Raw genomic sequence first — 57,671 nt, 5'->3', positions numbered from 1 at the left:
TATAAAACGGTCATTCGGATACAATTCCACATATGAAGGAACGTCCACTTGAGATTGAAGGGCAGATAGAGCCATGCCAGGAGGAACTGAGAAACCCCCAAGGGAAAATGAAGTTTCCGTTAAACCTACATTACCATCAGGTAGCACTTTTGGTTGAAATGCGATGAACATATGGGTCGTTTGTCCAAAAATATCAAAGGAAACTTCCGTTTGAATCGTATCCTGCCCAAAATAAATATTTACTTGTTCATGACTCCACTCTTCCTTTAACCATTCATTTAATTGCGTCGGTGTAAATTGTAAGGACATATACGCTTGAAAGGATGAATTGTCCTTTCTTTCATATGTATCAACTTGGGCTTCCCTCCCGACTAAAAAAACAAGTGAAAAAATGATGGCAATCACAGAAATATTTACAATGAGAAGAGAAAAAAATAACCACTTCCAAATATATTGTTTTTTATCCATAATGTTCTTCACCTTCTTTCTCCTTCCTCTTATTATTATTCTATTCGAGACGGTTATTGCAATGAAAACTATCTATCTTTTTTTTTCTAACTTTGTTACAGTAAAGAAGACAGTATTTTTTGGGAGGGTTATGTATGGTCATACCTTTATTCATTCTTTTTGCCATCGGATATTCTTTCGTAATCAATTCCATGACTAATGCCCTCTGCATTCAAAAAGAAATACCTGACGACCGACAACCGAAAGTTTTCCGTACCATTAATATTTTAATCACCATTCTCTTCACCTCTACCTTCGTAGAGTTATGGACGATTTAATAGATGATCTCGAAAATTATCGAGATCATCTATTGGGAAATGTAAGGTGCTTATCAATACCACGCAGCACCTACAATAATTAATAAAATGAAAAGCACAACTAAAAGAGCAAATCCACCACCGTAGTATCCTCCAGTTGATGACATAAAAGCACCTCCTCTTTTTCTTTCAGTGATACTATATGTAACATTTCATCATTTGGTTTAGGCGAACTTCTTAGAACGGGGTTGGATAGATTATTTTATCCCCATATTTCTTATGGTATGATATAGACTGTTATCATGGTTATTTGCTATAAGGGGTTGAGTACAAATGAAAAAACAAATATTAATAGCAAGCATTGGCACGATCTTCCTGATGAGTGCGTGTAACGACAGTGATTCTTCCGAAAACGGAAAAGAAATTGTTCAAATAAATAACACGACGATTACAGAAGAAGAATTTGTCGCAGAATTAAAAGATCGAGTCGGTGAACCGATTTTAAATGAAATGGTACGTAATATTTTGTTAGAAGACAAAGCAGAAGAGTTAGGTATTACAAAAGAGGATGTGGAGGAAGAATTTGCATCTTTTAAAGAAGAGTATGGATTAGAAGACGATGAACAATTGCTTACGATGATGCAAATGCAGTTTCAACTTCCCATTGAAACAGTGGACGAATTTAAAACAAACTTTTTAAAACCACAGATGGTCATTGATCAATTGGCTGTTGAAGAGGTGGAAATTACAGAAGAAGGAAAAAAGGAATATTATGAAGAAAACAAAGAAGAGCTTGAATCCGTACATGCTCGCCATATTTTAGTCGAAGATAAAGAAACGGCAGAAACGGTGATTGAACAATTAAACGACGGAGAAGACTTTGCAAACCTTGCAGAAGAATATTCCACCGAACCAGCTGCTTCTTCTTCCGGCGGGGATTTAGGTACATTTTACCGGGGAGACATGGTGAAAGAATTTGAAGAAAAAGTATTTTCGATGGAAGTGGGAGAAATTAGTGAACCGGTGAAGACAGAATATGGCTTTCATGTCATCGAACTATTAGATAAAAATAGCACCTACGAAGAAGTGGAAGAAGATATCGAAGAGCGCATGCGCAGTGAACAAGCCAAATCTCCTGATGAAGTCGTGCAAGAATTGTTTGATGAAGCAAATATTGACGTCAAAGAAAGTACGTATGAAGATTGGCTGCAATCATCATAATGTGATGTTACAAAACACCCTCTCAAGCGATTTTTTGTGCGTGAGAGGGTGTTTTCATGGGCATCTTAGGATGATAATCGTCTTCTTTCCTTTTCTTTTTCCATGCGGCGAATGTAAATTCTTCCTTCTTGTTCAATCCATCGTTCTTCTTCTTCCTTCTCTTTTTTGCTCGTTACTCTCCACATATAGCCGCTAAAAATGATGCCAAAAACTGCGAGAACGACCCATATAGGAGGTTGCGCTCCCGGCGTTTCAAAAAAACGTTGCCATGTCACAAGCAGGATAAAAGCAACTACTAGCGCACCAATGAATCGTTTCGAACGAGTAGTCATACGTACCACCTTCTTTTTCAACTTGTCCGTTATTCATACGTATGACACTCTTGTTAAATTATGCCCCTTCTTTTGGAATCGAAATTTGAAAAACAACACCGTCTTCTGTATTTTTCACTTCCGGTATGCCATGATGCAAGGAAGCAATACGTTCTACGATAGCTAATCCCAATCCAAACTGTCCCTTGTTTCCTTTACGAAACGGTCGAAAAAGATATGGTATATCCTCTTCCGGAATCGGATTCCCGTTATTTTCCACAGAAATAACAAACTCTTTTTTTCGCTCCTCCGCTTTCATCCAAATCGTATCACGCGCATACCTGAGCGCATTTTCAACTAAATTTTCAAGCAAAATTTGCATATGTTCCACATCCACATCGATGCGAACGTCCGCTCCTTGAATGACAAAAGTAATATCTTCTCTTTGCATACGAAAACGCTCTTCGATTCGAAAAGCGATGGTTCCAAACAAAACCGACTCTATATTAATTGTTTCTTTCTTTAACGTATCTAACTTTGTAAAATAAAGCATATCTTTCACCCGTTTATCCATTCGATTCGCTTCGTCCAAAATGACATCCATCGTTTTTTCAATGTTTTCTTTCGGTAAAATACCATCTTTCACGGACTGAGCATAAGTTTTCACTACCATAATGGGCGTTTTTAATTCATGAGAAGCATGTTGGATAAACGTTTTTTGTGAGCGGTCATAACGAATTAAATTTTGCCGCATTTCCTCAAATTGGTCAGACAATTTTTTGAAATCATCATCACCTTCAATTCGAAACGGTTCTTTCCAATTACGTTTTGCAATTTGTTCAAACCGATTGCCAAGTAATTTAAGCGGTTGACGTAAATATCGTTTTAACCAAATGGCAAGGAGTAAACTAAGAGCTGTCGCTACCAACAATAAATAGATGAGCCGCTCCCAAAGACGATTCACCATCAAATCACGATACGTATCCCACATATACGAGATTTGATACACTTCCTCCCCATCTGATTCAATGCGTGTAATGACATAGAACAAAGTAGCATCGTTATAAGTAAGTTCATAACGCGCTCTATCTTGCTCTTGACTGACAGCCATAGAAACCATTTCTTTTAACACTGTATCCGGAGGTACCGGCTCTCCTCTGAGCGTATTAAAATCATTTAAAAGAAACAAATGACCAACCGATCGTTCTGCTTCGCGTCGTTCAATAAAATCAATTTCAGATTCTGGTGGGGTGAAGTACTCACTAAATGGGTTTGCCATTCGTGCTTGTTCTTGTTCAATGATTCGGTACGTTTCATCCGTCAGCGTCCCTTTAATGGAGATAGGATAGACGATAACGACGGTTAAACCGACAACGACGACAATTGCTATAAAAGAGAGCCAAATACGCCGACTTAAATTCACTTTCATCATGATGATAAAACACGGTAACCGAATCCATACAACGTTTCCAAATGAATGCGAGGCATTTTTTTGCGAACGCGACGAACGACATCATCTACCGCTCTTTCGGAACCGTAGTAATTTTCCCCCCATACTTTTTCAATGATTTCTTCGCGAGACATCGCGCGTCCAATTTCTTCTGTTAAAAGCAAGACAAGATCCATTTCTTTTGTCGTTAAATCAACGAGAGCATTCTCATTTTCCTTATCAATGACGGTTCTACCTTCAAAGTCTATCACATAGTTGTTAATTTCGATTTTTCTCGTGTCACTCGTCTCTTCTCCGTATACTCTTCGTAGCAATTTTTTCGCTCGTATAATTAACTCTTGTGGTAAAAACGGTTTTGCTAAGTAGTCATCACTTCCCATTTCTAACCCAAGAATTCGGTCTAAATCTTGGTCTCTTGCCGAAATAAATATCACTGGTATATTGTTTTCTCTATTTCGAATTTCTTTTAATATTTGATAACCGTCTGTTCCTGGAAGCATAATATCTAACACCCATAAATGAGGAGGATCGTCGATTGCTTGTAGCGCATCGTCTCCATTGTCAAAAACGTGTACTTCCCACCCTTCCTTTTCCATATACGCCTTTAACACTTCTAATAAGTTGGCTTCATCTTCTACTAAATAGATTTTATACGGCTGACTACTCACTTTCATCGTTCCTTTCTAGTTAAGATGATGTTGAGATAGAGAAGTAACTTGGGAAGCGGTGAGCGAGGCGTGAGGAAAATCGTGACACGTAAAATAAATGATTTGTCTATTTTTATTCCCTTTTTGAAATAAGGAAAACACCCTGCTTTTTCTTTCGTGATCAAAATTAACAAAAGGATCGTCCATAATAAGCGGTAGCTGTTCCGGTTGTGAAAATGTATCGGCAAGAGCTAACCTTAGGGATAAATACAATTGTTCCGCTGTGCCACGACTTAATTCCTCAGGCGTAAAACGAATCCCCTGAGAATTTTCAACGACAAATGTGTTCTCTCCCACCGGAGCAAATAATCGATATTGTGCTTCCCCTGTCATATAAGAAAAATACTCCGATGCTAATTGAACTACTTTCGGTTGGCGTTCCCGCTCATACACTTTTTTAACTTTTTCCATCAACAGCTTTGCAGTATTTAGTACGGCCCACTCTTCCGTTAGTTGACGCAACGCTTCTTTTTTCTCTGAAAACAGTTGTAACTTTTCTTCATACGAGCCATCTTCCTCTAAAAATTGAATTTGTTGTTTCACTTGCGCGAGCGTTTCTTGTAACGTCATGTGCTTGTCGTCAATTTCCGTGAGTGCTTCCTTTAAAGCGAGATTGTCATCCATCCATTCCTGCTCGTCGCTTTCAAATTCCATCAACCACTTTTTCCTGACGCTTTCCTTCGGCTCTTGTTCTTTCATTTTTTCTTCTATCCACTCAAGATGTTGTAGAATCTCTTTGTAACGACGATTATGTTTTACTCCTTCTGCCACTTCTTCTAAGCGATGAACTTGGTGTTTTTGGAATATCCTTTGTAATTGATGATCAAGTTCTTCATAAGAGGTTCTATCCAATTTCGCTTGTTGATATTTTTTTAAATATTCATTTGCTCGCATGTCATACTGTTCATGTTTTCGTTGGGCTACTTCCCATTCTTGTAGAAATTCTTGTACCAATGCTTCAAATCCTTCTTGATAAACATCGCTTTTTTTCGTTCTGAAAAGATTGATGCCCGTTTCAATTCGCTCTTTTTGTGCTTGAATCGCAGCCATTTCTTTTTTTATCTGTATGAATTCTTGCCAATGGGCTTGCCAATCTTTTACGATTGGAAAAATGACCTCTAGTCGATCGATGGAAGGAACAAAGTCATAACAGTACTTTTCCTTCCAAGCTTGTAAAGACTTTTCCGCTTTCATCAGACGTGCACGAGCATTCTCCGCTTGTGACAGTATCTCTTCATAGGCGCGAGATTCTCTATCATATTCCCACTCTTTTTCTTTGTAAGAAAGGGAAGTGGAGGTTGGTTTTTTCCAAAAAAACCAACTACATAGGAGCATAAGTAATAACGAAATACTTCCTAAAAAAATATTCCCACGAATCCATTCCGAGACAGCGAGGGTCAAAAAAACAATCGCTCCGAATTGCATCGCAACATGAAAGGGATGATTTTTATCGTTATTTTTGTCTTTCTTCATCTTTTGTAATTCTTCTTGTACGTTAGTTAATACCATTTCTTTTTGTTCTTTCTGCACATAAACTTGCTCATATGTTGCTTTTGACTGTTTATATTGTTCTACAAAATCTTTTAAATCCTCTTCTGCCAAAACGGTTGTACTTGCTTTTTTTAATTGTTCTTCCGGCAATGTGCCAAGTTTTTCGTTTAATTGACATAGTTTGTCCTCGATATTTTGTTCTGTTTGTTGTAAACGAGCGTAGTCTTCGTTGAGCTTTTTATAAAGAGGCATTTGTTCTTTAATAACTGTGATTGCTTCTTTTTCTCTCATAAAGGTAGCACGTATAGAAGCTCCAGTCATGTTTCTTTCTTCTTCAACTTTCCACTGTTCCCATTGGAGGAGTCGTTCTTTTCTTTCTTCTAACGCAGAAACGCATTGTTTCACCTTTTCCTCTACTTCTGTAGAAATGAGGGGAAACTTTTTTAAAAAATTTTTCTCTCTGACTAACGACTGCTGTTCTTCCCATAATTTTTTTAATGATTGCTTTCGTTCTGATTCCATCAGTCTTATTTGTAGCCGGTTCTTTTCTTGCCTTATTTCTTCCATTTCTCGTACAAGTCTTTCTTTTTCATCTAAAAGCTGATCGTAACGATCAAATTCTTTCTCCCACGCTCTTAACTCCCATTGTATCTGTTGTAATTCGAGAAGCATCTGATTAATGATTGGTTTTTTTCCTTGTTTTTTAAAGAGCTGTTCCATTTGTTTCGTTAGTTCTTTTTCCACCAGGTGGAGGTTCTGGGTTCCAGTTGTCCCTGCTTCATATAAATATTGATTCAATTCCTGTCCTTTTAATTGTCCAACTTCGCTCAGTCCGTCAAGTCCAAAACAAAAAATCCCTTGAAAAGTAGTGCGATTGATATTGCCAAGCATTTGTCGTAACCATTGTTCTCCCACCGTCTCTCCATTTTCAAAAGATACAACTACATCCCCTCTTGCCTTTCTTTTCATCGTTCGTTCGATCGTTACTGTCTCACCGTTATCTAATTCCACCATCATATTGCCACCATAAGCAGACGCCGTTTTTGGTTCATAACGAAGAAGTTTTTCCTTTTTTGTCGGAAAACCGAATAAAATTGCTTGGATAAACGCATGAATCGTTGATTTACCGGACTCATTTTGTCCTTGAATGACATGAAACGTATCATTGAAAGGAATCACTTCATCTATGAGCATTCCAAAACCGTAAATATGAAGTCTGCGAATCTTCACTGTTCTACTCCTTTTCCCACAAATAGTGAATCATTTGTGTTCCTTTTTCTACAAGTGTCTTTTTGTCCAAGTTTTCTAGCGGAATATGTTTTTTTACGACGGGATGATCGAATAACTCGCGCAAATAGACGTCCATTTCTTTTGCATCTTGATAAAGCGCATTTGCCTGCAAATGCAAGTCTTTTAAAAAGGTATTTTCTTTCTCCTCAGGAATAGCGAACGACTTTTTTGGCTTATTGTCCATTTGATAAATATAGAAAAAAGGATCCTCGGTCGCTCCGATATCATTCAATGTTTCCCGAAATTCTTCTAGCGCCTCGCGTTGAAATAGATCAGAGAAAGAAGAAGAAGCCTCTTCTAATATAACGCGAGCCGCTATTCCTTTCATTGCTTTGTTGCGGTGTACACGTAGTTCTTCCAGTAAGTGTTCCGTTAAACGATCGAGCGTATCTTCTGCCGCCAACGGAATAAATATATCTTTAAATACGATGGGGGAAACAGCTTGAAAAGCCACTTCTATCTGATCATCGTCTAATTCCACTAATAAATACCCCTTTTGATTTGTTTCGTTTGCATGTCTTCCTTGAATATTTCCCGGGTAATGAATGCGTTCATGAAGCGATGTGCGTTGGTGGATATGACCAAGCGCCCAATAATCCATTTCTTTATGTAATAATTCATTTTTTGAAAAAGGTGCGTAGGGCACATGTTCTTCACTCATTCGATCCTGGCCGTGTAAAATTGCAATATGATAAAGAGCGCCTTCTTTTTTTTCATACAACGCCGCCAAGTTTTCTTTTACATGGCGCGTTTTATAACTACATCCATACAAATGACATACGGGGAGATTGTTTTTGTAAAATACTTTCACTTCGGGAGTGGTCGCAAACACATGCACATGCTGTGGCCATGTGTCAAAAGCGTATTTTTGATGAAGCGGATCATGATTGCCAAAAACCATGTATACTTGAATACCAACGTCTTGTAACTGTTGGAACGTTCTTTTAAGAAATATTTGACTACGAATACTTCGATTTTCTTGATCAAATATATCCCCTGCTAAAATAATAAAATCGACTTGGAATTGAATGGCATCTTGTATCATCCGCTCCACTGCATATTCAATACTTCTTTCAAATTCTTCTTTTATGAAAGACTTTGCGCCATCGGTATGAGGAAATGTACTACCTAAATGAAGATCTGCGGCATGAATGAAGCGAATTTTTTCCATCTTTTTCATCCTTTACTTCCATCTCTTAAGTATCAGTATACACAAAATGAGAAACATATGCTCCCTTTCTCTTGCGCAAAAGAAAACCTCCATCTTTGGATAAAGGATAGAGGTTTTCATCATGTCGTTATATAAAAGGAAGTGCAGCGATGGCTGTTAATGCTGCAAGCGGAAGAGCAATGCGGCGAAATCCTGGACGCGGACGTGGATAATACCCTCCGTAATATCCACCGCCATACCAAGGACTACCTCCATACCATGGTCCCCCGTAACCAGGATTACCCCACCAACCACCGGGACGACCGCCGTATCCGTAAGGTCTTCTCATATTTCCCATCGAATGGTAATAGTGTCCCATCATATCCTCTCCGTAATCCGGGACTATCATATATACATGTTCTTCATCTACATCTTCAATGTACCCTGTAATTTCTTCTTGATTGACCGTTTGTAAAGATACGTATTGGCCAATATGGTCTTTACATACATCATACATATGCATATTTGCACCAACCTCCCTTTCTCATTCTCTGATATCGTATTCATTGGGCGGGCGATTGTGCACTATTTCCATAAAAATCCTTTTCAATCAAATAAACAGCAAACATTTACTTAACGCATAAAGAAGTTCGACCCGTCAATATGGAGAGGATGCCACTTGCAACCATGTCATTCTTCACGTAAAATATGAATAAAACTGATTGAGTATTCAGTCGCTTTAGGAGGTAGGCATATGCAATATTTTTTGACGGCCTTTGATAAAGACGGAACTTTGTTATTAAATGAAACTTTTGAATTCGATCGTGACGAAGAAGCAAAACAACACGGAAGAAAAAGGCTACAAGAAGAACAGGTTGAAAATAAAACATTCCGTCTCGTACGAAACGGAAAAATCATTATGTTTAAAAGGTAATAACTATCGTGAACATAAACTAAGTTTTGCTGAAAGGAAAGGGGATAAATTCCACCTTTCCTTTTTAAATTTGAACTTTCATTTGTTTTCGGAATACTTCTTTAATCATATAGGCCATGCCGTTTTGATCATTAGAACGGGTAACCCAATTGGCCGTTTCTTTGAGCGAATCAGGAGATTGCCCCATCGCGACTCCAATCCCCGCCATGCGAACCGCTTCAATATCGGATAATCCAGACCCAATATAAATCATTTCTTCCGGAAATATTCCTAGCTCATGCAGCAAGTACGATAAAGTTTTCATTTTCGTAGCTTCTTTATGCTTGATGATGAGTTGCGTCCCCCACTCTTCCACTAAAATATCCGGAATACTTTCTTTGATTTGTGCGCTGCAACGCTGTGCATCCTTTTCATTTTCAAATTCTCCAAATAACCGCAAACCGTTTAATTGCTTTTCATACACTTTCGTTGAAATGAAATCCGTATAGGTTTTCGGCTGAAACAATCCTTCTCCTAAACTAAATTGTATTTTTCCTAACCCTTTTCTCGTTTGCGGATGTTTGTTTTCTAATTCCATCTCTTGATTCTCTAACTGAATACGACAAGGGTACCTTTCCATCAGTTGCGTGACATCGTACACAACATCTGTATTCATTTGCAATTCCAAAATCGGAAGCCCTGAAATTCCTGAAAGAAGCGCACCACCGTGACTAATCATTTCGTGTTCCATTTTCAATTGTTTTGCAATTTTTTTCGCTGAAGGAAAACTTCGATTCGTCACAAGGACGACATGTACTCCTTTTTTGCGAGTAAATTCAATGGCTTCTTTCGTTTCTTTCGACATCCGTTCATTACTTTTTAATAACACCCCGTCAACACTAAGCGCAAGTAACTTATAGCTCATGATGACCCTCCTCCTCACAAGTTGCATTTCTACTGTAACTTATGTTGTCCATCCGTCATTTAGAACGTGAGAAAAAGGGAACAGCATTGACACTTAAAATAAATGTGGCTGTTCAAATCGTCCCATTGCCGACAATTTAAACAACCACGTTTTCTGCGAGAATCTTGAAGACTTCATTTTATTCTTGATCAGGAACACCGTATAGTTCTTCTAACGGTTCTGTAATAATTTTACTAACATCTCCTATCAACGTGCTGACGCGTTGTTCTTCCGCCATAAGTTTAGAAATCATTTCATGTTGCTGCACTAATTCCATTTGTTTCTGCGCTTCAGTAATTTCTTGTTCCGTTGGTACTTGTCCTTGTTGTTCTTTTTGCAGTAAATTTAACTGAAGCTGACGAAAGTTATCTAACATTCTTTTGGCAATTTCGTCTTGTTCTACTGCTTCATGCAATTGTTTTAATTGCTGAAACTCTTCGCTTTCTCTGATAGTGCGAGAAAGCTCATGGGCTTTATCATATACATTGGACATATGCAGTCCTCCTTTTTATGCTGTACTTGAAGGATAACATGAAATGGAAGATGGTGACATTGATTTTTAGAGAAATATTAAAAAAGTAATGCGAAAAGACCTTGTATGAAACCAACTACTCCTCCGATCATCGCTCCTAAGTACGTAATCATTTTTAATTCTCGCTTTGCGATACTAAGCACCATTGCTTCTAGTCGCGACACAGAAAAATGATCCACTTCTTCGCGCACTACTTCTTCTAATTGGAATTGTTGTAGTAAAAAAACGAGTCGATGAGACAATAAACGAAGCAAATGATGAGTGACATGAGGTAACCATTTTTCTATAATGATCGACTCATAAGGAGCAGTCCATTCATGCAAAGGCTTGTCAATCACTTGATAAATAGGAATTTCCTGCACAATTTTCTTCGTGAGAAATTCTGCCAGTTTCTCTGCATTGAGTGATTGTGCAATCACTTCAAACGGCTTTTCCTCTAACTGTTTCCATTCCTTCAACAAAAATTGTCTCATCATTTTTTCAGAAGATGGATCTTCAAAAAAGCGGATGATTTCTGGTTGCATTTTATCCACGATTCGTTCGCTTCCAAATATTGTACCAACAAAGTTCACCATCGAGCCTTTTCCTTCTAAAAATTTATTCAAAAGCATTTCTAGCTGTGCCCGGCCTTCTTGTGTACGGAAATAAGCTGCTCCTTTTTCAGTAAGCGCACGGGAAATTTTTGGAATGATCGATTGCAACTCACTTAATACGTAAGAAGGGATTACTTCTTTGATTTTTTTCTCCTTTTTCTCTTGCAGAAGAAGATGTAATTTATCTGTTATCATTGTTTCCGTTTTACTGCTGAATGTTTCTTTTGTCCACGTCTCGTTGAATAAGAAATTCATTACTTCGGATAAAGAGCGTTCACTTTGTAAGAAGCGTTGACACTCTTCTATTAACCATGTCTCAATTTTCTCATGAAATTGGCTTTCTTCAATTTTTCTTTTCATACTGTCAGGGGTTAACAAGTACTGTACAACTAAATGACCAAGCTGTGTGGCCATTTCTCTTCTCCGCCTAGGAATTAATCCAGGAGTAAAAGGGAGACGAACAGAACCGATATATTTAGGTGTATACGGGCGAAATAACATGCGAATGGCTAAAAAATTCGTCGCACCACCGATCATTGCCCCAATGATGATCATCATCATTACTACGATTACGTTATTCATTATGCATGATCTCCTTTTACGCATATAGAACTGTTTTAACTTTATCAAGATGGAAAGGATTCGGCAACAATCGACAACTATGATAAAATGCAACACAAATGAAATGGTGAGAAATGAGGAGACAAGATGATATCACATTTCCAATGGCAAGAGAAGAAAAATAATCTATTGCAAAAAGAATGGGCATTTTCTTTTTATTATCAAGGAAAATATTTGACAGGAACGTATCTTCAAACTGGTAAAATTACTTGGGATAATGAACCTTCTTCCCTTGATAAAGAAAAATTAGAAGCTTCTATCCACGATTTAATGTTATACCATGTCTTTGAAGACCACACTCCGCCTTCTTCTTAACATTTTCCTACAAGAATGAGGATGATGTAATCGGGCATTCTATTGTAGGAAGGGAGGTGTGCGCATGGACAAAAAGCAAAAAGGACAATTAAAAGATAAAAATTATGCGATGGATGTCGATCGTATGATTAATGAAGGGATGGCAGGGGGGACCGTTCACGTGAAATACGGTCAAGAACAAATTGAAGCAGCAAGGGAGTTAGATGAAGAAAAACCGCCTAATGAAAACTAATAAGAAAGAAAGGGGCAACAAAATCATCCCCCTTTCTTATCTAATAAAAGAGGCTGCCTCCGTGACGTAACGACGTCACTTAGAAGGCAGCCTGCTAGCCATGATTTATTTTATTTATTGCTGTGGGTTTTGCCCGTTCATTTGCTGTTGAGCCATAGAGACAAGACGTTTAGTAATCTCTCCCCCAACAGAACCGTTAGCGCGAGATGTTGTATCTGCACCAAGGTTTACCCCAAATTCACTTGCAATTTCATATTTCATTTGCTCTAATGCTTGTTCTACACCAGGTACAAGCAATTGATTGGAGTTGTTTCTGTTTGCCATGTTTCTCACCTCCCTTCTTCTGTACCCATAGTTTGTATCGAAACAAAAACTGTATGCTTGAAATAAGATAGTAATTTTAGGTAAAGAGAAGGAAGGTGATGGATAGCAGTTAATTTGTTTTTTTAAATGTTTTGCCCAATTGGCGAATATGTTCTACTGCTTCCGGGTTCTCAAGAGAGGATAAGTCTCCGGCATTTTTGTTTAAAAAGGCTGCTTTTATCGCCCGACGCATGACTTTTGCGTTTCTCGTCTTCGGTAAATCGTCAACTGGAAATATGGCCGATGGACGTAATGCTTTCCCGAGTTTTTCCCCACAAAGGGCAATCAGTTCTTTTTCCAGTTCGTCTGTAAACGTGTATTCGTCTTGCAAGACGACAAAACAAATGGCTTCTTCTCCTTTGACATCGTGAGGAATACCGATCGTTCCCGCTTCTCGAACTGCTTCGTGTTCCACTAAGGCAGACTCCATTTCCGCCGGTCCAAGGCGTTTTCCGGCGATATTTAAAATGTCGTCAGAACGACCCGTGATGGTCCAGTAACCTTCTTCATCTTGAATCGCCCAATCACCATGCACCCATACATCTGGAAAGCGACTCCAATACGTGTTTTCATATCGCTCTTTTTCTTTCCAAAAGCCATTTGTCATCCCAACCCACGGCTTGGTCAGGACCAGTTCACCGACTTCTCCGGTGACCGGTTTCCCTTCTTCGTTATAAACTGCGGCAGCCATGCCAGGTATCGCGGTGTTAAACGTAATCGGTGTAATTGGTTTTACAAGCACATTTCCGAGAATGCCACCGGAAATTTCTGTTCCGCCGGAATAGTTAATGATTGGAATCCGGCTTTTTCCTACCGTTTCAAATAACCATTTCCACGGTTCTGGATTCCACGGTTCTCCAGTAGACGCCATCGCTTTTAATCGAGAAAGCGAATGACGCGTCACATGTTCTTCTCCATGTTTCATTAAAGAACGAATGAGCGTCGGAGAAATCCCTACATGGGTCACTTCATGGTCGGATGTTACTTGCCACAGGCGGTCTGGGGCAGGATAATCAGGAGAGCCTTCATACATGAGTAGCGACGCGCCATTCAGTAAGGAGCCGTACACTAAAAACGGTCCCATCATCCAACCCATATCCGTAAACCAAAAGAGGGTGTCTCCCGGGCGAACATCCATACACATTCCGGCATCAAATGCGGATTTTATTGGAAATCCAGCGTGGGTATGCACCGTTCCTTTTGGTGTTCCGGTCGTTCCCGATGTATAAATAAGCATCATTGGGGCATCGCTTGGAAGAGACGCTACATCCGGAGTCGGTGAAGCACCACCAGTCTTCATCATCTCAGACCAAGCGACATCTTTTTTATCATCCCAAGAGACATCGCTTCCTAACCGTTCGATGACAATCATTTTTTCTAACGTTGGTGTTCGTCTTGCTGCTTCATCGGCTTCTTTTTTCATCGGAACCGCTTTCCCTCGTCGAAGAAAGCCATCGGCAGTGATTAACATTTTCGATTCCGATGCGTTCATTCGAGTCGCTACTGCTTCTGCGCCATATCCTGAGAAAGTCGGTGAAAAGATGGCCCCGAGTTGGGAAATGGCCATCATCGCAATCACCGTCTCTGGTATCATCGGCATGTAAAGGGTGACAACATCTCCCTTTTGAAGTCCTAACTGGCGCAAACCACTCGCGGCTTGTGCAATCGCTTTTTTTAGCTCTTGATAAGTATACGCGCGAACTTCTCCGTCTTCTCCTTCCCATTTTAAAGCAGGCGCATCTTTTGTATTTTCCTTTTCTGCCCATTTATGCACGGCATTGTGGACAACATTCAACTTTCCTCCCACATACCATTTCGGCCATGGAATCCCTTGGGAGAGGTTGACTGTTTCTGTATAAGGATGAAACCATTCGATTCCTAATGCTTTTTCTGCTTCTTTCCAAAACCAAGCGATATCGTCTGTGGAAGCATTTAAAAACGCATCATAATCGTCAAACCCTAACTTTTTCATCCATTGATATAAACGAGTTTCTTTGATATAAGATGAAGTCGGAATCCATTTTGGTTCTCCAGACATCTTCTCTTCTCCTCTCTTTATACGGGATAAACGCCATGCTTTCTTTCGGTAAAGGTCTTTTCTTTTCGGGAATAAGCGCGGAAACGATTCGTTAACTCCTTGCGAAGATTTTTTGCTTCGACGATGTCGTCAATCACCAGTTCGGAAGCCAAACGATAAATATCAATATTTTCTTTATATTCTTCGCGTTTTTGTTCGACAAATGCGGTTCGCTCAGACGCTGGCAATTCCGCAATTTTATTTGCATAGACAGCATTCACCGCCGCTTCCGGTCCCATCACTGCAATTTGTGCGGACGGAAGCGCAAGACATGCATCCGGCTCAAAAGCGGGTCCAGCCATCGCATAAAGCCCTGCCCCGTATGCTTTTCTTACGATCACGGAGATTTTTGGCACTGTCACTTCCGACATTGCCGCAATCATTTTTGCGCCGTGACGAATAATTCCTGCTCTTTCCACTTTCGTTCCAACCATAAAACCAGGAACATCCGCCAAAAATAAAAGAGGAATATGGAAAGCATCACACAAAGTGATAAACTTCGCCGCTTTGTCTGCCGAGTCATGGAATAACACGCCACCTTTTGCTTTCGGCTGGTTCGCCACAATCCCAATCACTTGACCGTCAAGGCGTGCAAGCCCGGTAATCAATTCTGGCGCAAATTCTTTTTTAATTTCCAAAAACGTGTCTTTATCGATGAGGTGATCAATGAACTCGTACATATCAAAGGGGGCATTTTGATTTTTTGGAATGATATTCTCCAACTGATCGATAGGTAGCGCTGGTTCCACACTCGTTTCTTTCTTTGGGTACTCTTTGTAACTAGCAGGAAAATAAGACAAATATTTTCGCGCCAATGCAATCGCTTCTTCTTCCGATGCGCAAAGCATATCACCACAACCTGACACGGAACAGTGCATCTTTGCGCCACCCATTTCTTCCAATGTCACTTTTTCACCGATGACCATTTCCGCCATTCGAGGGGAACCTAAATACATCGAAGCATTTCCGTCTACCATAAATACGACGTCACAAAAAGCAGGAATATACGCCCCTCCTGCAGCAGATGGACCAAACAAAAGACAAATTTGTGGAACTCGTCCGGACAATTTCACTTGATTATAAAAAATTCGTCCCGCGCCTCTTCTACCCGGAAACATTTCCACTTGGTCGGTAATGCGTGCGCCGGCAGAATCGACAAGATATATCATCGGAACGTTTAAACTTGTTGCGGTCTCTTGAATCCGAATAATTTTTTCCACCGTTCGCGCTCCCCATGAACCTGCTTTTACGGTAGAGTCATTTGCCATAAAACAAACGAGTTGTCCATTGACATATCCGGTTCCCGTGACGACTCCATCCGCCGCCAAATCTTCTTTTTGATTGTTGGCAAATTTTCCGTCTTCCGAGACAATTCCGTCGTCCAAAAGCAGTTTCAGTCGATCGCGCACGAACAGTTTTCCTTTTTCTTTATTTTTTTCGTGATATTTTTCCGCTCCCCCTCGTTCGATGCGAGCAGATAGTTCTTCATAAAACGTAGAAGTGCGGTTCATTTCTCTCTCCTCCTTCATTTGCCATTGACATCTTCTTTCTGTCTCTCTTTCTCACTTTGGCGTGTATAAACGTCTAATGCTTTACTCGATAACTTCTTGTTTAATGTTTTTTCCATCCACTGAGCCGCGTAAACGACTTTCTCTATCGATACATTTGTTTGTATCCCCATTTGATCAAGCATATATAACACATCTTCCGTCGCCACATTACCGGATGCACCGGCTGCATAAGGGCAACCTCCAAGTCCTCCACAAGCACTGTCAAAAGTTGTAATCCCAAGTTCAAGAGCCGTGACAATATTAGCTAGCGCCATCCCGCGGGTGTCATGAAAATGCATTGCTAACTTTTCTTTTGGGAGGCGTTCGACGAGGCGAGTCACTGTCTCTCTTACTTGAAGGGGAGAAGCAATGCCAATTGTGTCGCCGATGGAAATTTCATCGGCCCCGTAGTCAAGTAACGTGTCACTAATTTCCACTACTTTTTCCGGATTCGTCCGTCCTTCGTGGGGACAGAAAAAGGCAGTGGATACGTAGGCACGGACCGTTTTTCCCGCGCGCTTTGCTTCCATGATCGTCTCTTTCATCACCGGAAACGTTGCTGCGATGGATTTATTAATATTTTTTTGATTATGGCTTTCGGTGGCGGACATAAACACGTTGACACCATCTAATACATCAAAAGTAAGCGCTCGTTCTAAGCCTTTCACGTTCGGAACGAGAGCGGAATAATGGACGCCCTCTTTTTTCTTGATTCCTTGGACGACAGCTTCTGCGTCTTTTAACGCAGGAATCCATTTTGGATGAACAAAAGACGTCAGTTCGATGTCCTGTAATCCACTGTCACTTAACTGATGAATCCATGCAATTTTTGTTTCGGTCGGTACAAATGTTTGTTCATTTTGAAGACCATCTCTAGGGCCTACTTCTTTGATCACGACATCCTTTGGATACAACGGTGAAAACTCCTTTCTACTCTAATTCGACGAGATCGTCTCCTTCGTTCACAAACTCTCCTTCTGCTTTCATGACGTTTTTCACCGTTCCAGCTGTTTCTGCTTCTATCGGAATCTCCATTTTCATCGATTCTAAAATCGCCACTTCTTGACCTGCTTCTACCGTATCTCCTGGTTGTACTAGTAATTTCCATAAGTTTCCTGCCATCGAAGATTTAATCATTGTCATTGTGTCTTCCTCCTCATTTACTTCTCTGTTTTTTCTTTTTGTAAGTATTCTGAGACAAAAGAGATGGTTGCTTTTCCTTGTTGGAATTGGTCATGAGATAATACGTCTAAAAGCATCGGAATGTTCGTTTTAATGCCCTCCACACGATATTCTCGGAGTGCTGTTTTCATTGCTGCGATTGTTTCCTTTCGTGTTGCTTTGGAAACAATGAATTTTGCGATCATCGGATCATAATAAGGGGTCACCGTACTGCCGGATGTTACGCCGCACTCATGGCGAAGTCCTTTTCCTTCCGGTACCGATAAAGCCGAGATCGTCCCTGGGGAAGGAAAAAACGTGTTCGGGTCTTCTGCATAAATTCGTGCTTCCAGCGCGTGTCCAGACATGGCAATATCATCTTGGGAAAACGGTATTCTTTCACCAGAAGCAATCCGCAATTGCCATTCAACGATATCCACACCTGTCACTTCTTCCGTCACAGGATGCTCTACTTGGAGACGCGTATTCATTTCAAGGAAATAAAAATTCTCATCGGGATCGACTAAAAATTCCATCGTTCCGGCGTTTGTATACCCCATATGTTTTGCTGCTTGTACCGCAGCTTTTCCCATTTTGTGACGAGTCGCTTCAGACATGAAAGGCGATGGACTTTCTTCAATCACCTTTTGATTACGCCGTTGTACGGAACAATCTCGTTCACCGAGATGAACAACATTCCCGTATTCGTCCGCAAGAATCTGAATTTCAATGTGACGAGCGTTTTCAATGAGTTTCTCCAGATAAAGAGTCCCATTTCCGAAAAATGATTCCGCTCTTTTTTTATTCCCTTCAAAGACTTTTCTTAATTCCGCTTCATTGGCAGCCCTCTCCATTCCAATCCCACCACCACCGGCAGCGGCTTTTAACATGACGGGATAGCCGATGGTTTCCGCTTGGCGAACAAGGGTCTCCACATCTTCTGTTCCGTTTTCCGTTCCCGGGATGACTGGAAGACCTGCTTCTTTCATCGTTTGTCGGGCCGCGACTTTATCTCCCATTGTCTCAATCACTTCCGGAGAAGGACCGATAAAGATGATTCCTTCCTTTTGACACTCTTTTGCAAATTTCGCGTTTTCGGACAATAAACCGTATCCTGGATGGATCGCGTCTACCTTTGCATCTTTGGCGACTTGAATGATTTTCTCTATCCGTAAGTAGCTTTGTTGCACAGGAGGGGGACCAATCAAATACGCTTCGTCCGCCATTTGAACGTGCATCGCATCTTTATCTGCTTCCGAATAGACGGCAACGGTTTTCATATTTAATTTTTGACATGCGCGCACCACACGACAAGCTATTTCCCCACGATTGGCAATCAATACCTTTTTCAGCATTTCATCACCTCGTCCATATTAAAATAATTCGGTGACAATTCTTGAAGTCCTCTGTCTTTTTAACAACCTAATTGTCTAGCAATGACCAACCGTTGAATTTCTGAAGTTCCTTCGCCAATTTCCATCAATTTCGTATCCCGTAACATTCTTTCTACTTCGTACTCTTTCATATAACCGTATCCTCCATGAATTTGAAGCGCTTGATTACATACCCGGGTTGCCATTTCTGAAGCGTATAACTTGGCAAAGGCTGATTCTTTCGTAAAAGGTTTGTCGTTATCTTTTAACCAAGCAGCTTTTAACACCATGTTTCGTGCCAATTCAATTTCCATTGCCATATCGGCTAATTTAAATTGAATCGCTTGAAAAGAAGATATTGGTTGGCCAAATTGTTTCCGTTCTTTCGCGTATGCGAGGGCTTTATTAAAAGCAGCTTGGGCAATCCCTACCGCTAACGCTGCAATCGAAATTCTCCCTCCATCTAACGTATATAAAAATTGGGAAAAACCCTTTTTAGGATCGCCGAGTATATTTTCTTTTGGCACGCGAACATCTTCTAAAATTAACTCGGACGTATTAGACGCACGCACTCCCATTTTGTCGTAAGGGCTCGTAATTTTAAATCCCGGTGTGTCTGTCGGTACGATAAAGGCTGAAATGATATTTTTTCCTTTCTCTGTTTTTCCGGTAACGGCAGTAACTATCACCGTTCTTGCATACTGAGCATTTGTAATCCAACATTTCTCCCCGTTAATGACATACTCATCTCCATCTAAATAGGCTTTCGTCTGCGTCCCACCTGCGTCAGAACCAGCATTTGGTTCAGTTAACCCAAAGGAGCCGAGAGCCTTTCCGGATGCTAATGGAACAAGATGTTCTTCTTTCTGTTCTTCCGTGCCAAAGTAATAGATTGGACTTGCTCCTAAAGAAACAGCAGCAGCGTAACTGAGCCCCGTACCTCCACAAGCTTTCCCAATTTCCTCAACCGCCAAAGCGTATGAAATTGTGTCTCCCCCGGAACCACCATATTTTTCAGGAAAGGGAATTCCCAATAACCCTAATTCTCCCATTTGCTTGAATGTTTCTTCCGGAAATATTGCTTTTTCATCCCACTCTCTTGCATGCGGTGCAATTTCCTGTTCTGCAAACTCTCTCACCATGTCTCTCGTCATTTTCTGTTCATTGGTTAATTCAAAGTCCATGTCTCTCCCCCTCAATATAAAAATAATTACTCATTTTGAATTTTGAAAAATTAGTATTTTAATTACAAAAGAAGTTAGGAATCATTACAAATGGTTCAACAATATACTAGCAGTATATCTAGGAGCAACACTAAAAATGACAACTGAGCAAGCGCTCAGAAAATGATAAAAATAAAAAGGTTTTTGAAAACGTTTTCAAAACGAACCTAGTTTAAAGTATAAAGAATATTTAAAAAAACGTCAACTATATTTTTCCATACTTAATAGTCAAATTTTATCTATATTTTTGCATGTTTTATTATCAATGTTCATAAAACAATTAAAAAACTAAGATATATTCAAAAAATTATTTTCGTATGAAGGTTCCTAATGAAAATCAATGCGATTGGAGGAGAAATCGTGCTATACTATAGGATATATTCTTTAGTAAGAGTTCGAACCTTAAAGGAGGTTCTATCGTTTTGACTTTTTTTGCAACGATTTTAGGAGTTCTCATTCTTATTTTGCTCATTACTTGGATTCTAGGGTATAACGGTCTGATCACGTATTTAAATTGGGTAGAAGAAGCTTGGGAACAAGTGGAAACTCATTTAAACAAATTGATGCATGACATTCCGACATTCGTCGAAGTCATCCAGCCACACGCCAAGCATGAACAACAGACGCTCGAAAAACTAATTGAATTACGCGGTCATATTCATTCCCCTCATTTGAATCGAATCGAAAAGATGGCTTATCAACAAGAAATATCTCAAATATTAACATCGCTATTTACCTTACAACAAGAACTCCCCCAACTAGAAGAAGATGAACGTTTCCAAAAAGTGCATGAAAACATGGTAAAAACGGAAACTAAGTTAAACAAGGCAATTTCTATTTATAATAATACAGTTACGAAATATAATACAAAAATCCAAAAACCTCCTTCCAATTTAGTCGCAAGTATCCATAACTTTCATCCCCGTGATACCATTGAAATTTAAGGCGAAATGATTTCATTTCGTCTTTTTTGCCTTCATCCCTTCTTGTCACTCAATGTGATAAAATAAATGTAAAGATGCAGATTTCAATAAAGGAGTTTAATGAATGGATCATTTTGAACGAAACTTAGAAAAATATGCAAGCTTAGCTATTCAAAAAGGTATTAATCTTCAACCAGGTCAATTTCTTTTCATTCAAGCACCTATTACAGCGCGAGCGTTCGTTCATATTCTCGTGAAACAGGCGTATCAAACAGGGGCAAAAAATGTCCACGTCGAATGGTCTGATGAGGAATTAACGAGAATCAAATTTGACGAAGCACCAGAAGAAGCTTTTTCTTTCTTTCCGAAATGGTTAGCGGAAGGGAGAGAACAATTAGCGGAGGAAGGTGCCGCATTTATAACGATTAAATCGACCGATCCTGATTTGTTACAAGGCGTCGCTCCGGAAAAAATTGCCTCTGCCAATAAAGCAGCCGGAGAAGCGTTAGGCAATTTTCGAACTTATATTCAATCAGACCGTGTCAGTTGGCTCGTTATTTCCACCCCGTCCCCGGGTTGGGCCAGAAAAGTGTTCCCTCAAGAAACGTCTGAAGAAGCGGAACGAAAATTATGGGAAGCAATCTTTCAAGCAGTACGTGTGGACACAAACGATCCAATTGAAGCATGGAACACCCATAATAAGAAACTTCATGAAAAAGCAAACTACTTGAATCAAAAAAAATATAAAACCCTTCATTATAAAGCCCCTGGGACAGATTTAACCATTGATCTTCCTGAAGGACATATTTGGGCAGGTGGGGGAAGTCCAAACGAAGATGGCGTTGATTTTATTGCCAATATGCCAACGGAAGAAGTGTTTACAGTTCCTCATAAGTACGGGGTAAATGGTTACGTCTCCAACACGAAACCGTTAAATTATAGCGGTAGCATCATTGATCATTTCACCCTCCACTTTGAACAGGGACGAATTACGAAGTTTGATGCAAAACAAGGAAAAGAAGTGTTGGAACGTTTAATCAACACCGATGACGGCGCTCATTATTTAGGGGAAGTGGCGCTCGTTCCCCACAGTTCTCCTATTTCACAATCAAACCTTTTGTTTTACAACACGTTATTTGATGAAAATGCCTCGAGCCACTTGGCAATTGGGAGTGCTTATGCTTTTTGTATTGAAAATGGAACGGATATGTCCACCGAAGAAGCAGATAAACATGGACTAAATGATAGTATTGTCCATGTCGATTTTATGATTGGAAGCAATGAAATGGATATTGACGGCACCCTTCCAGACGGAACAGTAGAAGCAATTATGCGTCAGGGCGAATGGGTGATTTAATCCCTTTAGCTTGGAGCTGTCCAAAAAGTCATGATTGGTGACTTTTTGGACATTTTTTGTTACCGCTTCATTAAAAATTGCTTCTGGAAACGCCTCTTGGCCGAATAGGCATGTTTCCAACACCAAATGGTTGATGGAAGTAAGTCATGGATAGTCATGCCATCGGTTTCATATAAAAAGAGCTAATGGAAGCAAGCCATGAATGGTTCATAACACTATTTCATTCAAAAACGTCTGATGAAAGCAAGTCATGGATCGCTCATGCCACCGTTTCATTCAAAAATAGTTTGTGGAAACAAGCTATGAATGGATCATGGCACCGTTTCTATCCAAACACCCTTGTGAAAGCAATCCATACACGATGTATGGCACCGTTTCAGCGCTAAATAATTGTTGAAAGGAACGCTCGATTTATTTTTCAGGACTTATTAGACAGCCTCAAGCTTAATTTACGATAACGTCTTGCGCCCAACTTTTCTGCCATTGTAGCTAAACAACGTATGTTTTTCATTTAATACTGTCTCCAGGTGAACCGTCCGTCCCCACAATTGATAAATATACGGCAACGTTTTTTCTAAATATTTTATATCTAACTCTTCCCCTTCATAATGATGAGTGATATATAATTCACCAGCTTTGGCGTAATCTCCATCAGTGACAGTGAGGTATGGAAATCCTCCATTTACGCGGGAGCGAATCAATTGATCCCTTACTTCTTTCCAATACGTATCTACTACGCGATATTCATTCCCCTGTTTTTGAAAAAGATACATATCTTCTTCTTCCACCACTTCCTTGGTCAAATAATTGCGAAGAAAAGAAATGTCTGATTCTAATTCCCTTACTTCAAATATTTTTTTCCGACCGCTGCCGGGTTTCACTCCCAGTTTCTTTAACTTCTCATCGGGATTATTGTAATTTTCTTCTATTTTTTCAAATATTTTTAGACCTAAATGATATGGGTTAATGGAAGTTCGGGACGGTTGCACTACACTTGCATTTAGTTTAGCAAACTCAATGCTTTCATCGGTACTTAAATCAAGTTCTCTTAAAATTCGTGCATGCCAATAAGACGCCCACCCTTCATTCATAATTTTCGTTTCTAACTGAGGCCAAAAATATAACATTTCCTCTCGAATAATCGTGAGTATGTCTCGTTGCCAGTCTTCTAAATAGTTACTATGCTGCTCAATAAACAATAACAAATCTTTTTCCTGAGTAGCCGGGAATGATTTTTTTAATGGTGCTGATTCTTTCTTTTCACTCTTGTCTAATGCCCACAAATCCTCATAAGGAGTGGCAGGTTTACTGATTTCCAATTTTTCCTCATCCTCGTCTTTCTTTCGGTCGACGCGAATGAGACTCGGATCAATATGTTCTTGGATTGATAATACCGCATCTAAAAATGACTCCACTTCTTTTTTCCCGTATTCTTGTTCATAATAAGAAATGCGTTCCGCAGCTGCTGCCATACTTTCTACCATATCTTTTCTCGTATTCACAAAACGAACGTTATTTTTAAAGAAATCACAATGAGCAAGAACATGGGCGACAATTAATTTATTTTGTATGAGTGAGTTACTATCAAGCAAAAACGCATAACACGGATCTGAATTAATAACCAATTCATAAATTTTACTCAACCCTAAATCATAATGCAGTTTCATTTTATGAAAGCTTTTCCCAAAAGACCAATGAGAGAAACGAGTCGGCATGCCGTAAGCACCAAATGTGTAAATAATGTCCGCTGGGCATATTTCATACCTCATCGGATAAAAATCGAGCCCAAATCCTTTTGCGATTTCAGTAATTTCATCAATCGCTTCATATAATTCTCTCTCCTCTTGTTTATTCATCTTTAATCCTCCCCCGTCTTAACCTATCTTATATATATGAACGGGAGAAGGAAGAATGAATAAGATGATCAAACAAAACGTTTGATTTTTTTATATGATTTCACTTCGCGAATATCTCCTTTTTCTTTTTTATCAAAACCCAAGTATGCTGCCTTAACTGATTCATCGGAAAGCAATTTATCCACCGACCCTTGCATGACGATTCGGCCATTTTCCAATACATAGGCATAATCGGCAATAGAAAGGGCGATGTTAGCGTTTTGCTCTACTACTAAAATAGAGGTTCCTTCTTCTGTATTAATTTGTTTAATATTTTCAAATATTTCCTTTACTAATAATGGTGCAATTCCTAACGATGGTTCATCCAATAATAAAATTTTAGGTCGAGCCATAATCCCCCGGCCGATTGCCAACATTTGCTGCTCCCCACCAGACAATAAACCGGATAATTTTTTCCTAAGCATCTTTAACTTTGGAAAATAATGATACACCCTCTCAATATCATCCGGGATATTTTTTCTATCTTTCCGAGTATAAGCACCGGTTAATAAGTTTTCCTCTACTGTTAAATGAGTAAATACCCTTCTTCCTTCAATACATTGAAATATTCCCTTTTCCACAATTTTATCAGGATCCATCCCATGAATCTGCTCTTTCTCAAACTCTATCGTGCCTTCTGTAATTGCTCCTCCTTCTTGTTTTAACAATCCGGAAATTGCTTTTAAAGTGGTTGATTTTCCAGCTCCATTACTACCTAAGAGTGCGACAATTTTTCCGTCTGGTACTTCTAAAGATACGCCTCTAATTGCTAGAATACTTTTGTTGTAAACAACTTCTACATTATTTATACGTAGCACGCGGTTACCCTCCTCGTCTGTTTCATAAAATGAATCTCTCCTCAGACATGTTAGATTGAATAGAGGAGAGATTTTCAGTTTATTTAGAGTTGAATGTCTAAATTATTGGTAATCACTAATGCCAAAATAATCTTGAATGATTTCCCATTGTCCATCTCGCAATTGACCTAAGCGGAGGCGATCGGTTCCCGCATGATTATCCGGAGAGAAAGAAACGTTCGCAGCAAGTCCTCCTAAGTCTAAATCATCAATTTGTTCAATTGCTTCTTTCATGACAACCCCATCTATTTCATCGGGACTATAATCTTCTAGTGCAATACGAATTGCTTCTCCAAAAATAGACATCGTTACCCAGCCTTGAACAAACTTTTGGTTGACATCGTCATCTTCAATGCTTCTTCCTTTTGATTCCAAATATTGTAGTATTGGTTCCATACCTGGTAAATCCTCATATGGGAAAGCATGCGTAATGGTAGCCATAAATCCATCGAGAGCTTCCACCCATTGCTGGTTATCGGCACCACTTGGTACGATTCCTTCACCACCAGCCCAGTTTAAGCCAATAAATTGTGTGTTCCATTCTAAGTTATGGGCATCCCGAACGACATTTCTTGTTTGTCCCCAAGTATATTGGGTAATAGCATAATCCGGCTGACCTTGGTTACGCTCATACGCTTGCAGTGTTGTCAGAGGGTCATTATCAGATAGTTCAATTAAAATATCATTAACTATTTCAATTTCACCATCCATTTGTTCTGCTGCATAATCTTTTATATCTTGCATAGGTGATTCACTAAACGGGTTTCCTTTTTCGTACACAAGTGCAAGAGTTACTGGAAAGTCTCCTTCGTGATTTTCTCTAATCCATTCTAAAACCGCACGTCCTTGATCAGAATAACTTGCAGCGACCAAATAGTTAAATCCACTTTCGGATCCTGTATCTTTTAAGTTTTCAGACAATGACCCAGAGAAATATGGGATTTGATCTGCAATGATTTGGCTACGTAAAGCTTCCGTATCCCCTGTTCCCCAACCAATAATAGCAGAAACGTCATGACGGTCTCGTAAAGATTGATATATTTGTTGCGCTCGGCTTATATCATACGCATAATCTTCACTAATTAGCTCAATGTTTACTCCATCTATTCCTCCTTGAGAATTTATATACTCGACGTATGATCTTGCTCCGTCAGCATATGGGGCACCAACGTCTCCTGTTGCACCAGTTTCATCAAAAATACCTCCGATTTTTACGACTCCGTTAGAGCCGCCACCGCCACCTCCATCATCACCTACCGTTGATTCACTACCTCCCCCTCCACACGCTGCTAATAACACAATCGACAAGATGACAGCGCCAGCTATTACTAGCAATTTTTTACTAGACATGTTCATAAAATCCCCCTTTTGTCTTTTTAATAGTTATTGTATCTTCTAATAGTTGAAGATACGATATGTCTATCTCCTCAGAGTAATTCTAAGGATCGTGACATCTGTTTTGAAAAATAGTTAATAGGAAAACGGCCATAATCTTAAGTAAGTCTTTATATTATTCCAAATATGGATGAGTCCTCCAGGCTCAAATATTAAAAACAAAATAATGACTAATCCGAAAACAAACTCTTGAAATGAATTAAGTAAAGAATAGGCGTTAGGCATATACACAGTTAAAAATTCTATCATATACCCTAAAGCTACCGGGAGTAAAGTGATGAATATAGCTCCTAAAATGGATCCAAACACACTACCTAGTCCACCTACTAAAATCATCGCTAAATATTGAATGGAAACATCAATACTATACAATTCAACAGTGACAATCATCGTATAGTGGGCGAGTAAAGCTCCACCAATACCAACAATGAATGAACTGAGAGCAAACGCAACAACTTTATATTTAAGCAAGTGAATACCCATGATTTGTGCTGCCACGTCGCGATGATGGACTGCTAAAAAAGCTCGCCCTGTTTTTGCTCTAAACAAATTTAATGTGTAAATCGTTACCAACAATAGAATGACGAGACATAAGTAGTAATAACTCGTTTGACTCGAGAAAGTAAAACTTCCAATGGAAGGACGCTGTAGTACCATTCCTTCTCCTCCACCAGTTAATCCCGAAAATCGTCCAATTGCCCATAACACGATAAATTGAGCTGCCAATGTAGCGATAGCTAAATATAATCCCTTTAATCGTAGGGAAGGTATTCCAAATATCCCTCCTACTATCGCTGTAACTAAACCAGCCAAAGGTAAACTAATCCAAAAGCTCCAACCGAGGATCGAGGTCAAGATCGCTGAAGTATATCCACCAATAGCTAAAAACGCTCCTACCCCTACTGATATTTGGCCAGTAAAACCCGTTAGTATATTGAGTCCAATGGCGCCAATACTTGCGATTGCACAAAGAGTAGCTAGTCCGATAACATAATTGGATGTGAACAAGGGAAGTAAAAACAATAATAAAACGATAATAAAAATTCTTAGCTTCACTCGTGGTATGCGAAATAAATGCATATCTTTACTGTAATTAGTTTTATAGTTACCACATTCCATTACAAATGGATTCCTCATTGACTACACCCTTTCAATTCCACCTTTTCCAAATAATCCATGTGGTTTTATCATCAAGATGAGTGTCACGATAATAAATGGAATAACTTCTTTCAGTCCGCCTCCTAAAATAGGTTCTAAATAACCAGCAGTAAGGTTTTGAATAATCCCAACAAGAAAACCAGCAACAATTGCTCCTAAAATACTGTCTAGTCCCCCTAAAATAACTACTGGAAGTACAGTTAACCCAATTGTTGCCATCGTAGCGTCTACACCGTTAATATTTCCTAATAAAACACCACCAACGGCAGCAACGAGAGAAGCAAAACCCCATGTGATAAGATATACGTTTTTAACACTAATACCAACCGACGAGGCAGCCATTTGATCATCAGCTACCGCACGCATTGCTAATCCGAGTTTAGAATATTTAAATAATAAGCCGAACAGTATTAACATAATGATTACAATAATGAAGGACCATAGATAAACAGGAGATATAATAATTTCGCCCATCCGAATTGGTGTTGATGGAAACACTGGTGGATAGGACTGTGTTTGATATCCCCAAATCATGTGTGCAAATCCTGCCAGTAGACTTGATAAACCAATTGTTGCCATAATGACTGAAATAGTAGGCGCGTTAATCAGCGGTCTTAACACTACTCTTTCCACAATCATTCCTAGAAGTACGTTAAATACTAAAGTCAGTAAGAAAGCAAATATAAAGGGAATTTGATAAACGGCGACTAATGTGAGACAGATATAAGAACCAATGAGCACAAATTCACCATTTGCTAAATTTAATGCACCACTTGCTCTATATATCAGCACAAATCCCAATGCGACTAAAGCATAAATACTTCCGACGACAACACCGGTTATAATCATTTGTAATAGAAATCCCATTATATCAACTCCCGCTGATTATATAGATCAATAATTCTTAAATTCATTTCTCTGTCACCGTTGGCACTAGTAGTTTTTTCCCTAATCTGCGCTTCTTCTATATACATACTTTCAAATATGAGTTTATATTTTTTCTCCAAATGACGACGGCGTATTTTTCTTGTGCGAGTTAATTCACCATCATCCGCGCTTAGTTCTTTCTGTAAAATAACAAATTTCTTAATTCTAAGACCTTCCGGTAATTCTTCCATTACTTTAGTCACTTCTTTTTCAATTAACTTAATTACTTCTTCTTTCAGTGGTAAATCTTCTGGTGTAGTATAAACAAGTTTGTTCTCTTTCGCCCATGTTCCTACACTGTCATAATTAATGTTAATGAGGGCTACTAAATAAGTTTTGTCTTGTCCGTAAATAATAGCTTCTTTTATAAAATTACTATTTTTCAGACTGTTTTCTACTTGAGAAGGTGGGACATGCTCACCACTAGCCAGTCTAATCATGCTTTTCTTATCTTCAATAATATGCAAATGGCCATTATCATCTATATTTCCAAAATCTCCTGTTGCAAGCCAGCCATTATCTATTCCCATATCTTGTCCGTTGTTTTTGTAATATCCAATGAATGTGCTGGGACTTTTGACGTATACTTCATTGTTTTGAGAAAGTTTTAGCTGTACATTCGGTACATTTAATCCAACGCTACCGAGAAGCTTATCATCATTTCGATGAACAGCTACAATCCCACCTGCTTCCGTTGTGCCATACGTTTGTTTGACATTTACACCTATTGAGTGAAAAAATATAATGGCTTCAAGACTTAACGGAGCACCAAATATATAAGCATTTTTAATTCTTGCTAAACCAAGATGATCACGAATAGCGCTAAAAATAATATAGTCTCCAATCCAATACATGAACTTTTCAAAAAAAGTGACGCTTCCTTTATTTAATTGCGCTGATGCATATTTTCTACCAAATTTTCTGAAAAATCGATATATTTTTCTTTTAAATTGACTTGAGCCGTTCATCCGTAAATAAAAACGAGAAATAATATTTTCATATGTTCTTGGAGGAGCAAGCAACAGATGTGGTCCTATTTCTCTAAAATCGGTTAAGACCGTGTTGGGTTGCTCAGGAAAATTAATCGTAATACCTCTGTATAAGGAAGCAACAACTGCTATTAATTGTTCCCCAATCCAGGCCAACGGTAGAAATGAAAGATAATCCTCCTTTTCATTGATAGGATCCACTTCATTGATTGAATGTATGGATTGTATTAAATTTTCATGGGTAAGCATAACTCCTTTTGGATTATCTGTAACTCCAGCTGTATAAGAAATAATAGCCACATCGGAGCTGAGCAATTGCTCAGTTTGTTCGATAAAAAAACGTTCGTTTTCTTGATAAAGTTTTTTTCCTGCTTCTTTTATTTCTTCAATATAAACTAATTTTTCATTTGTGTAACGTCTCAATCCTTTATCGTTATAATAGATGATTTTTTCCACTTTAGGAATTTGATTTTCTATTTCTAATAACTTATCTACTTGTTCTTGATCTTCTGCTATGACTATTCTCGCGTCGCAATGATTCAAATAATAAACTAATTGATCTCCAAAAGATTCTTGATAAATACCGACACTTATTCCACCTAAAGATTGAGTAGCTAGTTGGGCATAAAGCCAATCGGGTCTATTATCACCAATAATTGCTAGTTTTTCGCCTTTTTTAAAGTCAAACTCACTTTTCAGCCCTAGGCTCAAAGAATGAACATTATCGAAATATTCTCCCCATGTGATCTCGTTCCAGATTCCATATTTCTTTTGTCTCAAAGCTACCCCGTCTTTATTATCGCGTGCCTGTTTTATAAGCAATGCAGGTAATGTATTCTTAGAAGACATTAACAGCTTGCCTCCCTTCATATAGTAAGTTCTTCTCCAATGTATGCTTTAATCACATCAGGATTTTGTTGAACTTCCTTAGGTGTACCAAAACCTATTTGTTTACCAAAATCCAAAACGACTAAATGATTAGATAATCCCATTACGACTTCGAGATCATGTTCAATTAAAACAACTGTAATATTTTTTAACTCGAGCATGTCCAAAATAAATCTTGACATTTCTTCTTTTTCTGAAGCGTTCATTCCGGCCATAGGTTCATCAAGTAATATAAGTTCTGGATCTAAAGCTAAAGCTCTTCCTACTTCCACCCTTTTTTGAAGACCGTATGGGAGCTTGTCTACTGGAGTATGTCGAATATCTTGCAACTGTAAAAAATCGATTACTTCTTCTACTTTTCTTCTATGTTGTACCTCTTCCTTTTCTGCAGCCCCCCAATAGATACCGCTTTTAATAAAGCCGGATTTCATCAACGTATGTCTACCTAACTTTAAATTATCAAGAACAGACATACTTCCAAATAGTGCTATATTTTGAAATGCCCTAGCAATCCCTAATTTTGTTCTTTGATGTGGTTTCATCGGAAGTATGTTTTTTCCTTTATAATGAATCTCCCCTTCAGATGGTTTGTAAAGACCGCTTATACAATTTAGCATACTCGTTTTTCCTGCTCCATTAGGCCCAATAATGGAAAATATTTCACCTTCGTTTATATGAAAGCTAACATCATTTAAGGCTTTAACACCACCAAACTGAAGGGATATATTTTTTATCTCCATAATTTTATTCATTCGTATTAATTCTCCTTATTCTTTTTGTAAATCAAGAATTGTAAGCGCTATCAAAAATCGTGAGTGGTAAGCCGGACCTCCTTTTGGCCCGGCAAAATTAATTTTTCATGGATACAATTTTATATATTTGAATTCATATTACTAGAAACTACTTCTTTAATATGTTCAATCGCTTCAGGATCTTCTAGTCCTGTGACGTCACTTACGACATCTCCTTTTACTTGAATCTCCTTTAAGAGACGTCGCATAATTTTTCCGCTCACCGTTTTTGGCATCGCTTTAACGAAGTAAATATCACGAGGACGAGCGATTTGTCCTACACCTTTAACGATGCTTTCTTCGATTTCTTTTTTCAATTTATCGTCGCCAATGTAACCTCCCGATAATGTAGCAAAAACAACCGGTACTTCTCCTTTTATTTCATCAGGAGCACCAATGACAGCTACTTCGGAGACCGCTTCACATTCTAACACAGAGTTTTCAATCTCCATCGTACTTAATCGATGTCCTGACACGTTAAAGGCATCATCTGAACGCCCAACAACCCAGAAATATCCATCTTCATCCTCTAACGCAATGTCACTGGCATAATAACATCCTTCTACTTGACTAAAATATTGTTCATAATAACGCTCTGGTTCGCGCCATAACGTACGACATAACATTGGAAATGGCTTTTTGATGACTAAATTACCTAATGTACCTTTTGGAACCGGGTTTCCTTGATCATCTACAACTCCTACATCCGCGCCCAAAAATTGAACGCCCGCTGATCCCGGCTTCATCGGTGTCAACCACGCAGCACCTGCAAGCGGACAACCGGCTGTTTCCGTTTGTCCCCAAGTGTTGTTTACACAAATGTTTCCTCCACCTAGCACATCTCTCGTCCAATGCCACGTTTCCGGATCGAACGGTTCACCTACCAAAGAGACGACATCAAGACATGACAGATTATATCGTTTTACCGCTTGGTCTCCTAAGCTACGAAGCATCCTGAGCGCTGTTGGAGCTGTAAATAACTTATTGACTCGATACTTATCGATGATTTGATAAAAACGATCTTGTTCCGGGTAATTAGGTGCTCCTTCGTAAACAATGGTCGTCACTCCATTGGCAAAAGCGCCGGCAATTCCCCATATATGCATCGTTAACCAACCCACATCGGCTGTGCACCAAAAGACGTCATCCGGATGATGATCCATATGGTATTTCGCGTAAATATAATTTTGAACGACAAAAGCCATCCCAGCATGGACCACACCTTTTGGTTTACCTGTTGTTCCACTAGTATAGAAAACAATACTTGGTTCATTTGCTTCCACTGGAACAGGTTCAAAGACAATTGAAGCTGTTTTCATTTCTTCGTGCCACCAATAATCTTTTCCTTTCTTCATCGCTGGTTTCGTACCTAAACGGTCAACCACGACAACCGCATTGACACTAGGTACATCTGACAACACATTATCTACTTTTTCTTTGAGAGGTATTACTTTTCCACGGCGCAAACTAGCATCGGCGGTCACAATGACTTTCGGTTCATAACTCGTTAAACGATCTTTTAATGATTGCTCAGAAAAACCGGAGAAGATGGTGCTATAAACAGCCCCGATACGGAAGCAAGCAAGAATAGCAATAAAAGCCTCTGCAAGGTTAGGGAGAAAAATCGCAACAGGATCCCCTTTTTTAACGCCAAATGACTGAAGAACATTGGAAAAGCGATTTACCTCAGCAAGCAACATCTGATAAGTATAAAAACTTGTAGCTCCATCTTCTCCTTCCCAGATGAGAGCCGTTTTGTTTGCTGCCCCATTTTCAATATGACGATCTAATAAGTTGTAGCATGGATTACTCCATCCGCCTTTAAAAAATTCAAATGACGGCAAACTGCCACTGATTGTCTTTTCCCACGGCTGAAACCAATGGAGTTCTTTTGCGACATCGTTCCAAAAGCTTTCAGGATCTTCTTGCGACTTTTTTAATAATTGTTGAAATGCTTCCGTACTCCCTAATTCAGTAGTCTCTTGCTTTTCTTTCTCAGGATAAACAATCTTACTATTTTTTACTAGTTCTTGAATTCCGCCTAAATCTGCGCTCAAACAAATCCCCTCCCCAAAGAAATTAGTATTTTTTTGTAATTATAAAAAATATTAACTTTATTGGTACTAATATAATGTAAGCGCTATCATTGGTTATTTTAAAATAATACCACCGCTCTGTCAATGTAAAAATAAAAAATTTTAAGAAAATACAAAATGGTGTTTGCTATTTTATTTTACGATGGTAATGAAAATAAATGATAAAAAACTGCCACAATGACATTCCATTGTAGCAGTCATTCCTTTACATCCGTTTTTTTACTTGCTCCATGACCGATGCTTTTACGCGAAATAATTTATCATTCGCTTCTTTGAGAGAATTTCCTTTCACACCAAAATAAAATTTAATTTTTGGTTCTGTCCCGGAAGGACGAATACAAAACCATGTTTCTTCCTCCGTCTTGTACTTTAACACATTGGATACCGGTAATTTTATCGTCTCTTTTTGTTCATTTGAAACGATGAATCGCTCTGACATAAAGTAATCTTCCCGAATCGTAATTTCTTCATCTCCTATCATGCTTGGGGGGTTCTTTCGAAAAGCAGTAATGATGTTTTCCATCTGTTCTAAACCATCTTTTCCAGGAAGCGTGAGGGATTCTAATCCTTCTCTATAATAACCAAATCTCTCATAGAGAGTATGTAATGCTTCATACAACGTTTTATTTTCCTTTTCTTTATACCATAACGCCATCTCTGCACAAAGTAGCGCCGCTTGTACTCCATCTTTATCACGAACGAAGTCTTTCACTAAATAACCGTAAGATTCTTCAAAGCCAAACTGAAATTCATATTGCCTTGTCTTCTCATACTCTTTCATCTTTTCTCCAATAAATTTAAATCCGGTTAATGTGTCCACTGTTGTTACTCCGTAGTGATTGGCGATTTTTCGTCCTAATTCAGAGGACACAATCGTTGTTAACATCACACCGTTTTTCGGTAAGAGCTGTTGGGCTTTTCTTTCTTTTAATAAGTAGTCGAGCATAAGAGCCGCTGTTTGGTTTCCTGTTAATAATTCATATTCACCGTGTTCGTTTTTCACCGCAAGTCCTAAACGATCTGCATCCGGATCTGTTGCCATTAATATATCCGCATCCACCCGTTTCCCTTCTGCGATGGCATATGTGAAGGCTTCTTTGTTTTCTGGATTTGGACTTTTCACTGTGGAAAAATTCGGATCTGGCAATGCTTGTTCTTGAACGACGTGCACATTTTTAAAACCGCTCGTCTCCAATGCTCTCGTGACAGGAAAGTTGGCTGTCCCATGAAGAGGGGTGAATACAATTGTGATTTGTTCTCCTTTCGACTGAAGCAATTTAGGATGTAGAGAAACAGTTTGTAATTTTTCGTTATACGCCTTATCCACTTCTTCACCGATCATCATGAGCTGTCTTTTCGCTTTCATTGTATTCTCATCTGCTACTTGTATGGATAATTCGTCTTCCACTTCTACCACTTTATTCATTAATTCTTGCGCCGGCTCTGGTGGAAATTGTCCTCCATCTTCACCATACACTTTAAAACCATTATATTCCGGAGGGTTGTGACTAGCGGTAATCATCACCCCCGCAAATGCCTGTAAATGTCGCACGGCAAAAGAAAGCTCGGGAGTCGGACGGAGTTCTTGAAAGACGTATACTTGAATGTCGTGCGCCCCTAATGTGAGCGCCGTTTCCATCGCAAAGTGATAAGATTGGTGCCTCGAATCATACGCGATCACCACTCCTCGTTGTTTTGCTTCTTCACCGTAATCCTCTACATAGCGCGCCAGCCCTTCCGCAGCTCTTCGAATCGTAAAGGTGTTCATCCGATTCGTGCCAGGTCCCAATTTACCTCGCATCCCTCCCGTACCAAATTCCATCCATTTGTAAAAACAGTCTTCCAGTTCTTTTTCGTCTTTTTCTATCTGTTTTAATTGCTTTTTTAAGTCATCATCTAACCAAAAACAATTGCTCCATCGTTTCCAATGATCCCGCCAAGTCACCATGTTACCACTCCACTCCTTTAAAATTCATCTCTTTTACAAACAGAACTATGGTTTGAACACCATGGACGCTTCCACTGCTTTTTTCCATCCGTCATAATATTTATTTCTCACTTCTGCGTCCATTTGGGGCTGAAAAGTTCGCTCTCGCTTCCATTGACTAGTTATCTCCTCTTTGCTCTCCCAAAAACGAACCGCAAGTCCTGCCAAATAAGCAGCACCAAGGGCAGTGGTTTCTTGAACCATCGAGCGTTCCACGGGAGCTGCAATCATATCGCTTTGAAATTGCATTAAAAAATTGTTTTCTACCGCTCCTCCGTCTACTCTCATCGTGTGAATCGGAATCTTTGCTTCTTCTTGCATCGCTTCTAAAACGTCTTTCGTTTGATAAGCAAGAGACTCTAACACCGCTCGAATAAAATGCTCTTTTTCCGTTGCCCGAGTAAGACCAAAGACCGCACCCCGGGCCTCGCTATCCCAATAAGGAGCACCAAGACCGACAAACGCCGGAACGACGTAGACGCCACCCGTGTTTTCAACCCGGTTTGCGTACATTTCCGAATCAGGTGATTGTTCAATCATTCTCAAAGCATCCCGTAACCATTGGACAGCAGAGCCAGCAACAAATACGCTTCCTTCTAACGCATACTCCACTTTCCCATCTAATCCCCACGCAATCGTTGTAATTAAGCCATGTTTAGAAGGGACAGGGGTTTCACCCGTATTCATTAAAAGAAAACATCCTGTTCCATATGTATTTTTTATCATACCTTTTTCAAAACACGCTTGTCCGAATAACGCTGCTTGTTGATCTCCTGCTACGCCTGCAATCGGAACACGCTCTCCTAAAAAATGATAATCTAGTGTATAAGCATAAATTTCGGAAGAAGATTTTACTTCCGGTAACATCGCTTTTGGTATATTTAACATCCGCAATAATTCGTCATCCCACTCCAACGTATGAATATTATACATCATTGTGCGTGACGCATTGGAATAATCGGTTACATGAGCTTCTCCACCGGAAAATTTCCAAATTAACCACGTGTCAATGGTTCCAAATAATAACTCTCCCTTTTCCGCTTTTTCTCTTGCTCCGTCCACATGGTCCAGCATCCATTTTACTTTCGTTCCTGAAAAATAGGGGTCAATGAGTAAACCCGTTTTTTGTTTAACGGTCTCTTCCCAGCCTGCCATCTTTAGTTCCTCACAAATATCCACCGTTTGCCGCGATTGCCACACAATCGCACGATAAATTGGTTTTCCTGTCTTTTTATCCCAGACAACGGTCGTCTCCCGTTGGTTTGTAATACCGATAGCGGCAATCTCCCGGGGAGAAACTTCCGACTTCTCTAGTACTCCTGTAATAACTGCCAATACAGATGCCCAAATATCATTGGCGTCATGCTCCACCCAACCGGAATGCGGGAAATATTGTTGAAATTCTTTTTGCTCCATCGCCACCGGTTCTCCTTGTTTATTAAACAAAATTGCTCGTGAGCTCGTCGTCCCTTGATCGATGGATAACACGTACTGTTTCTCCATTGCCATCCCCCTTTTCATTTATTACAACGTAACGAGAAAAGAAGCTAGTGCTTTCATGTAGCACCAGCTTTTATTGAAAATGTTTTCGTGCAAGGGCTGCAACTTCTTCGGGGATTTTATAAGAAAGTGATTCTTGATGTAACGATTGGAAAAAGTTGATGTCGCTCGTTCCAAGGCCCCCAATCGTTAAGCGAGGAATGAAACGTCCTGTGATAGGAAGAGCTTCGTCCCCAGAAATATGCATCACCATATTAAAACTTGCCATTCCTTGCTCTGTTAAAGTAGCAAAAATAGCTTGTAATCCTTTTGCAAAATCTTCCCAATCCCCTTCTGTTATGCCATCGAGAGAGGTTTTATCTTTAAAAATAAATTGGAAATCATTGTGACTCTTTGGAGAAAAAGCGTGGAACCATCCGACATTTCCGTGTTCTCCAATCCATCGTTCGCCATCTTTTTCGGCGTGATATAATTCGTTAAAATAATCTGCCCCTGTTTCCTCTTGATAACGTTTCGTATGTGTGATAATTGTCCGTTGAAAATTGGTTGGTGTTTCAGAAACGAGGACATGCATGTGCGGATGAAGAATGCTGCCACCGGAATACGGAAGGTAGTTCCAGTTGATGGATGTATATACCCCTTCCTTCTCCACTTTCTTAACTTGTTGAAGAAATGTTTGGCATGCCTGAAAAGCATTGGTGATCATTTCTTTTGTAAACGCTTCAAGTCGGACGTAATGCTCTTTAGAGAAAACGACGACACCATTATATTTACTGTACGGGAACAAGTTTGGAAAAAGGATGGCCTCTCCAACTTGAACTCTTCCTTCTGACACTACCTCTTTCGAAAATTCCGGCGTCATCGTCATGATGTTGTCAGGACAAAACGGGCAATTTTTTCCGCTTGTCTCTTTTGCTTCTTCTGTGTAATCCGGGACAGTAAATTTAGTACCTGGATCAAACACAATTCGTGATGACTCTTTCGTCAACGGATCAATTCTTATTTCTGTTTTCCGATTCACTTTTTCTCCATTGGCACTATAGAATTGAAACCACTCTTCTTTTTTTTGAAACGAAATCCTTTTACTCACCACATCTCCCCCTCGCGTAATCACTTCTCTCCCCTTCCATTATTACCTGAAAATATGTCTTTTGTGAAGTCCTGGTCGCGGTCCTGCAAAAAAGAAAGCCTTCAAGTTGGAAAAATAAAACTTGAAGGCTTTTTTATTATATGGCTTCAGATTCTTGCACGGAAAAGAAATACGTTAACGCATGAAACACGTCTTCTTTCTTTTTCAAAATATAATAGCGAAAACGTTCATCTTCTATTGCTTGGAATGTTTTCATCAAAGTAGAATGCCTTTGATATTGATTTACTTCGGCATACCCGACCATACTGGACAGTTCCATCAAATCTTTCATGAACCGTAAAGCACGGTGATTATCTGAGGTTAAATTGTCTCCGTCAGAAAAATGAAATGGATAAATATTATATTGTTCCGGGGAATAGTGCTGTTCGATCGTCTCTAAAGCTTTTTCATAGGCAGAAGAACAAATCGTTCCCCCACTTTCTCCTTTGGAAAAGAAATCTTCCTCACTTACTCGTTTCGCTTCAGTATGATGTGCGATAAATTCAATGTTTACCGTTTCATACTTTGTTCTTAAAAAACGCACCATCCAGAAGAAAAAACTACGAGCTAAAAACTTTTCCCAACGCCCCATGGAACCAGACGTATCCATCATGGCAATAATAACCGCTTTCGATTCCGGCTTCATTTTTTCATTCCATGTTTTAAAACGTAAATCGTCATTATAAATGGGGTTAATACTTGGTTTCCCTCGTAATGCATTTCTTTTAATGGCCGATAAAATTGTACGTCTTTTATCAATATTTCCCATGAGTCCTTGCTTGCGAATATCATTAAACTCAATATCTTCTACTACCAATTCATCCCGTTCTTTTTGCTTCAAGTTTGGAAGTTCCATTTCATTAAATAATAATTTTTCCAGCTCTACAATGGATACTTCCGCTTCGTAATAATCTTCTCCCGCTTGATCGCCTGCTTTTTTTCCTTGCCCTTGCTTCTTTTGCCCGCTCGGATCTCTTGCAATCACGTCTCCTTCTTTCGTGTCCCCATCCCCTTGACCAGCGTATTTATTATTTTCCATATTGTATCGAATTTTGTACTCATCGAGAGAACGAATCGGTATACGAACGACTTCTCTACCATTCGACATAATGATATTTTCTTCAGTAATGAGATCAGGGAGATTTTCTTTAATCGCTTCTTCTACTTTTTCCTGGTGCCTTCGTTGATCTTGATAACCTTTTCGATGCAGGGACCAATTCTCTTTGGAGACGATAAAATGATCTCTATTTTTCTCTAACATCGAAGGGCCCCCTTTCCTTTTTCAAAGTTCGAAATCAATGGAGTGACTATTTTTTTTAGTATATGCGCATGAGACAAGATAATTGCCAGAAATATAAAAAACCTTTGCGAGTTCACCGCAAAGGCAATCCGTTATTGAATCATTTCCATTTCCGAGATCGGCCAATAACGAAAGCTGGCTTTCCCGACAATTTGGTCCATATCGATAAAACCAAGTTGTCTGCTGTCCATACTGTTTTGACGATTGTCTCCTAACACAAATACTGTACCTGGAGGAACTTCCGATTGGTTTGTCACTTCTTCTAAAGTAAAGTCCTCTGTAAAATTACCGTTTATTGTCTGTTGAATACTCTCCTCTAAATATTCTTCTTCGTACGCTTCTCCATTAATGTAGAGGGTGTCATCTCGATATTCTATATGGTCCCCAGGAAGACCAATCACACGCTTAATATAATCACTGTCTTCATTGGCATGAAAAACAATTAAATCAAACCGTTCCGGCTCCCCAAAATAATAACCAATTTTATTGATGATAAGACGTTCGCCATGTTGTATTGTTGGCATCATGGATTCTCCATGAACCATATAATTTGCAAAGAAAAATGCTCGAATGACAATAATAATTAGAAAAACAATAATAAATGTTTTTATCCAATCCCAAATCTCACGGACTACTTTTCCCATCATTTTTCCTCCTGTCTGCACCGCACCCATTATAAATGTACCACTGTTTTTTTTCATCGGCAATTACATAGAAACATAAAAAGCTGTTTCCGGTTGGAAACAGCTTTTTGATTCGTATTAACGATTCAATAAACTTCCTACATAACGCAAAAGTTCGTTTGCAGAAACAGAATTGTAACCATGTTCATCGATAAGTCGGGCGATGACTTCATTAATCTTTTTCAATTGCGATTCATCCGGCGTTTTCGTGGACGTGGTAATTTTGACGACATCTTTTAAGTCAGCGAAAAGCTTTTGTTGGATTGCTTCTCGCAAGCGTTCGTGCGAATTATAATCGAATTTTTTCCCTTTGCGGGCATAGGCAGAAATCCGGATTAAGATTTCTTCCCTGAAAGCACGTTTTGCGTTTTCAGATATTCCGATTTGCTCTTCAATGGAGCGCATTAACTTTTCATCGGGCTTCATCTCTTCTCCCGTGAGCGGGTCAGTCATTGTTGTTTTATTGCAGTATGCTTCGACGTTATCCAAATAGTTGTTTAAGAGCGTCTTTGCTGATTCCTCATAAGAATAAACAAATGCTTTTTGCACTTCTTTTTTCGCAATATCATCGTATTCTTTTCTTGCAATAGAAATAAAGTCTAAATATCTTTCTTTATCTTCATCCGAAATAGATGGATGCTGGTCTAAACCATCTTTGAGTGAGCGGAGCACATCCAAGGCGTTGATAGAGGAAACATCTTTTCTAATAATGGCAGAGGAAATTCGATTAATGACATATCTCGGGTCAATTCCGTCCATTCCTTCGTCCGGATATTCCTTTTTTAATTCCTCCACATCTTGATCTTTAAACCCTTCCACTTCTTCTCCGTCATACAAACGCATTTTTTTCACAAGATCGATATTTTGTTTTTTCGGTTCTTTTAAGCGAGTTAATACAGAAAAAATGGCGGCAGTTCTTAATGCGTGGGGGGCAATATGGACGTGAGCCATATCGCTTTCACGTATCATTTTTTCGTAAATGCGTTCCTCATCAGACACTTTTAAATTGTAAGGAATATTCATAACAATCATACGGGATTGAAGCGCTTCGTTTTTCTTATTGGCAATAAATGATTTATATTCCGCTTCGTTTGTATGGGCGACAATTAATTCATCGGCACTAATTAAAGCAAATCGACCCGCTTTGAAATTACCTTCTTGCGTTAAGGAAAGTAAATGCCAAAGAAACTTTTCATCACACTTCAGCATTTCTTGAAATTCCATCATACCTCGATTCGCTTTATTTAATTCTCCGTCAAATCGATAGGCGCGGGGATCTGATTCTGAACCGTATTCTGCGATCGTAGAGAAATCAATGCTGCCGGTTAAATCAGCAATATCTTGGGATTTCGGATCCGATGGACTAAAGGTTCCAATCCCAACCCGTTTATCTTCCGAGAAAAAGATTCTTTCCACCATGACATCTTCAATCCGTCCTCCGTATTCTTTCTCTAACCGCATCATATTCAACGGAGAAAGGTGGCCTTCAATTCGAATACCATATTCTTCGTAAAAATCATCTCGTAAGTGAGGTGGAATTAAATGTAGCGGATCTTCATGCATAGGACATCCTTCAATGGCATACACAGCTCCCGCGTCAGTATACGAATACTTTTCTAATCCTCTTTTTAATAAGGTGACAATGGTTGATTTTCCTCCACTTACCGGACCCATTAATAATAAAATTCGTTTTTTTACATCCAATCGTTTTGCGGCGGAATGAAAATATTCCTCTACCAGTTTTTCCAATGCATCTTCCAATCCAAAGATCTCATCAGAAAAAAACTTGTACATTTTTTTTCTATCTCGCTCAATGACCCCTGCATCTTTAATCATATTATATATGCGTGAATGGGCAGTTTGGGCAATGTGTGGATTTTCTTTCACTAATTCCAAGTATTCACGGAAAGTTCCCCGCCACTTTAACCTTTCTTCCTCTTCGCGCGATTGTTTTATTTTATCTAAAATATCCACCGTAAAATCCTCCCTTTCTTCCTTAAAAAAGATATAATGAAGGAGAAGCAGTCACCGTTCTTGCATTTTTCATACAAGCTCAAAGGGATTTTCCTCTGCATTACTATACCTATGCAACGCTCAAATCGAACATAACCAATAGACTGCAACAATCAACGGACGAAGAAGCAATATGATGAAATAGTGAGGGGAAAAAGTGTTGCGCATGACAACAGGATATGTTTTCATGGTATGTTTTTTTAGTCTATTTATGATATTTATCGTCGGAATAGTGAATGAATCAGAAGAATTTCAAACGGTAGAGCAAGCTTTAGAAGAAGGAATAAAAATTGACACGATTCATCTAACGCAAAATAGTTATTTGTACGACCGAAACGAGGAAGTTTTTTCCGTCATTCAAAATGAAGAAAACCGTAAATATATTGAATTTGAACAAATTCCAAATAAAGTAATTCAAGCATTTCTTGCGGTGGAAGATCAATATTTTTATGAACATGAAGGGGTCGATATCGGTGCTGTCATTCGCGCATTTATCGTAAATGCTCGTGCCCAAGCGATCGAAGAAGGAGCCAGTACGATTACGCAACAAGTCGCCCGGAACTTGTTTTTAAATCACGAACAAACATATAACCGTAAGTTAAGTGAAGTCTTATACTCCTATCAGTTGGAACAAAAATATTCGAAACAAGACATATTAGAGTTATATGTGAATACGGTGTATTTCAGCAATGGTGTTTACGGTTTTGAAACAGCCAGCCATGCGTATTTTAATAAACCTTCTCAGGAGCTTTCGCTTGCTGAAATCGCATTCTTAGTTGCAATCCCTGCGAACCCTTCCCACTACGATCCGCTAACCAATATCGAAAATACATTATTACGGCAAAAAACAGTGTTAGAGAGGATGGCCGAGCGGGGAGTCATAGCAGTAGATGAAAAAGAAGAGGCATTAGAGGAAGAAATACATATTCAATTTACTCAACCGATCGATTCGTTTCCTCATTATGCTTCCTATGTTGAGCAAGAATTGAAAGATCTGATTTCAATAAAAGAAGGATTTCAATCCCAACTTCAACGAGCGGAAAATCAGGAAGAAAGAGAGGAGATTCAGCAACATCTAAACCGCCGTTTCAAAGAAGTGCTCGCTTCCGGCGTTCACATTCATACATCCCTTCATCCAAGAATTCAATCATCATTAAACAATATTTCTAATCGACGGTTATCGAATTGGAATGTCCAAGGAGCTGCTGCGGTGATTGATCACGCTTCTCACCAGATTGTTGCCATCTATGGGGGGAACCATTTTCAAAAGTATGACTTTCATCGTGCCTCCCAAGCCTATCGACAACCAGGGTCTGCGATTAAGCCTTTATTAGTCTTCGGACCGTACATGAATGAAAAAAACAAATCACTCCACGACCGGGTATCGATTCATCCGATTTGTCGGGATGGATATTGTCCAGACAATGCGTCCGGAACTCGCACGGGTAGCGTTACTTTAAGCGATGCCCTCGCTTATTCTTATAACACCGCTGCCGTAAGACTCATCGATCAAACGGGGCTTGACACGGCATTTTCTTATTTAGATGCTTTCCACTTCTCTCGCATTGTACAAGAGGATAAACGTTATCCTGCAGCACTTGGTGGCTTTACTTACGGAATGACTCCACTTGAATTAACGAGTGCTTTTACTGTATTTTCCAATGATGGAATGTATCGTCCTTCTTATGCGATCGAGCAAGTAACAGATAAGGACGGCAACGTGTTATATGAATGGTCCCCAAGCCTACAGCCTGTCTGGGAAAAAGAAACAAACGATCAACTGCGGTACATGTTAAACCAAGTCGTGATGAAGGGAACAGCGAGAAGCATGAACATCAGACACCAAAACGTCGGGGGAAAAACCGGTACAACAAATGAAACGAAAGATTTATGGTTTATCGGTTACAACGATCGATACACCCTTGGCGTCTGGCTCGGTCAAGACAACCCCACTTCGCTCCGATATCTTCCATCTACCGCTCACCTCCAGTGGTGGAAAGATATTTACTTTACACTAGAATGACAAAATGACCCCCAGTTGAGCTGATTCCAACAGGGGGTCTATGAAATTGGTAAGCTGTTCACAAAGCTATTATAGAGCCGTAACAACGAATATATTGTCACTGCTAAAAAACCACCCCAAAAACTGACATGAAAAAAAATCGTCCCTATCAAGCCTGCTAGTGACATGGAGTCACTCACTTGATAGACGAAATAGACAAAATAAATAAACGCGGCAAAAAGAAACACAATGGTGATACCCGTTTGTAGTTGGGGAGTTACAGAAAGAAATAAAGCGCAGAAGCTCGCAATTAAAAAAATCCATGAGCCGCTTCGAACTTTTTTTAAATCATTTCCTTCCTCATCCCGTGAAAAGAACAAAAGCGATAATTCCAGCACCGTATCAGCAATTAATTTTAACGCAGAAAAGACCATAAAATAAACTAACGTTAGTAAAAATAATAAAGTAAGTTTAATCCCTACTTCGGAAAAAAACTCAAGCATCCCGACATATAAACCGATATGTATTAACCAATCAGTGATGATTGTTTCCGTATAAATAGCCAGTGCAAAACTGAAAATGGTAATTGAAAATAAAGGGAAGTAACTCGTAATATAAGTATTTTTCATTTCAACATATTCTCCCTGTCACCAAGTCATATAACGAGAGCCTCATCCACTTCAAATCCAACCGCGCTTCATGCATCTTCTTTTTATCCCTAACTATAAACGCCCACTTGAATACGGTATTGCCGTAAGATATTTCTATGAAAGGAGACTTTTCCATGGTCACTTAAACGTACCCATTTCAAAAAAATCTGCCCAAAAAGTCATTACTAGTGACCTTTTGGGGCAGTTGCTCTCCATTAAAAATGATGGATCACTTCGAAAGTACGTAATTCATTTCCTGAGGCAGGGCTCTTTTTTTCTTTTCCGCTACGGTCTTGGTGGGCACGTTGAAAAGCTTCACTGTTTGTCCAATCTTCATAATGTTGTTTTGATTCCCATTTCGTAAAGACAACTTGACGCCCGTCTTCTTCGTCTAAAAACATATAGTCTAAGCAACCAGGAACTTTTTTCATATTATCGGCACTTTGAGCAAAGCGTTCTTTCATTACTTCTTTCATTTCTTTCGGTACCTTTAATTCATTCATCACAACATACATGTTCATGTCCTCCTTCTCACAAAGTTCAACTTTAAGTATAAACGATATGTTCACAGCTTTCGATATATAAGGTATAATAAGTGAAGATTCACCCCATGCTATGAAATAAAGGAGGATACATACATATGAAATTAGTGCTCATCACTGGAATTTGTATTGCATTCTTAATTTCCATCTTAACAGCATGCAAGGAAGACAAACCACATGAATATTAAGATATAGAAAGAGGCTAGGACATAACTAGCCAAAAAGGAATGGTTCCAAGCACAAACATTTGCTTGGAACTATTTTTGTATGGTTTTTCCCTTCTTCTATCATTGGGTGATTGTTTCCGGCGGTATAAGCGAGAAGAACAAATGAGCCTCCAAAAACCCGAACGCTGATTCTACATCTATCATCATCCGGGGATGGTAAGCAGGACGGCCGCTTTATCTTCTTTTCTAAAGCGTAATTGATCGCAAGAAGCATAAAAGGGAACTAATTCACCTAAATATTCCTAATTCTAGTCCACTTGTGACCATTCCTGATCAGATTGTACGAAATAAGTGTCGTATGAACTTGTCATGCAACACTTTTTTCATCTATGCGATCATTCATTGGTCTCATCACTTAAAGAGAGACTCACTTGGTGAGCACCTCTCTTTTGATTACTGGAGTTTAAACCCTGCCCTGACTCTTTTATATGGGAGCAAATTGTTGTTGTCGGAGTGCTTCATAGACGACAATCGCTGCGGTGTTCGATAAATTCAATGAACGAACGCGATCGTTTTGTGGAATGCGAAGACAACGATCCTCATATTGGGAAGTTAACGACGATGGCAATCCACTCGTTTCTCTTCCAAAAACGAAGAAATACTCCACCGTTGGATCCGAAAAAGACACATCTGTATAATTTTTCCGCCCAATTGTTTCAATAAAATAAAATTCACCTTCCGGGTACGTTGCAAATAATTCTTCCATTGCATCGTAGTAATGAATGTTCACATAAGGCCAATAATCACAGCCTGCCCGCTTTAACATTTTATCATCGGTTGAAAATCCTAGCGGACGAATTAAATGCAAAGTCGTCCCTGTGCCAGCACAAGTTCTCGCAATATTGCCAGTGTTCGCCGGTATTTCTGGTTGATATAACACAATGTGATTACCCATTTCTCCACCTCATTCTCTTTTCCACCGAAATATTATATCATAATCACGACCCAATTCGAAAAAACTTATATTGAATGGAAGGTGTCCAAGCGGTGGAATCTTCATACGTCCAATAGCGGGAGCGACTATTACTCGTATGGGCATTCACAAGCGGTTCTCCATTTCCGTCAAAGTTCGTTACAATCGTCGTATGTTGCCACCTACCATCTCCGTTAAAGTCATAACAAATGACATCTCCCAGACCTAGTTCCGTTGCTTCATTTTTTTCCACTGCGGTAAGACCTGTTAAAGAGCTACTTAAATGCCAGCGCAATGAATGAGCTACCGCCCAACTATAACTCCAAGCATTCCCGTGATACCACCAACCTTGATTCCGATCAGGTGCCCCTCGCATCGGAGCACCTCCAGCATAAAGGCATTGAGAAACGTAATTGGTACAATCATTCTGGAAGGCATGAAAAGCTGGGTTGTAATCATTCCACCAACGTTCCGCATATTGAACGGCTGCTCTGCGATTATAATCAAATCTTTCAATTGATGGAGAATGAATTGGGAACTCCTCTCTCTTTTGCATCGTATCCTCTCTTATTTCTTCATCCGTCACTAAGTATCCGTCGTAGATGCCGCTTTGACGCTTCACGATTTGTTCTTCCATATGAATGTGATTTTTTATTTTCACAAGACGGGCGACTTGAAGCATGTATGTAACTTTTTCCATTCCTTCGATTCTTTGCATTCGAAAGGGACAAATCTTTACGTTTATTTTTAATAGTTGCGCGTGTCTTTTAGATAAAGACTCTTTAAAGCGATCAAGTGATTCTTTGTCTTGTAATGTCAAGGAAGAACAGCGTCGGTGTGGTTCTAATTGATATGCTAGCCACGATTCTAAATATGTTTTCAATGCTATCTGCCATTTTTTGCGCATAAAGAGTCCCTCCCTTTTCATAGTAATACAATATGTACAAGGGAGGGGATTCATGACTACTTTGGCTGCTCCAAATGAATTAACTTTTCTTTTTTATCAAGACCACCACCATAACCTGTAAGTTTTCCATTTTTTCCGATGACTCTATGACACGGAATCATGATGGCGATTGGATTCTGATGGTTTGCCATTCCGACTGCTCGAACCGCTTTCGGAGATTGCACTTCGTAAGCAATTTGTTGATACGTTTTTGTTTCCCCGTAAGGGATTCGTAGTAAAGCGCGCCATACTTTCCGTTGAAAGGCAGTACCTTTGATATCGAGTTGGACAGTGAAATGATGTCTGTTTCCTTGAAAGTATTCACGTAACTGCTCTGTTTCTTGTAAAAATGCATGTTTATTTTCTTGATATATGACATTTTTTGAAAAATATCTTTTTCGCCACGATTCTGTTTTAGGAAAAACATCTTTCGGCGATCCATATTTTAATAAGCATAAACCCCATTCGCTCTTCATAAGTGTCAGTTTTCCTAGCGGAGTATCTATTTCGGTATAAGATACTAATGGAGGCATTCGTTTTCCTCCTTTTGTTCTTTGATTCGTTTGATTGCTTGTTGTATTTCTGTTCGAACGTTACTTTCTGACTCATATTCCACCGCTTTTTTTAACATGTTTTCCGCTTCTTCTGTCCCGATTTCTCCTAATGCCCAAGCGGCCGTCTCTCTAATGACGGGGCGAGGATCTTCTTGTAATAATTTTCCTAACCGATCACTACTTTCTTTTTCTTTATAGTTTCCAAGGGCAATCATCGCATTCCGTTGAATCGGTTTTTTCCCGCGCCAAGAACCAGCAAGAGGACCATACGTTTCTTTAAACTTTCGATTGGAAATGGTAAGAAGAGGAAGCAATGTCGGTTTTACTATCTCGGAATCTGGTTCAAAGTCCGTTTGATGGTGAAAATCTTTTCCTTTATTTTTCGGACAAACTTGTTGACATGTGTCACACCCGTATAATCTGTTGCCAATCGCTTTCCGAAATCGCTTCGGAACACTCGTTTTCGTTTGCGTTAAGTAGGCAATGCACTTCTTGGAGTTAAGCTGTCCCCCTTGTACGAGAGCATTGGTTGGACAAGCGTCCACACATTTATTACATGTTCCGCATTGTTCCGTAATGGGTGTATCCACCGGAAGGGAAAGAGTTGTAATCATCTCTCCTAAATAGACATAAGACCCGAATTCCGGAGTAATAATAGCGCAATTTTTACCACTCCACCCAATCCCTGCACGTTCCGCCACCGCCCGGTCCGATAGCTCTCCTGTATCTACCATCGAGACCGTACGACAATCAGGAACCCGTTGTTGAATAAACGCCTCTAATTTTTGTAGTTTCTCCTTCAAGACTTGATGATAATCTCTTCCCCAAGAAGCGCGACAAAAGAGGCCACGTCGATTCCCTCTACGATTGGAAGGTTCGTCTTTCATTTTAGATGGATATGCAAGCGCAATCGCGATAATCGTTTTTGCTTCTGGAAGCAATTTGGTCGGTGTTACTCTTTTATCAATATCTTTTTCTTCGAATCCCGATTCGTAGCCAAGACGACGATGTTCGACCAACCGTTCTTTTAACGTGACAAACGGATCGGCCGAGGCAAAGCCAATCTTATCGATGCCTATTTCTTTGCTGTACTTAATAATTTCCTCTTTTAACTCAGTCGTCGTCATTGTCCTTCTCCTTTCTCTCCATATCCATGCTACACTATTCATTGAGGTGAATATCATGAAAATTGAGTTACACGATTCCATTCTTAAACAAGTTCCAAATTTTAAAGTAGGTTTTATCTTTTACAAAGACATCGTCATTGATGAATCTCCGCAAATGCTGAAAGGAAGGCTTGATTTTTTTCAAGAAAAAATTGCCGCCGATTTACATGAACAAACTGTTCTTGATTACAAAGGAGTACTGGAGTGGCGAGACATTTTTAAGAAACTTGACATCGATCCAACACGTTACCGTCCTTCCCATGAAGCGTTATTCCGTAGAGTTGCTAAAGGAAAACGATTGCCTTTTTTAAATTCGGCGGTTGACTTAAACAATTTTTTCTCTTTACAATACGAAATACCGATCGGTTTATATAATAAAGATGTTTTACAAGATTATATCAAAATTTTTATCGGAACAAAAAATGAACGGCTCGAAGGTTTAAACCATCGAATAAATAACATGGAAGGGAAAATCGTTTCTGTTGATTCCATCGGCCCGTTTGGAAGCCCCATCGTTGACTCTCATCGCTCAAAAGTGGAAACAACCACGAGAAACGCAGTGCAAATTTTTTATTTACAACCCTCCTTACCCTTGAATAAATCAGAGCAATTGTTACAAAGCGCAGCGAAAATGTTTACGCAATTGCATAGTGGGGAAAGCAGTATTTTTCTTCTTCATCAAGAATCTTCAGAAATAGACGTATGCTAGCACGAAGATCACCAATTTACACGGTGATCTTTTTTTATTGCAAAATAATGAAAAAAATCAAAAAATATGTAAAAACATATTTTTCCTCTTTGAGTGGTAGGTGTAAGTAGGCCTATCTGGTACAATTTCTACCATATCATAATATTTTGAATGATGTTTATTTTTTAAACAAAAATGGTATGGAAGAAACGAGGAGGTTAGAAAATGAAAAAAACGATAACACACATATTTATGACAAGTTCTTTTATTTTTGTCCTACTATTTATTGATCCTAACGCCACTAAAGCGACAAGCGTAATCTTAGAAAAAGGAAATGAGGGTCCTTCTGTCGTACAGTTACAGGAAACGTTAATCCATATGGGGTATTTACATACGAATGCAACCGGGTATTATGGAACATACACAACGGAAGCGGTGAAAGCATTTCAACAAGAATTCGGGTTGCTGGCAGATGGAAAAAGTGGTCCTCAGACATTATCTGAATTAGAAAACGTACGTAAAATAGCCAAAGCGGTTCATGGGGAAGCAAGAGGAGAATCATTTGAAGGCCAAGTAGCAGTAGCTGCGGTGATCCGAAATCGTCTCTTATCTCCAGAATTCCCCTCCACTGTGGACGGTGTCATTAAACAAAAAAATGCGTTTACAGCTGTGCAAGACGGTCAATATTATTTAGATCCGAGTCCAACTGCCTTTCGAGCAGTAAGAGAAGCTTGGCGAGGTTGGGACCCGTCTTATGGATCTCATTATTATTATAATCCAAACCTCGCCACGTCCGAATGGATCTATACCCGCACAGTCAGTCATCAAATCGGAAATCATGTTTTTGCCAATTAACATGCACGCCGAAAGACGAGAATGCTTCAAAAGCACCCTCGTCTTTTTGTTACTCTTCTAAATATACTTCTTTTAACTGTAATAACTGATTAGGAGATTGCTCTAAATTTCTCACTTCATCCCGGGCACCGAGTAAAAATTGCTGATGGTGGAGATAAATCATGGGGGATTCTTCCATTAATTTTTCTTGTACCTCTTTATATAAAGCAAGTCGTTTTTCTTCATCCAATGTTTCCCGTGCTTCATCTAACATGGAATCAATCTCATGATTTTGAATAAAAGTACGATTTCCTGGTGCGCCAACTTGAGAAGAATGAAACAGTGCATACAATCCGTAATCAGCATCTGCAGTGGAAGCCGACCAACCAAGAAGGAAAATGTCATGCTCCCCATTTGCCGTTCGTTCTAAATAAGTGCCCCAATCCATTGTTTTTATTTCTACCTCAATGCCAATTTCTTTTAATTGTGCTTGAATGTTGATCGCCGTATCTATTCTTTCGCGATGATCATTTGTCCAAATCGTCGTGGTAAAGCCATCCTTATATCCTGCTTCTCTTAACAGTGCTTTCGCTTCTTCCTGATCAAAAGGTAATCCCTTGACAGAATCATCATACCCGAACACAATTGGTGCCAGTGGGCCGATTGCCGGGATGCCTACTCCTCCATATAAGCCGTCAATAATTTGTTCTTTATCAATCGCCATGGCTACGGCTTGTCGAACGCGAACATCATCAAAAGGTTCCTTTTGAACGTTAAAGCCGATATAAGACAGATTGACAGAGTCTTGGATATTGACATATAATCCGTCTGTCTTTTCTATCCGAGCGACATCCGACGGACTTATCGGATCGGAAATATGCACATCCCCCGTTTCAAGTTCCGCAATCCGTGTTAAATCTTCCGGCACTACTTTAAAAGTCACCGTATCTACATAAGCCGGCTCATCCCAATAGTCTTCATAACGAACCAATTGAATATACTGTTCCCTCTCCCATTCTTGAAATTGAAAATACCCTGTACCAATCGGATGTTCATTGATATAAGAACCTGGCTCTTCTCCATTTTCCATCGCTTCATAGTCTTTCTCGATTGCTTCCAGCGAGACCATTCCCCCTCCATTGTGTGCCAAATGGGCCGGTAACGGTGCAAATGGCTTTTCGGTCTTGATACGTACGGTATAATCATCAATCACTTCAATGTCAGTGATCATGTCATATAACAATGCACGAGGTGAAGCGACAGCCGGATCAATAACACGTTCCATATTTGCCTTCACTACGCTAGCGTTAAACGGACTCCCATCATGAAAAGTGACTCCTTCTCGTAAAGTAAATTCCCACGTCGTTTCATCAATTTCTTTCCAATCGGTTGCAAGTTTTGGAATCAATTCCATATTTTCATCAAAGTCAATGAGCGTTTCATAAATGTTTTCTTGGACATTCACGGATGGAATGTCATTGGAAGTGGCAGGATCTAAAGAAACAGCATCTGCAGACGTTGCAATGACTAAATCCCCACCTCGAAAGTCACTCTCTTCAGTAGATAACTCCGTTTTTATGTGTGAATTTCCGTCTCTTATTTCTTTTGTATCATTTGTATCATTGCCACAACCGACAATGATAGAAGCTAGTACAATCGCCATAGCCATGCAAAACAACCATTTTATTCTACTTTTCAAAGAAACTCCCCCTTCACACTCTATCTACTCTTATAATGATAATAGAGTAGTTCTAGTAGGTTAGCAATAATATCCTATTTACTTCGATTAGAACAATGTCTACTTATCCCAAATCAATGGAATATCATGCTATCATCATTTACTATCAGAGAAAAGGAGGGGATGAAAATGACAAAAGATAAGTCAGTAATGAATATGGAAAATAGATCGCTCATTTCTCGTATATTTTCCAATAAAACAGCAAGTATCAGCTTTATTTTCATTCTCTGTCTCGTGTTCATTGCCGTCATTGGACCGTACCTTACTGTTTACGATCCAAACGTACCAGACACTTCTAATCGTTTAGCTTCCCCTTCAGCCAAGCATTTTTTTGGTACAGACCATCACGGACGTGACATATTTACAAGAATCATTCATGGGATGCCTCTTTCGTTATATATAGGGGTTATTTCCGTGTTGATTGGAGCCACCATTGGAGTGGTTTTAGGAATGATTTCAGGATATTATGGTGGCTTCATCGATAGTTTCATCATGCGATGCATGGATGTCTTGTTTGCTTTTCCTGGCATACTCCTTGCCCTTGCCCTCGTGAGCGTCTTAGGCAACAGTTTACATCATCTGATTCTGGCAGTGAGTATTTTTTTAGTTCCAATGTTTGCGAGAATCGTAAGAAGTTCTACACTTGCTATTTGTCAATTGGAGTACATAGATGCGATGAAAGTTCTCGGAGCAAGTGATATTCGCATTATTTTTAAACATATTTTTCCAAATATCGTCTCCCCTATTATTGTACAGGCTACCCTTAGCATTGCTAGCGCCATATTAACGGCAAGTACGTTATCCTTTCTTGGCCTAGGTGTCCAGCCACCGACTCCGGAATGGGGAGCCATGTTAAACGAAGGGAAAGATTATATGTATCAAGCTCCTCACGTGGCATTTTTTCCTGGTTTAGCCATTATGTTCGTCGTACTCGTTTTTCACATATTTGGAGATGGATTAAGGGACGTATTAGATCCAAAAAGTAAAAAATGAGAACGGAGGGCTAACATGTTGTCTTTTATACTCAGACGTTTGATGCAAACACTTCCAGTTCTTTTTGGTGTTTCTTTACTCGTATTTAGTCTACTGCACCTTATCCCAGGGGATCCTGCTGTTCTTATTGCCGGGGAAAACGCACCTAAAGAACAAATAGCAAACATTCACGAACGTCTCGGACTAAATGATCCTCTCCCGATCCAGTATTGGAATTATATGTGGAATATTATTCAAGGAGATTTAGGAACATCTTTTCGTACCGGTCGACCTGTAATAGAAGAAATTGCTTCAAGATTCCCGATAACGTTCCAATTATCGGTGTATAGTACAATTTTTAGTATATTTTTAGGACTCATTGCCGGAGTAATCGCTGCCACCTACAAAAATTCATTTATTGATACAAGTATCATGGTGATTGCTTTATTCGGTTTATCACTGCCTAATTTTTGGTTAGGATTAATGCTGATTCAATGGTTTGCGATTGGACAGACACCGTGGCTACCTTTTTCAACGTCATGGTTTTCACCTTCTGGTTGGGGGTCTTTCCAGCAAATGGTCTTGCCAGTCATTACTCTCGGTACCGCTGGTGCTGCCATGATTGCCCGAATGACTCGCTCTAGTATGTTAGACGTATTGAATGAAGACTATATTCAAACCGCTCGTGCAAAAGGACTCAGTGAACGAAAAGTCATTTATCGTCATGCATTAAGAAGTGCCATCATCCCTGTTATTACAGTGATTGGAATACAATTCGGATTTCTCTTAGGAGGATCCGTCGTAACAGAACAAGTTTTCGCAATCAATGGGCTCGGTCGCTTATTAATGAATAGTATTACCAACAGAGATTTTCCCGTTGTACAAGGAATCGTTCTCGTCATTTCATTCACTTTTGTCATCGTTCATTTAATCGTTGATATTTTATATCATGTGTTCAATAAACGGATGAAAATGAACGGTTAAGCGATCATGAAAAATAAAGGGAAAAAGAAAGGAGCAAATCAATGGCATCCACAAAACAACCCCTGCTCTCTGTACGCCACCTATCTGTGTCCTTTTTCACGAAAAATGACGAAGTAAAGGCAGTTGACGATGTTTCTTTCTCCATTCCAAAAGGACAAACATTAGGCATTGTCGGTGAATCCGGCGCTGGGAAAAGCATGACCGCGCTCTCTCTTTTGCGCCTTTCCCAACCTGGAGAAATTGTCACTGGAGAAATCCTTTTTGAAGGAGAAAACATTTTAAAGAAAAAAGAAAGAGAGATGCGAAAAATTCGTGGAAAAGATATTTCGATGATTTTCCAAGACCCGATGAATTCCTTACATCCCACTTATACAATCGGACAACAACTAAGGGAAGTGTTGTACACCCATGAACATCTCAACAAAAAACAAGCAACGAAACGAATCATGGATATGTTACAACTCGTTGGAATATCTGCTCCAGAAAAAAGGATGCATCAATATCCTCATGAACTTTCCGGTGGAATGAAACAGCGGGCAATGATTGCAATGGCGCTTCTTTGTTATCCAAAATTATTAATTGCAGATGAACCGACGACCGCATTGGATGTCACCATTCAAGCACAAATTTTAACGCTAATAAAAGAATTACAACGGAAACTTGCAATGTCTGTTCTTATCATTAGTCACGATTTCGGTGTCATTGCGGAAATGTGTGATCATGTCGCGGTGATGTATGGTGGAAACATTGTTGAAATGGCAGACGTGCATCACTTATTTGAAAAACCGAAACACCCATACACGATTGAATTATTACAGTCTCTATTACGAAAAGACCGACATACCAACGAAAAAAAGGTGCGTCCTATAAAAGAACCATTCCTACGCTCAGAGGAGAATGGGACAGGCTGTCGTTTTGCACCAAAATGTCCTTATAAACAAGAGATTTGTGCAAAACGCCTCCCACCTCTTATTCAAGATGAACATAACCATTACACCCGTTGTTGGATCGCTTCCGACGATAGATAGAATAAGCTTAGGGGAGGTCATTTATGCGAAAAGAAATCTTGAAAGTAGATCATTTAAAAAAATATTTTCCGATAAAAAGTGGCATATGGAACCGAACAGTAACAAATATAAAAGCAGTGGATAATATCTCCTTTACTGTGCATGAAGGAGAAACCGTTGGCATTGTAGGGGAATCCGGTTGTGGCAAATCAACCGTCGCCCGGACTATTTTGCAATTAGAGCAACCGACGGCAGGAAATATTTATTTTGAAGGAAAGAATTTATGTTTATTACGAAAAAAAGAGCTGAGAAGAAAAAGAAAAGAGATGCAAATGATATTTCAACATCCGCATAGCTCTCTCAATCCACGACAACGTTTAAAAGACATATTGTATGAAGCAATGTCCATTCAAAAAGTGGTTCCGAAAGCGAGGAAAAATGAGCAAGTACATGCTCTCCTTCAAAAAGTAGGACTACAACCGCATCAACAAGAGAGATATCCTCATGAATTAAGCGGTGGTGAAAAGCAACGAGTCGCCATTGCTCGAGCATTAGCAGTTCAACCGAAACTAATAATTTGTGATGAAATCGTCTCATCTCTTGACATATCACGGCAAGCGCAAATACTTCATTTATTAAAAAAGTTACAACAGGATTTCAATTTAACTTATTTATTTATTTCACATGATTTAGAAGTCGTTCGTTATATCTCCGATCGCGTCATAGTCATGTATGTAGGACAAATTGTCGAAATGGCAACTACTCAGTCTTTATTTGAATCTCCAATGCACCCATATACGCACGCTTTACTGTCAGCCATACCGACTCCCCATCCGAAGGCGAAACGTAAGCGCCTCCTTTTAAAGGGAGAGGTTCCTTCTCCAGTGGAGCCGCCAAGTGGCTGTCGTTTCCATCCTCGTTGTCCGTTCGCTACCGAAACTTGTAAAAAAGTTGCCCCTACATTGCAAGGAACAAAAGATGTCGAGCAAAATCATCTCGTTGCTTGTCATTATGGTGAAGATATTGCTAGAAATCGCTCTTCCTTTTTTTAGTGTCACCTTCCAGTTTGCAATCGGAAGGTGGCACGTGTGAATTGTCAAAGAACATGATGAATATGTAAACGCTTGTTCGTTCAATGAAGACGCCACAGACTCGTTTGACCGAAGCCAATTCATCTCCATCTTACCATGAGGAAAAAACCCTTCCCACGGTGGAAGATGGAGACTTCTTGGCTAAGAACGTTAAAAAATGTAAGGTTTGTTCTTATTGTCGCTCATCACCCATTTCGTTATTTGCTAAAAATGAATGAATACGGTCATATATCTCGGGTTGTTCATTAAAAATAAGCTCATAATGGTTGACTGGGGTGACCATCGTGTCCATATTTGCTATCTTTTTTTTCAAGGTTGTATACGATTCTTCTGTAAAGAGAGAGCGTTTGTCTCCGATATTCCCGGTTGCGATGATAAGCAATACCGGGCATGATATGGAGGATGCTACCTCTTCTGAACGAAAAGAATAAAAGCTTTCAAAGTCTTTTTCCATGACCGCAGCTTGTGAGCGATGTTGCCATTCTCCGTTTTCTTGTTGTCGGATTTCATAGCGAACGATTTCTTCCATCGTAGTGTCCCATACAATGTTTAAAGTGGTATAGAGATTGCGGGTTTCTGTCACATAGTCTTCTTGTGTGGGATATACTTTTTTCATTCGGTTCAAGGAAGGAAGCACCAGCTCTCTAGCAGTCTCATCTGCATCCCCTGCTCCGTCTAATAAAATAAGGGAAGAGACACTTTTTCGTCGACTGGCTGCTGCTAAGGCGCATAGATACGCACCCATGGAATATCCTAATAAAATCGGTTTCTCAATCTTTAAATGATCGATGAGCTCCATGAAATCTTCTGCGTGGGTGAAGATAGAAGTGTTGGAAGAAGCAGGATCGCTCTTGCCACGACCGCGAATATCATAGCTAATAAAGCGATAGTCTCCTGCCAATGCCTGTTTATAAAAGTCAAATTGTTTATGATTCCCAGTCAAGCCGTGGGCCGCGATGATGGTTCCCCATGTTCCGGGAATATCTTCTACATACAACGTATGCCCTGATTTTGTCTTGATATAAGATCCCATAAGTTGCATCCTCCCTCAATAAAGTAAGAATATCTTCCAAATGCTCGCTTATTCTCAAAATTTCATAGACACTGTTTTACACCTAACAGCACTTCCACCTTATAAAAGGATAATCACAGAATATTCTAACAGGGT

55 protein-coding genes (1 of these 55 running past the window's edge) are annotated in these 57,671 nt (G+C 39.5%); 15 read left to right on the top strand and 40 right to left on the bottom strand.

The window, feature by feature from the left end:
- Nucleotides 1-480: the 5' portion of a YpmS family protein gene (locus tag GJS40_RS00735; RefSeq protein ID WP_270895348.1), read on the bottom strand. The gene continues 102 nt to the left of window position 1, outside the view; only the first 480 of its 582 coding nucleotides appear in the window; the start codon lies at nt 478-480; its stop codon lies beyond the left edge, outside the window.
- Between the two features lie 122 nt (nt 481-602).
- On the opposite strand from GJS40_RS00735, the gene GJS40_RS00730 reads away from it, so the two are divergent.
- Nucleotides 603-785: a hypothetical protein gene (locus GJS40_RS00730; RefSeq protein ID WP_270895346.1), complete on the top strand. Its 183-nt coding sequence runs from the start codon at nt 603-605 to the stop codon at nt 783-785.
- A gap of 53 nt (nt 786-838) precedes the next feature.
- On the opposite strand, the gene GJS40_RS00725 is transcribed toward GJS40_RS00730, so the two are convergent.
- Nucleotides 839-931 (bottom strand): YjcZ family sporulation protein, encoded by a 93-nt coding sequence (locus GJS40_RS00725; protein ID WP_270895345.1) that lies wholly within the window; start codon nt 929-931, stop codon nt 839-841.
- 166 nt (nt 932-1,097) lie between these two features.
- Here GJS40_RS00725 and GJS40_RS00720 point away from each other — a divergent pair, with 166 nt between their 5' ends.
- The gene (locus tag GJS40_RS00720) at nt 1,098-1,985 is read left to right on the top strand and encodes a peptidylprolyl isomerase (RefSeq protein ID WP_270895344.1); all 888 of its coding nucleotides are present in this window, start codon (nt 1,098-1,100) and stop codon (nt 1,983-1,985) included.
- A 65-nt stretch (nt 1,986-2,050) separates the two neighbouring features.
- Here the strand turns inward: GJS40_RS00720 and GJS40_RS00715 are convergent, their stop codons facing one another.
- The 6 genes from GJS40_RS00715 to GJS40_RS00690 form a co-directional block, all read right to left on the bottom strand.
- Nucleotides 2,051-2,317, bottom strand: coding sequence for a sporulation YhaL family protein (locus GJS40_RS00715; RefSeq protein WP_377902075.1), 267 nt, complete (start codon nt 2,315-2,317; stop codon nt 2,051-2,053).
- A gap of 58 nt (nt 2,318-2,375) precedes the next feature.
- Nucleotides 2,376-3,728: a sensor histidine kinase gene (locus GJS40_RS00710; RefSeq protein WP_270895343.1), complete on the bottom strand. Its 1,353-nt coding sequence runs from the start codon at nt 3,726-3,728 to the stop codon at nt 2,376-2,378.
- Nucleotides 3,725-4,414: a response regulator transcription factor gene (locus GJS40_RS00705; protein WP_270895342.1), complete on the bottom strand. Its 690-nt coding sequence runs from the start codon at nt 4,412-4,414 to the stop codon at nt 3,725-3,727. Before GJS40_RS00705 ends, GJS40_RS00710 begins: the two co-directional genes overlap by 4 nt.
- A 15-nt stretch (nt 4,415-4,429) precedes the next feature.
- Nucleotides 4,430-7,174, bottom strand: coding sequence for an ATP-binding protein (locus GJS40_RS00700; RefSeq protein ID WP_270895341.1), 2,745 nt, complete (start codon nt 7,172-7,174; stop codon nt 4,430-4,432).
- Between the two features lie 4 nt (nt 7,175-7,178).
- Nucleotides 7,179-8,405 carry a metallophosphoesterase family protein gene (locus tag GJS40_RS00695; RefSeq protein WP_270895340.1) on the bottom strand — a complete coding sequence of 409 codons (1,227 nt, stop codon included), beginning with the start codon at nt 8,403-8,405 and terminating at the stop codon, nt 7,179-7,181.
- 127 nt (nt 8,406-8,532) lie between these two features.
- Nucleotides 8,533-8,907 (bottom strand): LSm family protein, encoded by a 375-nt coding sequence (locus tag GJS40_RS00690; RefSeq protein WP_270895339.1) that lies wholly within the window; start codon nt 8,905-8,907, stop codon nt 8,533-8,535.
- A gap of 231 nt (nt 8,908-9,138) precedes the next feature.
- Between GJS40_RS00690 and GJS40_RS00685 the strand changes: the two genes are divergently transcribed.
- A complete protein-coding gene (locus GJS40_RS00685) occupies nt 9,139-9,318 on the top strand; it encodes a YhzD family protein (RefSeq protein WP_270895338.1) in 180 nt (59 codons plus the stop codon).
- A 64-nt stretch (nt 9,319-9,382) separates the two neighbouring features.
- On the opposite strand, the gene GJS40_RS00680 is transcribed toward GJS40_RS00685, so the two are convergent.
- From GJS40_RS00680 to GJS40_RS00670, 3 genes are all read right to left on the bottom strand, one after another.
- Nucleotides 9,383-10,222 carry an HAD-IIB family hydrolase gene (locus GJS40_RS00680; RefSeq protein WP_270895337.1) on the bottom strand — a complete coding sequence of 280 codons (840 nt, stop codon included), beginning with the start codon at nt 10,220-10,222 and terminating at the stop codon, nt 9,383-9,385.
- 178 nt (nt 10,223-10,400) lie between these two features.
- Complete coding sequence (locus tag GJS40_RS00675; RefSeq protein WP_270895336.1) at nt 10,401-10,754, bottom strand: YlbF family regulator; 354 nt, start codon at nt 10,752-10,754, stop codon at nt 10,401-10,403.
- Between the two features lie 77 nt (nt 10,755-10,831).
- Nucleotides 10,832-11,968: a DUF445 domain-containing protein gene (locus tag GJS40_RS00670; protein ID WP_270895335.1), complete on the bottom strand. Its 1,137-nt coding sequence runs from the start codon at nt 11,966-11,968 to the stop codon at nt 10,832-10,834.
- A 126-nt stretch (nt 11,969-12,094) separates the two neighbouring features.
- Between GJS40_RS00670 and GJS40_RS00665 the strand changes: the two genes are divergently transcribed.
- Both GJS40_RS00665 and GJS40_RS00660 read left to right on the top strand, forming a co-directional pair.
- Nucleotides 12,095-12,322: a DUF5342 family protein gene (locus GJS40_RS00665; RefSeq protein ID WP_270895334.1), complete on the top strand. Its 228-nt coding sequence runs from the start codon at nt 12,095-12,097 to the stop codon at nt 12,320-12,322.
- A 64-nt stretch (nt 12,323-12,386) separates the two neighbouring features.
- On the top strand, nt 12,387-12,554 hold the full coding sequence (locus tag GJS40_RS00660; RefSeq protein ID WP_270895333.1) for a hypothetical protein: 168 nt from the start codon (nt 12,387-12,389) through the stop codon (nt 12,552-12,554).
- Nucleotides 12,555-12,668: 114 nt separating this feature from the next.
- Here GJS40_RS00660 and GJS40_RS00655 read toward each other — a convergent pair whose 3' ends face one another.
- The 7 genes from GJS40_RS00655 to GJS40_RS00625 form a co-directional block, all read right to left on the bottom strand.
- Entirely contained in the window at nt 12,669-12,878 is a 210-nt protein-coding gene (locus GJS40_RS00655) for an alpha/beta-type small acid-soluble spore protein (protein WP_270895332.1), read from the bottom strand.
- A 109-nt stretch (nt 12,879-12,987) separates the two neighbouring features.
- Nucleotides 12,988-14,955 carry an AMP-binding protein gene (locus tag GJS40_RS00650; protein WP_270895331.1) on the bottom strand — a complete coding sequence of 656 codons (1,968 nt, stop codon included), beginning with the start codon at nt 14,953-14,955 and terminating at the stop codon, nt 12,988-12,990.
- A 17-nt stretch (nt 14,956-14,972) separates the two neighbouring features.
- Nucleotides 14,973-16,523, bottom strand: a complete 1,551-nt coding sequence (locus GJS40_RS00645) for an acyl-CoA carboxylase subunit beta (RefSeq protein WP_377902074.1) — start codon at nt 16,521-16,523, stop codon at nt 14,973-14,975.
- The gene (locus GJS40_RS00640) at nt 16,520-17,458 is read right to left on the bottom strand and encodes a hydroxymethylglutaryl-CoA lyase (RefSeq protein WP_270895329.1); all 939 of its coding nucleotides are present in this window, start codon (nt 17,456-17,458) and stop codon (nt 16,520-16,522) included. The genes GJS40_RS00645 and GJS40_RS00640 overlap by 4 nt, the downstream gene beginning before the upstream one ends.
- A 16-nt stretch (nt 17,459-17,474) precedes the next feature.
- Nucleotides 17,475-17,687 carry an acetyl-CoA carboxylase biotin carboxyl carrier protein subunit gene (locus tag GJS40_RS00635; RefSeq protein ID WP_270895328.1) on the bottom strand — a complete coding sequence of 71 codons (213 nt, stop codon included), beginning with the start codon at nt 17,685-17,687 and terminating at the stop codon, nt 17,475-17,477.
- 17 nt (nt 17,688-17,704) lie between these two features.
- Complete coding sequence (locus GJS40_RS00630; RefSeq protein WP_270895327.1) at nt 17,705-19,060, bottom strand: acetyl-CoA carboxylase biotin carboxylase subunit; 1,356 nt, start codon at nt 19,058-19,060, stop codon at nt 17,705-17,707.
- Between the two features lie 59 nt (nt 19,061-19,119).
- The gene (locus tag GJS40_RS00625; protein ID WP_270895326.1) at nt 19,120-20,262 is read right to left on the bottom strand and encodes an acyl-CoA dehydrogenase; all 1,143 of its coding nucleotides are present in this window, start codon (nt 20,260-20,262) and stop codon (nt 19,120-19,122) included.
- A 461-nt stretch (nt 20,263-20,723) separates the two neighbouring features.
- Here GJS40_RS00625 and GJS40_RS00620 point away from each other — a divergent pair, with 461 nt between their 5' ends.
- The 3 genes from GJS40_RS00620 to GJS40_RS00610 all read left to right on the top strand — a co-directional run bounded on the left by GJS40_RS00620 (nt 20,724) and on the right by GJS40_RS00610 (nt 22,967).
- Complete coding sequence (locus GJS40_RS00620; protein ID WP_270895325.1) at nt 20,724-21,245, top strand: LemA family protein; 522 nt, start codon at nt 20,724-20,726, stop codon at nt 21,243-21,245.
- A gap of 103 nt (nt 21,246-21,348) precedes the next feature.
- Nucleotides 21,349-22,581, top strand: a complete 1,233-nt coding sequence (locus GJS40_RS00615; RefSeq protein ID WP_270895324.1) for an aminopeptidase — start codon at nt 21,349-21,351, stop codon at nt 22,579-22,581.
- Nucleotides 22,582-22,766: 185 nt separating this feature from the next.
- The gene (locus tag GJS40_RS00610; RefSeq protein WP_270895323.1) at nt 22,767-22,967 is read left to right on the top strand and encodes a hypothetical protein; all 201 of its coding nucleotides are present in this window, start codon (nt 22,767-22,769) and stop codon (nt 22,965-22,967) included.
- Nucleotides 22,968-23,030: 63 nt separating this feature from the next.
- On the opposite strand, the gene GJS40_RS00605 is transcribed toward GJS40_RS00610, so the two are convergent.
- From GJS40_RS00605 to GJS40_RS00540, 14 genes are all read right to left on the bottom strand, one after another.
- Entirely contained in the window at nt 23,031-24,437 is a 1,407-nt protein-coding gene (locus tag GJS40_RS00605) for a SpoVR family protein (protein ID WP_270895322.1), read from the bottom strand.
- A 68-nt stretch (nt 24,438-24,505) separates the two neighbouring features.
- Nucleotides 24,506-25,294, bottom strand: coding sequence for an ABC transporter ATP-binding protein (locus GJS40_RS00600; protein WP_270895321.1), 789 nt, complete (start codon nt 25,292-25,294; stop codon nt 24,506-24,508).
- Nucleotides 25,295-25,396: 102 nt separating this feature from the next.
- Nucleotides 25,397-26,683 carry an ABC transporter substrate-binding protein gene (locus tag GJS40_RS00595; RefSeq protein WP_270895320.1) on the bottom strand — a complete coding sequence of 429 codons (1,287 nt, stop codon included), beginning with the start codon at nt 26,681-26,683 and terminating at the stop codon, nt 25,397-25,399.
- Between the two features lie 120 nt (nt 26,684-26,803).
- Nucleotides 26,804-27,865, bottom strand: a complete 1,062-nt coding sequence (locus tag GJS40_RS00590; protein ID WP_270895318.1) for a branched-chain amino acid ABC transporter permease — start codon at nt 27,863-27,865, stop codon at nt 26,804-26,806.
- 3 nt (nt 27,866-27,868) lie between these two features.
- Nucleotides 27,869-28,753 carry a branched-chain amino acid ABC transporter permease gene (locus GJS40_RS00585; protein ID WP_333723841.1) on the bottom strand — a complete coding sequence of 295 codons (885 nt, stop codon included), beginning with the start codon at nt 28,751-28,753 and terminating at the stop codon, nt 27,869-27,871.
- A complete protein-coding gene (locus GJS40_RS00580) occupies nt 28,753-30,651 on the bottom strand; it encodes an AMP-dependent synthetase/ligase (protein WP_270895317.1) in 1,899 nt (632 codons plus the stop codon). The genes GJS40_RS00585 and GJS40_RS00580 overlap by 1 nt, the downstream gene beginning before the upstream one ends.
- A gap of 17 nt (nt 30,652-30,668) precedes the next feature.
- Nucleotides 30,669-31,442 carry an ABC transporter ATP-binding protein gene (locus GJS40_RS00575; protein WP_270895316.1) on the bottom strand — a complete coding sequence of 258 codons (774 nt, stop codon included), beginning with the start codon at nt 31,440-31,442 and terminating at the stop codon, nt 30,669-30,671.
- A gap of 119 nt (nt 31,443-31,561) precedes the next feature.
- Nucleotides 31,562-33,538, bottom strand: coding sequence for an acetate--CoA ligase (locus tag GJS40_RS00570; RefSeq protein WP_270895315.1), 1,977 nt, complete (start codon nt 33,536-33,538; stop codon nt 31,562-31,564).
- A 244-nt stretch (nt 33,539-33,782) separates the two neighbouring features.
- Nucleotides 33,783-35,522: a phospho-sugar mutase gene (locus tag GJS40_RS00565; protein ID WP_377902076.1), complete on the bottom strand. Its 1,740-nt coding sequence runs from the start codon at nt 35,520-35,522 to the stop codon at nt 33,783-33,785.
- Nucleotides 35,523-35,570: 48 nt separating this feature from the next.
- Nucleotides 35,571-37,067 (bottom strand): glycerol kinase GlpK, encoded by a 1,497-nt coding sequence (gene glpK / locus GJS40_RS00560; RefSeq protein ID WP_270895313.1) that lies wholly within the window; start codon nt 37,065-37,067, stop codon nt 35,571-35,573.
- 70 nt (nt 37,068-37,137) lie between these two features.
- Nucleotides 37,138-38,154 carry an HIT domain-containing protein gene (locus GJS40_RS00555; protein ID WP_270895312.1) on the bottom strand — a complete coding sequence of 339 codons (1,017 nt, stop codon included), beginning with the start codon at nt 38,152-38,154 and terminating at the stop codon, nt 37,138-37,140.
- Between the two features lie 136 nt (nt 38,155-38,290).
- The gene (gene yhbH, locus GJS40_RS00550) at nt 38,291-39,454 is read right to left on the bottom strand and encodes a sporulation protein YhbH (RefSeq protein ID WP_270895311.1); all 1,164 of its coding nucleotides are present in this window, start codon (nt 39,452-39,454) and stop codon (nt 38,291-38,293) included.
- Between the two features lie 131 nt (nt 39,455-39,585).
- The gene (gene lepB / locus GJS40_RS00545; RefSeq protein ID WP_270895310.1) at nt 39,586-40,137 is read right to left on the bottom strand and encodes a signal peptidase I; all 552 of its coding nucleotides are present in this window, start codon (nt 40,135-40,137) and stop codon (nt 39,586-39,588) included.
- A gap of 117 nt (nt 40,138-40,254) precedes the next feature.
- A complete protein-coding gene (locus tag GJS40_RS00540; RefSeq protein ID WP_270895309.1) occupies nt 40,255-42,150 on the bottom strand; it encodes a PrkA family serine protein kinase in 1,896 nt (631 codons plus the stop codon).
- A 205-nt stretch (nt 42,151-42,355) separates the two neighbouring features.
- Here GJS40_RS00540 and GJS40_RS00535 point away from each other — a divergent pair, with 205 nt between their 5' ends.
- Nucleotides 42,356-44,212 carry a transglycosylase domain-containing protein gene (locus GJS40_RS00535; protein ID WP_270895369.1) on the top strand — a complete coding sequence of 619 codons (1,857 nt, stop codon included), beginning with the start codon at nt 42,356-42,358 and terminating at the stop codon, nt 44,210-44,212.
- A 38-nt stretch (nt 44,213-44,250) separates the two neighbouring features.
- On the opposite strand, the gene GJS40_RS00530 is transcribed toward GJS40_RS00535, so the two are convergent.
- The 6 genes from GJS40_RS00530 to queG form a co-directional block, all read right to left on the bottom strand.
- Complete coding sequence (locus tag GJS40_RS00530) at nt 44,251-44,820, bottom strand: DUF5366 family protein (protein WP_270895308.1); 570 nt, start codon at nt 44,818-44,820, stop codon at nt 44,251-44,253.
- A gap of 236 nt (nt 44,821-45,056) precedes the next feature.
- Nucleotides 45,057-45,356: an antibiotic biosynthesis monooxygenase family protein gene (locus GJS40_RS00525; protein ID WP_270895306.1), complete on the bottom strand. Its 300-nt coding sequence runs from the start codon at nt 45,354-45,356 to the stop codon at nt 45,057-45,059.
- 678 nt (nt 45,357-46,034) lie between these two features.
- A complete protein-coding gene (trmL, locus tag GJS40_RS00520) occupies nt 46,035-46,505 on the bottom strand; it encodes a tRNA (uridine(34)/cytosine(34)/5-carboxymethylaminomethyluridine(34)-2'-O)-methyltransferase TrmL (protein WP_270895305.1) in 471 nt (156 codons plus the stop codon).
- 43 nt (nt 46,506-46,548) lie between these two features.
- The gene (locus tag GJS40_RS00515) at nt 46,549-47,430 is read right to left on the bottom strand and encodes an amidase domain-containing protein (RefSeq protein WP_270895304.1); all 882 of its coding nucleotides are present in this window, start codon (nt 47,428-47,430) and stop codon (nt 46,549-46,551) included.
- Nucleotides 47,431-47,486: 56 nt separating this feature from the next.
- Nucleotides 47,487-48,002, bottom strand: coding sequence for a methylated-DNA--[protein]-cysteine S-methyltransferase (locus tag GJS40_RS00510; protein ID WP_270895303.1), 516 nt, complete (start codon nt 48,000-48,002; stop codon nt 47,487-47,489).
- Entirely contained in the window at nt 47,990-49,150 is a 1,161-nt protein-coding gene (queG, locus tag GJS40_RS00505; protein WP_270895302.1) for a tRNA epoxyqueuosine(34) reductase QueG, read from the bottom strand. Before queG ends, GJS40_RS00510 begins: the two co-directional genes overlap by 13 nt.
- 55 nt (nt 49,151-49,205) lie before the next feature.
- Here queG and GJS40_RS00500 point away from each other — a divergent pair, with 55 nt between their 5' ends.
- Nucleotides 49,206-49,898 (top strand): B3/B4 domain-containing protein, encoded by a 693-nt coding sequence (locus GJS40_RS00500; RefSeq protein ID WP_270895300.1) that lies wholly within the window; start codon nt 49,206-49,208, stop codon nt 49,896-49,898.
- A gap of 204 nt (nt 49,899-50,102) precedes the next feature.
- The gene (locus tag GJS40_RS00495) at nt 50,103-50,732 is read left to right on the top strand and encodes a cell wall hydrolase (RefSeq protein WP_270895299.1); all 630 of its coding nucleotides are present in this window, start codon (nt 50,103-50,105) and stop codon (nt 50,730-50,732) included.
- Between the two features lie 49 nt (nt 50,733-50,781).
- Here the strand turns inward: GJS40_RS00495 and GJS40_RS00490 are convergent, their stop codons facing one another.
- Nucleotides 50,782-52,410: a glutathione ABC transporter substrate-binding protein gene (locus GJS40_RS00490; RefSeq protein ID WP_377902073.1), complete on the bottom strand. Its 1,629-nt coding sequence runs from the start codon at nt 52,408-52,410 to the stop codon at nt 50,782-50,784.
- Between the two features lie 168 nt (nt 52,411-52,578).
- On the opposite strand from GJS40_RS00490, the gene GJS40_RS00485 reads away from it, so the two are divergent.
- From GJS40_RS00485 to GJS40_RS00470, 4 genes are read left to right on the top strand one after another with little or no spacing between them, the layout of a single operon-like run.
- On the top strand, nt 52,579-53,442 hold the full coding sequence (locus GJS40_RS00485; protein WP_270895298.1) for an ABC transporter permease: 864 nt from the start codon (nt 52,579-52,581) through the stop codon (nt 53,440-53,442).
- Nucleotides 53,443-53,457: 15 nt separating this feature from the next.
- Complete coding sequence (locus tag GJS40_RS00480) at nt 53,458-54,405, top strand: ABC transporter permease (protein ID WP_270895297.1); 948 nt, start codon at nt 53,458-53,460, stop codon at nt 54,403-54,405.
- 41 nt (nt 54,406-54,446) lie between these two features.
- Nucleotides 54,447-55,433: an ABC transporter ATP-binding protein gene (locus tag GJS40_RS00475; RefSeq protein WP_270895296.1), complete on the top strand. Its 987-nt coding sequence runs from the start codon at nt 54,447-54,449 to the stop codon at nt 55,431-55,433.
- Between the two features lie 23 nt (nt 55,434-55,456).
- Nucleotides 55,457-56,464, top strand: coding sequence for an ABC transporter ATP-binding protein (locus GJS40_RS00470; protein ID WP_270895294.1), 1,008 nt, complete (start codon nt 55,457-55,459; stop codon nt 56,462-56,464).
- Nucleotides 56,465-56,675: 211 nt separating this feature from the next.
- On the opposite strand, the gene GJS40_RS00465 is transcribed toward GJS40_RS00470, so the two are convergent.
- A complete protein-coding gene (locus GJS40_RS00465) occupies nt 56,676-57,536 on the bottom strand; it encodes an alpha/beta fold hydrolase (protein ID WP_270895292.1) in 861 nt (286 codons plus the stop codon).
- Nucleotides 57,537-57,671 lie beyond the last annotated feature (135 nt).

The organism is Aliibacillus thermotolerans (genome assembly GCF_027853235.1).
Classification (GTDB): Bacteria; Bacillota; Bacilli; order Bacillales; family Marinococcaceae; genus Aliibacillus; species Aliibacillus thermotolerans.
This window is presented reverse-complemented; position numbering and strand designations above follow the sequence as displayed.

Coding starts and splice junctions, on each gene's coding strand:
- GJS40_RS00480 (WP_270895297.1), top strand. CDS start 53,458: ATGTTGTCTTTTATACTCAGACGTTTGATGCAAACACTTCCAGTTCTT.
- GJS40_RS00650 (WP_270895331.1), bottom strand. CDS start 14,955: ATGTCTGGAGAACCAAAATGGATTCCGACTTCATCTTATATCAAAGAA.
- GJS40_RS00585 (WP_333723841.1), bottom strand. CDS start 28,753: ATGGGATTTCTATTACAAATGATTATAACCGGTGTTGTCGTCGGAAGT.
- GJS40_RS00670 (WP_270895335.1), bottom strand. CDS start 11,968: ATGAATAACGTAATCGTAGTAATGATGATGATCATCATTGGGGCAATG.
- GJS40_RS00605 (WP_270895322.1), bottom strand. CDS start 24,437: ATGAATAAACAAGAGGAGAGAGAATTATATGAAGCGATTGATGAAATT.
- GJS40_RS00510 (WP_270895303.1), bottom strand. CDS start 48,002: ATGCCTCCATTAGTATCTTATACCGAAATAGATACTCCGCTAGGAAAA.
- GJS40_RS00595 (WP_270895320.1), bottom strand. CDS start 26,683: ATGTCTAGTAAAAAATTGCTAGTAATAGCTGGCGCTGTCATCTTGTCG.
- GJS40_RS00685 (WP_270895338.1), top strand. CDS start 9,139: ATGCAATATTTTTTGACGGCCTTTGATAAAGACGGAACTTTGTTATTA.
- GJS40_RS00690 (WP_270895339.1), bottom strand. CDS start 8,907: ATGCATATGTATGATGTATGTAAAGACCATATTGGCCAATACGTATCT.
- lepB (WP_270895310.1), bottom strand. CDS start 40,137: ATGGGAAAAGTAGTCCGTGAGATTTGGGATTGGATAAAAACATTTATT.
- queG (WP_270895302.1), bottom strand. CDS start 49,150: ATGACGACGACTGAGTTAAAAGAGGAAATTATTAAGTACAGCAAAGAA.
- GJS40_RS00730 (WP_270895346.1), top strand. CDS start 603: ATGGTCATACCTTTATTCATTCTTTTTGCCATCGGATATTCTTTCGTA.
- GJS40_RS00535 (WP_270895369.1), top strand. CDS start 42,356: ATGACAACAGGATATGTTTTCATGGTATGTTTTTTTAGTCTATTTATG.
- GJS40_RS00710 (WP_270895343.1), bottom strand. CDS start 3,728: ATGATGAAAGTGAATTTAAGTCGGCGTATTTGGCTCTCTTTTATAGCA.
- GJS40_RS00725 (WP_270895345.1), bottom strand. CDS start 931: ATGTCATCAACTGGAGGATACTACGGTGGTGGATTTGCTCTTTTAGTT.
- GJS40_RS00635 (WP_270895328.1), bottom strand. CDS start 17,687: ATGACAATGATTAAATCTTCGATGGCAGGAAACTTATGGAAATTACTA.
- glpK (WP_270895313.1), bottom strand. CDS start 37,067: ATGGAGAAACAGTACGTGTTATCCATCGATCAAGGGACGACGAGCTCA.
- GJS40_RS00575 (WP_270895316.1), bottom strand. CDS start 31,442: ATGAATAAAATTATGGAGATAAAAAATATATCCCTTCAGTTTGGTGGT.
- GJS40_RS00655 (WP_270895332.1), bottom strand. CDS start 12,878: ATGGCAAACAGAAACAACTCCAATCAATTGCTTGTACCTGGTGTAGAA.
- GJS40_RS00530 (WP_270895308.1), bottom strand. CDS start 44,820: ATGAAAAATACTTATATTACGAGTTACTTCCCTTTATTTTCAATTACC.
- GJS40_RS00715 (WP_377902075.1), bottom strand. CDS start 2,317: ATGACTACTCGTTCGAAACGATTCATTGGTGCGCTAGTAGTTGCTTTT.
- GJS40_RS00665 (WP_270895334.1), top strand. CDS start 12,095: ATGATATCACATTTCCAATGGCAAGAGAAGAAAAATAATCTATTGCAA.
- GJS40_RS00590 (WP_270895318.1), bottom strand. CDS start 27,865: ATGAGGAATCCATTTGTAATGGAATGTGGTAACTATAAAACTAATTAC.
- yhbH (WP_270895311.1), bottom strand. CDS start 39,454: ATGTTAGAGAAAAATAGAGATCATTTTATCGTCTCCAAAGAGAATTGG.
- GJS40_RS00660 (WP_270895333.1), top strand. CDS start 12,387: ATGGACAAAAAGCAAAAAGGACAATTAAAAGATAAAAATTATGCGATG.
- GJS40_RS00645 (WP_377902074.1), bottom strand. CDS start 16,523: ATGAAGGAGGAGAGAGAAATGAACCGCACTTCTACGTTTTATGAAGAA.
- GJS40_RS00695 (WP_270895340.1), bottom strand. CDS start 8,405: ATGGAAAAAATTCGCTTCATTCATGCCGCAGATCTTCATTTAGGTAGT.
- GJS40_RS00515 (WP_270895304.1), bottom strand. CDS start 47,430: ATGCGCAAAAAATGGCAGATAGCATTGAAAACATATTTAGAATCGTGG.
- GJS40_RS00470 (WP_270895294.1), top strand. CDS start 55,457: ATGCGAAAAGAAATCTTGAAAGTAGATCATTTAAAAAAATATTTTCCG.
- GJS40_RS00485 (WP_270895298.1), top strand. CDS start 52,579: ATGACAAAAGATAAGTCAGTAATGAATATGGAAAATAGATCGCTCATT.
- GJS40_RS00615 (WP_270895324.1), top strand. CDS start 21,349: ATGGATCATTTTGAACGAAACTTAGAAAAATATGCAAGCTTAGCTATT.
- GJS40_RS00680 (WP_270895337.1), bottom strand. CDS start 10,222: ATGAGCTATAAGTTACTTGCGCTTAGTGTTGACGGGGTGTTATTAAAA.
- GJS40_RS00580 (WP_270895317.1), bottom strand. CDS start 30,651: ATGTCTTCTAAGAATACATTACCTGCATTGCTTATAAAACAGGCACGC.
- GJS40_RS00625 (WP_270895326.1), bottom strand. CDS start 20,262: ATGGACTTTGAATTAACCAATGAACAGAAAATGACGAGAGACATGGTG.
- GJS40_RS00475 (WP_270895296.1), top strand. CDS start 54,447: ATGGCATCCACAAAACAACCCCTGCTCTCTGTACGCCACCTATCTGTG.
- GJS40_RS00630 (WP_270895327.1), bottom strand. CDS start 19,060: ATGCTGAAAAAGGTATTGATTGCCAATCGTGGGGAAATAGCTTGTCGT.
- GJS40_RS00675 (WP_270895336.1), bottom strand. CDS start 10,754: ATGTCCAATGTATATGATAAAGCCCATGAGCTTTCTCGCACTATCAGA.
- GJS40_RS00720 (WP_270895344.1), top strand. CDS start 1,098: ATGAAAAAACAAATATTAATAGCAAGCATTGGCACGATCTTCCTGATG.
- GJS40_RS00500 (WP_270895300.1), top strand. CDS start 49,206: ATGAAAATTGAGTTACACGATTCCATTCTTAAACAAGTTCCAAATTTT.
- GJS40_RS00465 (WP_270895292.1), bottom strand. CDS start 57,536: ATGGGATCTTATATCAAGACAAAATCAGGGCATACGTTGTATGTAGAA.
- GJS40_RS00525 (WP_270895306.1), bottom strand. CDS start 45,356: ATGTATGTTGTGATGAATGAATTAAAGGTACCGAAAGAAATGAAAGAA.
- trmL (WP_270895305.1), bottom strand. CDS start 46,505: ATGGGTAATCACATTGTGTTATATCAACCAGAAATACCGGCGAACACT.
- GJS40_RS00610 (WP_270895323.1), top strand. CDS start 22,767: ATGGAAGCAAGCCATGAATGGTTCATAACACTATTTCATTCAAAAACG.
- GJS40_RS00495 (WP_270895299.1), top strand. CDS start 50,103: ATGAAAAAAACGATAACACACATATTTATGACAAGTTCTTTTATTTTT.